We start from the raw sequence: 55,471 nt of genomic DNA, 5'->3' as shown, positions 1-55,471 counted from the left end.
CGGGCCGTGGTCGCGCAGCGCGCACAGGGTGGAGAACTGGACCGAGGTGAGCTGGCCGTCGCCGGAATTGGCCTGGAAGATGGCGAGATGCCGCTGATAGGCGCGGCGCAGGAGATAGCCGACCTGCTCGGTGATCTCGTAGGGCGCCGCGCCGTCCGGCACGTCCTCCTCCGCCTCTGCGTTCCGTGAATCCATGCCTGCCCGATCTTTCCGTCTTGCCGCCGCCCGATGGTCCGGCGCCACTCATAGCGCAGGCCGGTCCGCGCTGTCGCGCGACATGGGACGAGCCACGTCCGACGAGCGGAGCGAAGGCGGCTTCGAGGCGACGGATGGCTCGGATTGGGAGGAAATGGCAGGTGGACATGGGCCTCCACCGAAGGGCCGACGGCATCCGCCGACCCCCCGAATTGTAGCGTATGCGCTACGGTAAGAGCGAAGTGGCAAAACTGTCAATTGCCCAGTTTTCTTTGCAATGCAGCATTTTTCGGCGGTCTAGACGCTAAACTTTATGCAGCCTGCCTCTAATTTACGCTTGCTTTTATAGTGTAGGCGCTTGATTGTCTGGGTAAGGGTCTCGGCGTCTCTGCGCGCCGGACGTAGAAGAAGGTGCCATTCCATGTCAGTTTCGCGCATCGCCATCGTTGGAGCAGGTCTGGGCGGCGCCGCCGCCGGAGCCCTTCTCCAGCGCGCGGGCTTTACCGTCGACATCTTCGAGCAGGCGCCGGCCTTCTCCCGCATCGGTGCGGGAATCCACATGGGCCCGAACATCCTCAAGATCTTCCGGCGCCTCGGCATCGAGGACGCTCTGCTGGCGATGAGTTCGCATCCCGACTTCTGGATGAGCCGCGACGGCGCGAGCGGCGACTACCTGGCGCGCATCCCGCTCGGCGACTTCGCCGTGAAGGAGTACGGCGCCGCCTACGTCACCGTGCACCGCGGCGACCTCCACGCCCTCCAGATCGCCGCGCTCCAGCCGGGCACCCTGCATTTCGACAAATGCCTGACCGGCATCGAGGACGACGGGTCCGGCGTCGACCTGCGCTTCGCCGACGGAACCCATGCGCGCGCCGATATCGTAATCGGCGCCGACGGCATCAATTCCCGCATCCGCGAGGCGCTCCTCGGCGAGGAGAAGCCGAACTACAGCGGCTGGGTCGGCCATCGCGCCCTGATCGACGCCGAGAAGCTGGCACGCACCGGGTTCGAGTTCGAGCCGTGCGTGAAGTGGTGGAGCGCCGATCGCCACCTGATGGCCTACCATACGACCGGCGAGCGGAACGAATACTACTACGTCACCGGCGTGCCCCACCCGGCCTGGGACTTCGACGGGTCCTCCGTCCCCTCCAGCGCCGACGAGATGCGCGAGGCGTTCGATGGCTACCACCCGATCGTGCAGGCGCTGGTCGACTGCACCGTCGAGGTGTCCAAGTGGCCGCTGCTCAACCGCAGCCCGCTGCCGCTGTGGAGCCGCGGCCGCATGGTGCTGCTGGGCGACGCCTGCCATCCGATGAAGCCGCATATGGCGCAGGGCGCGGGCATGGCCATCGAGGACGCGGCGATGCTGACGCGCTGCCTCCAGGAGACCGGCCTCGGCGACACCGAGACCGCCTTCCGCCTCTACGAGGTCAACCGGCGCGCGCGCGCCTCGCGCGTCCAGGCGGTGTCCAACGCCAACACCTGGCTGCGCACGCAGGAGGATCCGGCCTGGGTGTTCGGCTACGACATCTTCGAGGTCCCGCTGCGGGACGAGGTGGCGGCATGAGCCCGGCTCCGGTCTCCGGCGGCAACGTCCAGGCCAACCGCATCCGGCAGCATTACGTGCGCCACCGCGGTCCCGGTGCGCCCCTGGTCCTCGTGCCGGGCATCACCAGCCCCGCGGTGACCTGGACCTTCGTCGCAGAGCGTCTCGCGCAGGTCTTCGACGTCTTCGTGCTCGACGTGCGCGGCCGCGGCCTCTCCTCCACCGGGCCCGACCTCGACTACGGTCTCGACGCGATGGCCGACGATCTGACCGGCTTCGTCGCCGCGAAGGGCCTCTCGGGCGTCACCGTGCTCGGCCATTCCATGGGCGCGCGGATCGCGGTGCGCGCGGCGACGCGCGACGCGTCGGGCCTCGGGCGCCTCGTGCTGGTCGATCCGCCGGTCTCCGGGCCGGGGCGGCGCGCCTACCCGTCCAAGCTTCCCTGGTATGTCGATTCGATCCGTCAGGCGGAAGCCGGCATGGACGCCGAGGCCATGCGCGCCTTCTGCCCGACCTGGACGCCCGAGCAGCTCGCGCTGCGCGCCGAATGGCTGCACACCTGCTACGAGCCGGCCATCGTCACCGCCTTCGAGGGCTTCCACACCGACGACATCCACGCCGACCTGCCCGCGCTCGCGCTTCCGACCGGGCTGATGGTGGCGGGACGCGGCGGCGTGATCGAGCCGGCCGACGAGGCGGAGATCCTCTCCCTCAATCCCGCGATCCGCATCGCCCATGTTCCCGCAGCCGGGCACATGATCCCCTGGGACGACTTCGACGGCTTCTTCGAGGCTCTCGACACGATCCTGGGCACCTCCTTCGCAAAGGCCGCAGCATGACCGCCAGGACCTATCGCATCGGTCAGATCGTGCCGAGTTCCAACATCACGATGGAGACCGAGATCCCGGCGATGCTGGCGGCGCGCCAGCTGATCCGGCCCGAGCGCTTCACGTTCCATTCCGCGCGCATGCGCATGAAGCACGTGACCAAGGACGAGCTGGCCGCGATGGACGCCCAGTCCGACCGCTGCGCGCTGGAGCTTTCCGACGCCCGCGTCGACGTCCTCGGCTACGCCTGCCTCGTCGCCATCATGTCGATGGGCCACGGCTACCATCGCGAGAGCCAGAAGCGCCTGGCGGCGGTGACCGCCGAGAACGGCGCCCCCGCCCCGGTGGTCACCAGCGCCGGCGCGCTGGTGGAGGCGCTCGGCATCATGAAGGCCAAGCGCATCGCCGTGGTGGCTCCCTACATGAAGCCGCTCACGCGGATGGTGATCGACTACATGGAGGCCGAGGGCGTCGAGGTCGTCTCGCACGCGGCGCTGGAGATCTCCGACAACCTGAAGGTCGCCGCGCACGATCCGGCGAACCTGCCGGGCATCGTCGCGGGGCTCGACACGACGGGCGTCGACGCGATCGTGCTGTCGGCCTGCGTGCAGATGCCCTCGCTCGCCAGCGTGTCCAAGGTCGAGGCGCTCACCGGCAAGCCGGTGGTGACCGCCGCGATCGCCACCACCTACCAGATGCTGAAGGCGCTGGAGCTCGAACCCGTGGTTCCGGGCGCCGGTGCGCTCCTCTCCGGCGCGTACTGAGGAGGGCGAGGCCATGGAGCAGAGCGCCAGCGACAACTACCGGGGCGTCTGGGGCAATCGCATCGGCTTCGGCGCCAGCCCCGCCCTTCTCGTGATCGACTTCATGAAAGCCTACACGACGCCCGGCGCCCCGCTCTTCGCCCCCGGCGTGGTGGCGGCCGTCGCCCGCACGCCGGCCCTCCTCGCGGCCGCCCGCACGGCGGGCGTGCCGGTGATCCACACCAACATCCTGTACCACGCGCCGGGCTGCGCCGACGGCGGCGTCTGGGTGCGCAAGGCGCCGGTGATGCGGGACATGGTGGCCGGCAATCCGCTCGCCGAGTTCTGCGAGGGCGTCGGGCCGCTGGACGGGGAGCCGGTGGTGACCAAGCAGTATGCCAGCGCCTTCTTCGCCACGAGCCTGGCGCCGATGCTGCACGCCCAGGGCGTCGACACGGTGATCCTGGCCGGTTGCTCCACCTCCGGCTGCATCCGGGCCAGCGCGGTGGACGCGGTGCAGCACGGGTTCCGCACGATCGTGGTGCGCGACTGCGTGGGCGACCGGCACGAGGGCCCGCACGAGGCCAACCTGTTCGACATCGATTCCAAGTACGGAGACGTGGTCTCGCTGGACGAGGCCGTCTCCCACCTGACGCGCGCTCCCGCCTGAGGGAGCGTCGCCCCCACCCGCCCGCCGCGGCCGCCGGCGCCCCACGCATCCAAGGAGACCGAGAATGGATCAATCCAGCTTCACCGAGATCTGCCTTCACCAGCTCAAGATGTCGGGCGTGCACGAGGGCGAGAAGCTCGTCGTGCTGACGCAAGGGTCGGACCGGCTCGACTATGCCGACGCCTTCATGGCCGCTGGCCAGCGCCTGGGCGCGCGGATGTACCACATGCGCCTGCCGGCCCCGCTGCCGACCGGCGGCTGGAACGTCGGCGTCACCGGGCTCGCCGCCCTGCCCGACGCCGTGAAGGCGCTGAAGAACTGCGACATGCTGATCGACTGCGTGTTCCTCCTGTTCTCGCCCGAGCAGTTCGCGATCCAGGCGGCGGGCACCCGCATCCTGACGGCGGTGGAGCCGCCCGAACTCCTCGCCCGCATGCTGCCGAGCGCGGAGCTGCGCGAAAAGGTCCAGATCGGCGCCGACTACCTCGCCCGGGCCAAGGTGATGCGCATCACCTCGCCGCACGGCACGGACGTGACCTACAAGCTCAACACCTATCCCACGGTCGCCGAATACGCCTGCACGGACGAGCCGGGCCGCTGGGACCACTGGCCGTCCGGCTTCGTGTTCACCGGCGGCGACGACGATGGCGTCGACGGACAGATCGTGGTGGCGCCGGGCGACATCCTCCTGCCGCACAACATGTACGTGCGCGATCCGATCACCTACACGATCGAGAAGGGCTGGGTGGTGGACATCCGCGGCGGTCTCGACGCCGAACTGGTGAAGTCCTACATGGCCGGCTTCCGCGATCCGCGCGGCATGGGCATGAGCCATATCGGCTGGGGCATGAACCCCAACGCCAAGTGGCACGGCATGATCCCCGGCGAGTTTCCCGGCGGCATGGGCATGGAGCCGCGCTCCTTCTACGGCAACGTCATGTTCTCGACCGGGCCCAACAACGAGCTCGGCGGGCCCAACGACACCGCCTGCCATCTCGACATCCCGATGCGCGGCTGCTCCCTCTTCCTGGACGACGAAGCCATCGTCGTCGACGGCGATCTCGTCGTGAAGGAGATGCGGTTCGGCGACCGCTGAGGGCCGGCGTCCCGGCGCCGGGACCCGCGCTCCCCCGACATAATCCGACCGGCCGGCGCCCCGTGCGCCGGCCGGAAGGGCCGGGCCTTGCCCGAACGCAGCGAACATCACGGATCGCCGCCGCGGCGGTGCCGTGACCCCATCCATCGGCACCGAAAGGGTCAGGTCGTGACAGCAGCCATATCGGTAGAGCAGGGCATACAGGCGGCGGGGGTCGGACGATTCCAGCACCGCCTCTTCGTGATCTTCGGGCTGGTCTGGGCCGCCGACGCCATGCAGGTGCTGGCGATCGGCTTCACCGCACCCTCGATCGCCAAGAGTTTCGGCATCACCGTGCCGCAGGCGCTCCAGACCGGAACGCTGTTCTTCGTCGGCATGCTGATCGGCGCCTTCGCGTTCGGCCGGCTGGCCGACCGGATCGGCCGGCGCCCGGTTCTGGTGATCGCCATCATCATCGACGCCATCTTCGGCATCGCCTCCGCCTTCGCGCCCGACCTGACCTGGCTCCTGGCGCTGCGCTTTCTCACCGGCATCGGCGTCGGCGGCACGCTTCCGGTGGACTACACGATGATGGCCGAGTTCCTGCCGGCGAACCGTCGCGGCCGGTGGCTGGTGCTCCTGGAATCCTTCTGGGCCATCGGCACGATCCTGCTCGCCGTGATCGCGCTCTACGCCGGCACGCAGGGCGGCGAGGCCTGGCGCACGATCTTCTTCTGCACCGGCCTGCCGGCGATCATCGGCCTGGTGCTGCGCTTCTACGTTCCCGAGTCGCCCCTCTACCTCAACAAGACCGGACGTTCGGACGAGGCGCGCAAGGTTCTTCAGCGCATGGCCAAGGCCAACGGCTCGACCGAGGTGATCGGCGAGCTCCGGCCCGAGGCGATGGAGCGCAAGTCCATCTTCGCGCTGTTCTCGCCCCTCCTGCGCCGCCGCTCCGTCTTCCTCCTGGCGACGTGGGTCCTGGTCTCGATCTGCTACTACGGGATCTTCGTCTACCTGCCCGTGCGCCTGTCGGGCGAAGGCTTCGGCTTCATGCGCGGCCAGATGTTCCTGGTTCTCATCGCGCTGGTCCAGCTTCCGGGCTTCGCCCTGGCCGCCTACGGCGTCGAGAAGTGGGGCCGCAAGCCGACGCTGATGGCCTTCCTGTTCCTCAGCGCGATCGGCTGCCTGCTCTACAGCCTCGGACAGACGAACCTGATCGTGATCGGGTCGACGCTGCTGATGAGCTTCTCGCTCCTCGGCACCTGGGGAGCGCTCTACGCCTTCACGCCCGAGATCTACCCGACCGGCCTGCGCGCGAGCGGCATGGGCCTGGCGGGCGCGATGGCCCGGGTCGGCGGCCTCCTCGCCCCCTCGATCATCGCCCCCTTGATGGCCGCGAGCTTCACCTCGGCCCTGGCGACGATCTCCGGCCTCCTGGTGCTCGCCGCCCTCAGCGTCTGGCTGATCGACGTCGAATCGCGCAACCTCGTGCTCGAATAGGCGAGCGCGCACCGATCCGGCCGGCTCCCCGCCGGCCGGATCGCGATACCAGGGCCCCCCACCGGGGTCCGGTGCCGACAGGGCCGACCGGCCGCGGCACCTTCGGGCGCCCCCGCCCGGCGCATCGCGGCCCCGGGGAGCCGCCGCGACCTCGAGGATCCGCGGGCTCCGCGACACGCCTCTTCGCCGCCGCACCCGGCCGATGCTTTTGCAGCGCAGCAAAGCTCCGCGCTTCTCCGCCCCTTTACATCGTTGACAGAATATCGACGCTCGCATAGCCTCCGATGAAACGTTTTATTGTTTCACGGACCCGGTTTTGCGCCGGGCCGTCGGGCGGGAGGGTGCGCATGTCTCGGCAGCAGACGCCGTCCATCCGCATGGTGGCCGAGCGGGCCGGCGTGTCGATCGCCACCGTGTCCAACGTCATCAACGGCAAGGCGAGCGTCTCGCCCGACTTCGCGCTTCGCGTCCGCGCCGCGATCCAGGAACTGGGCTACGTCACCGACATCGCAGCCTCGCGCCTGCGCTCGGGCAAGGCGGCGCTGGCGGCCGTGGTGGTGCCGGACCTCACCAACCCGATGTTCGCGGCCTTCGTCTCGACGCTGGAGCACGAGGCCCGCGTGGGCGGGTTCGACCTCGTGGTGGTGTCCGCCCGCAACGACCCGGACGAGGAGGCCGACCGCCTCGCCAGCATCCGGGCCTGGCGGCCCGCGGGCCTCATCGTGATCCCCTGCGACGGGGCGCTGGCGACGCGCCTTCCCGCCGGGCTCGCCATCCCCGCCGTGGTGGCCGACCGCATTCCCGACCACGGCGGCTTCGACCTCGTGGCCGTCGACAACGGGCCGGCGTCGGGCGCCGTGGCGCGCCACCTCTTGGAGGCCGGGATGGCGAGCTGCCTCGTGGTCGGCACCAGCCTTTCGATCAGCAACGTGCGCGAGCGCTGGGACGGGTTCGCCGCCGCGGCCGGCGCGATCGACGCCGAGATGCTGGACGTCGGCTTCGAGCGCAGGGCGGCCGAGAACCGCCTGCGCGCCCGGCTGGAGCGGGGGCGGCCGGACGCTTTGTTCGCGCTGGACCACATGACCGCGCTTCTGGCCTACGAGCTCGTCGCGCGGATGGGACTGTCGATCCCCGCCGACCTCGCCTTCGCCTCGTTCGACGAGATGGAGTGGATGCGGCTCGTGTCGCCCGGCATCACCGCCGTGCGCCAGCCGGTGGAGGACATGGCCGTGGCCGCCTGGGCGCTGCTTCGCGGCCGCATGGAGGGTCGGGAGGCCCCCGAGGAAACAAGGCGCCTCGAATGCGCCGTCTCGATCCGCGGCTCCACGCTGCGGGTCCCGCACCGGAGAACCGTCCGGGCGGGCTAGGCATGACAAGGGAGGATGAAACGATGCTGATGTCGCGTCGCCGCGCTCTCGCGGCCATGGGAGGTGCGCTGGCCCTCTCGCTCGCCGGCCCGGCCGCCCTGGCGCAGAGCGCCGAGCCGCAGGCCGGAATCGTCGTGAAGATCGGGGGCATTCCCTGGTTCAACGCGATGGAGGAGGGAATCAAGAAGGGCGCCGAGGAATACAAGGTCAACGCCTGGATGGTCGGCCCGACCCAGGCCGACGCGGCCCAGCAGGTCCGCGCCATCGAGGACCTGATCGCCCGCAAGGTCGACGTGATCGGCATCGTGCCCAACGATTCCGCCGCGCTGGAGCCGGTTCTCGGGCGCGCCCGCGCCGCCGGCATCAAGGTGCTGGCGCACGAGGGGCCCGACCAGCGGGAGAAGGACTGGGACTTCGAGCTGACCACGACCGAGGCCTACGGTCAGGCCCATATGGACCTGCTCGCCAAGGAGATGGGCGAGGAGGGCAAGTACATCGTCTATGTCGGCTCGCTCACCGTGCCGCTGCACAACGCCTGGGCCGACGCCGCCATCGCCTACCAGAAGGAGAAGTATCCCAAGATGCAGATGGTGGGCGACCGCTTCGGCGTCGCCGAGAGCCTCGACGAGAGCCTCAAGACCACCCAGGACCAGCTCCGCGCCAACCCCGACCTCAAGGGCATCCTGACCTTCGGCAGCCAGGGCCCGATCGGCGCCGCCCGCGTGCTGGACGATCGGGGCAAGGCCAAGAGCGTCGCGCTGGTCGGCGGCTTCTCGCCCGGCCAGGGCGCCAGGTACGTCAAGTCGGGCGTGATCCGGGGCGGCTACATCTGGAACCCGCTGACGGCGGGCGAGGTCTTCGCCCAGCTCTCCTCCATGCTCGCAGCCGGCCAGGAGCCGACCGACAACATGGAGCTCGTCGGCGTCGGCCCGGTGCGCGTCTACCCCGACAAGCGGCTGATCCAGGCGCAGAAGCTGGAATCGCTCGACCGGGACAACATCGATCGCCTCGTCGATCTCGGTCTCTGACGACGGCGCGCCGGCGGCCGCGACCGGCCGCCGGCATTCTGATCCGGGCGACGGGAGGCGGCCGATGACGATGGAAGTTCCCTTTCTCAGGCTCGTCGGCCTGTCCAAGCATTTCGGCGGGGTGCGGGCGCTGGAGGGCATCGACTGGGACGTGCGCGCCGGCGAGGTCCATTGCCTCGTGGGCGAGAACGGCTGCGGCAAGTCCACGCTGATCAAGACCGTGGCCGGCGTCCACCCGCCGACCGAGGGCACGATCGAGATCGGCGGCGAGAGCGTCGTGCCGCTCTCGCCGGCCCGTGCCAAGGCGCTCGGCATCCAGGTCATCTTCCAGGACCTGTCGCTGTTTCCCAACCTGTCGGTGGCCGAGAACATCGCGGTGGAGTGCCATCTCGAGAGCGCGCTGAAGCCGGTGCGCCGCGCGCGCATGCGCCGCATCGCGCAGGACGTCCTGAGGCGCCTCGACTTCGATCTCGACCCGTCCGCGCTCGTGTCCGACCTGCCGGTCGCCGAGCGGCAGATCGTGGCGATCGCACGCGGGCTGGCGGCCGAGGCGCGCCTGATCTTCATGGACGAGCCGACCGCCTCGCTGACGCGCGCCGAGGTGAACCGCCTGCTGGCCATCGTGGCGCGGCTCAAGGCCGACGGCATCGCCGTGGTCTTCGTCTCGCACCGGCTGGAGGAGGTGGTGGAGATCGCCGAGCGCGTCACGGTCCTGCGCGACGGGCGCAAGGTCGGCACCTGGCCGGTCGGCGAGGTCGACCAGCGCCGCATCGCCCATCTGATGACCGGCCTCGACATCGACCACGGCGTCGCGGCGCGCGACATGGGCGCGGCCGAGCCGCTCCTGGTGGTGGACCGCCTGTCGCGGCGCGGCGAGTTCGCCGACGTGAGCTTCACCCTGCGCCGGGGCGAGGTGCTCGGCCTCGTCGGCCTGCTCGGCGCCGGGCGCACCGAGCTCGCCCTGACGCTGTTCGGCATGAACCGGGCGGAAGGCGGCACGATCCGGCTCGCTGGCGAGCCCCTGGTCCTGCGCTCCAACCGCGACGCGATGCACGCCGGCATCGCCTATGTCTCGGAGGACCGCCTGTCGCTCGGCGTGATCCTGCCCCAGTCGATCGAGGACAATATCGGCCTCGCGGTGATGAAGGGCCTGGCGGGCCGTTCCGGCTTCATCGCGCGCCGCCGCCGCAGCGAGCTCGCGCGCGACTGGGTGCGCCGCCTCGCCATCAAGGTGCCGGGCATCGACCGGGCGGTGCAGACCCTGTCGGGCGGCAACCAGCAGCGCGTGGTGCTGGCGAAGTGGCTGGCGACGCGCCCGAGCGTCCTGATCCTCGATTCGCCGACCGTGGGCGTCGACATCAAGAACAAGCAAGGGATCTACGAGATCGTCGCCGAGCTGGCGCGCGAGGGCGTCGGGGTCATCGTCATTTCCGACGAGGTCGGCGAGGCCTTCGCCACGTGCGACCGCGTCCTGCACATGCGGGCCGGGCGGATCGTGGGCGAGTGCGTTCCCGGCCGCATCACCGAACGCGAACTGGAGGAACGCATCTATGCCTGACGCCGCGCAAGCATCCTCGCCCTCCGCCGCCGCCGCGCTGGCCCGTCTCCGGCGCCGCCCCGAAGCCTGGCTCTTCGGCGTGATCGTGCTCGCGGTCGCGGTCTTCGGCGCGGCCGCGCCGGGCTTCCTGACCCTGCCCAACGCGATCGACCTCCTGGAGACCTATTCGGTGCAGGCCATCATGGCGATGGGCCTGTTCGTGGTGCTGGTGTCCGGCGGCATCGACATCTCCTTCGCCGCCACGGCCTCCGTCTCGCAGTATGTGGCCGCGCTCCTGGCGGCGCGGCTCGGCCTGCCCGCCCCGCTCGTCGTGGCGCTGGGCCTCTCGGTCGGCACGGCGCTCGGCTGCCTCAACGCCGCGCTGATCCATTTCGTGCGCATTCCCTCCATCATCGCGACCATCGCCATGATGAGCGTCACCTTCTCGCTCCTGATGTACTTCTCGGGCGGGCGCTCGATCTACGACCTGCCGGACTGGTGGACGACGCGCGTCACCTTCTACGAGACCGAGACGGCGAGCGGCGACCTCGTGCGCGTCACCCTGCCGATCGTCGCGATGATCGCCGTCAGCCTGGGCACCTGGGCGCTGATGACGCGCAGCTCGGTCGGCCGCCAGCTCTATGCGATGGGCGGCAACGCGGAAGCCGCGCGGCGCATCGGCATGCGGATCGGCCGGCTCCAGTTCGTGGCCTACGGCTTCCTCGGGCTGCTGGCCGCCTTGGCGGGCCTCCTCCAGGCGCACCGGGTCGGCGAGAGCGTGCCGAACGCCATGGTCAACACCGAGCTCGCCGTCCTGTCGGCAGCGGTGCTGGGCGGCGCCAGCCTGACGGGCGGCATCGGCACGGTGCCGGGCGTGCTGCTCGGCATCGTGCTCCTGGCCATCCTCCAGAACGGCCTCAACCTCCTGGGCGTCTCCTCCTACTTCTTCCAGATCGTGATCGGCCTCACCATCCTGGCCTCCACCTCGCTCACCGTCCTGTCGTCGCGGCGCGGCCGGCGCCATCGAACCCTCGGCGAGGCCGCCCATGCCTGAGAACCGCACCTCCCACCCGCTGGCCGACGACGGCCCGCTGGCGGACATGATGGCCCGGCTGCGGGCCGCGATCCCCCATGCCCATCTCGGCCTGACCGGGCTCCTGGTCGCCCTGGTCGTCCTGTTCTCCCTGGCGGTTCCCGGCTTCGCCAGCGTCGGCACGCTGCGCTCCTTCATGTTCCAGCTCCCGCTCCTCGGGCTCCTGTCGCTGGCCATGGTCGTGCCGCTCGTCACCGGCGGGCTGAACCTCGCCATCATCGCCACCACCAACCAGTGCGCGCTGCTGATGGTGTTCGTGATGCAGACCGCGATCCCGGCGCAGGCGGGCACCGGGGCGGTCCTCGCCGGCGTCGCGCTGGCGCTCGCGGCGGGGCTGCTGCTGTGCCTGGCGATCGGGCTCCTGACCGGCGCCCTGGTCGCCTACACGGGCGTCCACCCGATCCTGGTGACGCTCGGCACCAAGTCGCTGATCGACGGCGTCAGCATCTACCTGACGCGCGGCATGGCCCTCTCGGGCGTGCCCGACCTCGTGTCGCGGATCGGCAATTCCAGCGTGCTCGGCATCCCCCTCGTGTTCCTCGTGATGGTGGCGGTCGCGATCCTGGTCGGCCTCGTCCTCAAGCGCACGGCCTTCGGCATCGCCTGCCACATGATCGGCTCCAACCTCGAGGCCGCGCGCTACTCGGCGATCGACACGAAGCGCGTCCTGGTCGGCGTCTACACCCTGTCCAGCCTCGTGTGCTTCATGGCCGCGCTGGTGATGCTGGTGATCTTCAATTCCGCCAGCGCCGACTACGCGCAGTCCTATCTCCTGGTCACCATCCTCGCCGCGGTGCTGGGCGGCGTCGATCCCTTCGGCGGCTTCGGCACGGTGGGCGGGCTGATGGTGGCGCTGGCCATCCTCCAGGTGATCTCGTCGGGCTTCAACCAGTTCGGCCTGTCGAACTACCTGACGCTCGCGATCTGGGGCGGCACCCTGATCGCGGTGGTGACGGCGCAGTCGATCCGCCCCCACCTGGCGCTGTTCGTCTCGATCCTGCGGCGCCGCGACGGGGGCGCGGCGTGAGCACGGTCGCCGTCTTCGACGTCGGCAAGACCAACGTCAAGCTCTTCGCCGCCACGGCGCAGGGCGCGATCCTCGAGGAACTGTCCGCGCCCAACCGGGTCGTGGACGGGCCGCCCTACCGCCACCACGACCTCGCCGCCCTGGAGGACTGGCTGCTCGCGGGCCTCGCCGAGCTGGGGCGGCGCCACGCGATCGAGGCGGTGGTCGCCTGCTCGCACGGATCGGGCGGGGTGCTGGTCGAGGCGGACGGCGCCGCCCTGCCGATGATCGACTACGAACAGGACCCGCCGTCCGGTCTTGCCGGCGACTACGCCGCGATGGCCGGCCCGTTCCGCGAGCGTGGCAGCGCGGTGATGCTCGGCTCCGCCCACCTGGCGCGGCAGATGCTCTGGCTGGAACGCGGCTGGCCCGAGGTGTTCGCGCGGGCCAAAGCCTTCCTGGCGCTGCCGCAGTACTGGGCCTTCCGCCTGAGCGGCGTCCTGGCGAGCGAGGTCACGAGCCTTGCCGCGCAGTCGCACCTCTGGTCGGGCGCCGACGCCCGCCCCGCCCGGCTCGTCGCCGAGCGCGGATGGGGCCGGCTCCTGCCGCCTCTGCGTCCCGCCTTCGAGACCCTCGGGCCGCTGCGGCCGGCGATCGCCCGGCGCTGCGGCCTGCGCCCGGACACGCGCGTCGTGTGCGGCATCCACGACTCCTCGGCCAACTTCTACCGCTACCAGGCGGCCGGGCTCCAGGACCTCACCGTGGTCTCGACGGGCACCTGGATCGTCGCCCTGACCGACCACGCGGGCGTCGATCTCGACCGGGAGACGCCCGGCCTCTCCTGCAACGCCGACGTCCGCGGCCGCCCGGTCCCCGGCATGCTGACGATGGGCGGGCGCGAATTCGCCTCGGTGGTCGGCGAGCACGCCGGGCCTGCGACGCGCGACGCCCTGCGGCGCATCGTCGGCAGCGGCACCATGGCCCTGCCCTCGTTCGGCGCGGACGACGGGCTGTTTCCCGGCACCGCGCGGCGCGGCCACGTTCGGGGCCCTCTGGCCGGCGATCCCTCGGTCCGCTTCACGCTCGGCCTCCTCTACGCCGCGATGCTCGCCAACCGCTGCCTGCGCGCCCTTCCGCCGTCCCGCACCGTGGTGCTCGACGGCGGACTGGTGCGCGATCCCCTGTTCGGCGCGATCCTGGCCGCGCTCAACCCCACAGCGCGCGTGCTCGTCAACCGCGACGCTCACGGCACGGCGACGGGGGCGGCCCTCATCGCCGGGCACGAAGCGCGACGGGGCCCCGCGCCGCTCGCGGTGGAAGCGCCGGACGTGTCGGGCCTGCCCGATCTTCCCTCCTACTGGTCGCGCTGGTGCGACCTCTCCCATCCCTGGAGCCATGCCTCATGACAGCCCACAACGACGACGCCCTTCGCCGGGACATGGTCGCCACCTGCCGCCGCATGAACGAGAGCGGCATCAACCAGGGGACCGCCGGCAACCTGTCGGTGCGCAACGCGGCCGGCTTCCTGGTCACCCCGACCTCGCTGCCCTACGAGCTGATGGAGCCGGGCGACCTCGTGCAGATGTTCTTCGACGGCAGCTACGAGGGCGCCCGCCGCCCCTCCTCGGAATGGCGGTTCCACCGCGACATCCTGGCCGCCCGGCCGGACGTCGACTGCGTGCTCCACTGCCATTCCGTCTACGCCACGACGCTGGCCGTGCATCACCACGAGATCCCGAGCTTCCACTACATGACGGCGATCGCCGGCGGCACCACCATCCGCTGCTCGCGCTATGCGACCTTCGGCACCCAGGCGCTGTCGGACGCCGCGCTGGAGGCGCTGGAGGACCGCATGGCCTGCCTCCTCGGCCAGCACGGCCAGATCGCCCTCGGCAAGACGCCTGCCGCGGCACTGGCGCTGGCGATCGAGGTCGAGACGCTGTCGCGCCTCTACGTCCAGGCCCGGGTCCTCGGCGAACCGCCGGTGCTGCCGGACGAGGAGATGGCGCGCGTGATGCAGCAGATGCGGAACATGAGCTACGGCCACGCGCCCGACCTCGACGGCGTCAACGACACGCCGAACGCCAAGCCGGGCGCGGACGAGGCGAGGCCCCGCGCCGACGCGTGAGGCCCGGCGCCGCCGGGAGGTCTCGGCCTTCCGGCGGCGTCAGTCGGCGCGGGACACGGCGGTCCGCCCCGACTTCGCGTCCTGCCGCTCCACCACCGCCGAGCGGATGCCGGACCGCGTGGCCAGCCGCGCCACGCGATCCTGGATCGCGCGGGGCGCGACGCGCACGAGCTGCAGCACGAGATCGACCTCGCCGTCCGGGCCGATCGTCTCGATCACGCGCTTGATCTGGCCGCCGCGCACCCGCAGGAGGTTCTTCACGTCGGCCGTCGACACGGCGCCGGGCTCGGCGCGGACGCGCACCACGAGGGCCTGGAGCCGCGTTCGGTAGATCTCCTCGAGCGGCTTGATGCCGGCCAGGATCACCAGGATGATCGCGGTCGCCGTCGCGGCCGCGAAATACAGTCCCCCGCCCGCGGCAAGGCCGAGCGCCGCGACCGCCCAGATGCTGGCGGCCGTGGTCAGCCCGCGCACCGCGTTGCCCTTGAGGAGGATCGCGCCCGCGCCGAGGAACCCGACGCCCGAGACGACCTGCGCGGCGATACGCGAGGGATCGAGCACCACGTGCTCCATCCGCGTCGCGTTCTGGAAGCCGTAGGCCGACACGATGGCGAACAGGCAGGCGCCGACGCAGACCAGCATGTGCGTGCGGATGCCCGCGTTCCAGAGCAACCGCTCGCGCTCCAGGCCGATCAGGCTGCCGAGCGCCGCCGCCGTCAGGAGCCGAAGCAGGACGTCGCCGTTCGAGATCATGGGCGGCCGTGGAGCGATGGGGCGCGCGGGGCGACGCCGGAGCGGCGTCCGGGCAAGGCGCGCTCCCGCCCGGTCAGGGAAACAGCCAATGGTCCTCCCATTCCCCGCGCGGCACGGGCTTGCGCGACACGATCTGGTACTCGACCGTCTCGACATGTAGCCGGTCGGGCGTGACCGAGCAGCGGAAGCGCAGCTTGAACCAGTTTCCACGGTCGCGGAACGCGGCACCGGCGGCGCGCACGGTGCGCCCGGCGACCTTGCCGCGCGAGAAGGCGTCCATGACGATCCGGTCGACGCGGCGGTACCGCGTCTCCTTGGAGATGCGGTCCTCCAGCTTCAGGAAGCAGACCTGGATCATCCGGTCGGTGGGCGTCAACTGCTTCATTTCCGCGATCTCGCGCGCCGACAGGGCGTGCGCCGGGGCGGCGATGGACAGGAGGAGGCTTGCGAGAAGGACGGTCGCCGGACGAAGGGTCCGGTTCCGCGGGGTCGGGCGACGGGTCATCGGACATCGATAAGCCTGCCGAACCATCTCTGGCAATCCCAACCGTCGTTCCGGGGGCCCTGTCTCATGCCCCGATCCGGGGCGCGATCGGCCGCCAGGAGGTGCGCGGAACGAGATCCGGCAGGGACGCCGTCCAGACGTGGCCCTGGAACGGCTGGTCCGACGCGCGGGCGATGTCCCGCCCCTGGAGGGCGCAAAGGAGAAGCGTGCCCACCGCGCCGTGCGAGACCACGGCCAGATCGCCGTCCCCGTGCTCCGCCGCGATCGCGCGCACGGCCCGGAGGATGCGGGCCTGGGCGTCGAGCGCCCGCTCCCATCCGCGGACGCTGGCGGCGGGTTGGGCGAAGAAGGCGTCCGCCATCGCCTCGAACTCCGCCGGCGCGAGGTAGCCCGTGGCGCTGCGGTCGTTCTCGCCGAGGTCGCGCGCGACGCGGCCCCCGAGACCGCGCGCACCCGCCAGGATTCCCGCCGCCTCGATCGCCTTGGTCTCGGTGCTCGCCCAGACGGCCCCGATCCGGGCGCAGCCGGGCGCATGCGCGAAGGCGCGCATCCGCTCGACACCGGGCGCGCTGAGGTGCCAGCGCTCCACCGGGATCTGCGGGTCCACCACCACCTCGGGATGGCTGACGAAGAGAAGCGAGGCCATCGCGCGATTTCGGCGGGGCGCGCCCGACCCGTCAAGTCGCCTCCGCCCCCGCGATCCGCAGAAGATCCGCCCTGGTGCCGGGCGAGCCGGCGAACACGGCCCCGCCGTCCATCAGGGCGCTCCAGCCCGACGGATCGACGATCCATCCGCCGGCCTCCTCCACCAGCACGAAGCCGGCGTAGCAATCCCAGGCGTTCATGTGCGGCTCCCAGTAGGCCGCCAGCCGGCCCGCCGCCACATAGGCCAGCATCAGGGCGCCCGAGCCGTTGCGGATGAACATGCCGCCCTCGTCCAGGAGCCGCTCGATCGCGCCGGAGACGACGCGGCTGGGAACGCGATGATTGGCGCCGAGGCCGAGGACGCCGGTCTGCAGCGTCGCCGTCTCGGCCACCCGGATCGGCCGCCCGTTCAGCGTCGCGCCCCCGCCGCGCCGGGCGGAATAGAGCTCGTCCGTGGTGGGCGCGTAGATCACGCCGGCCACGATCGTCTCGCCCCGCATCACAGCGATGGAGACGCACCAGGCGGGGATGCCGAACACGAAGGGGCTGGTCCCGTCGATCGGATCCATCACCCACCGGAAGCCCGACGTTCCGTCCTGGAGGCCGTATTCCTCGCCCAGGAGCCCGTCCTCGGGGAAACGCGCCGCGATCCGCTTCCGCAGCAGCGTCTCCACCTCCTTGTCGGCCACGGACACGACGTCCTGCCCGCTCGTCTTCCGGTCGACGGTCAGCCGGCTGCGGTCTCGGAAGTAGCCGAGCGCGACGCGCCCGCCTTCCCTGGCGATGGTCTCGGCCAGCGCCTGGCGCTCGGCGACGGCTTCGTCTTCATGCTGCAACGTGTCGGACATGGTCTCTCTCAGGCGGGGATCAGGGCAACGCCGCGCTCGTGCAGGCCGATGCCGATGGCGCTGGCGACGGGGCGGACGTTCTCGATGGCGGTGTCGACCACGAACAGGCGGCCGAGCGCCGTCTCGACCTCGTATTCGATGTGGTCGCCGAGATAGGCGGCGCTGGCCACGCGTCCGTCCAGGCGGTCGGGCGCCGGGTCGCCGAGGGTGATCGCGTTCGGGCGGATCGCGAGCTGGGCGGCGCCCTCGCGCGCGGCGCCCGCTCGGATCGGGTGGCGCAGCCCGCCCAGCCGCGCCTCCAGCCCGCCGTCCTGCGCGCGCGCCACGTCGCAGGGCACGACGTTGGCCTCGCCGATGAAGTCGGCGATGAAGGACGAGGCGGGCGCTTCGTAGAGCTCGCGCGGGGTGCCGGCCTGCGCGATCTCGCCGCTGCGCATGACCACGATCCGGTCGGACACGGCCAGCGCCTCCTCCTGGTCGTGGGTCACGTAGACGGCGGTGAAGCCGAGGCGCTGCTGCAGCTCGCGGATCTCGGTGCGCACATGGCGGCGCAACCGGGCGTCGAGGTTGGACAGCGGCTCGTCGAGAAGCAGGACCTGCGGCTCCAGCACCAGCGCGCGCGCCACGGCGACGCGTTGCTGCTGGCCGCCCGACAGTTCGCTCGGCAGGCGCTCGGCGAAGCCCTCCAGGCCGACGAGGGCGAGGCCCTCCCTGGCGCGATCGAGCGCCTGGCGCCGGGAGCTGCCGCCCGAGCGCAGACCGTAGGCCACGTTCTCGCCGACGCTCATGTGCGGGAAGAGCGCGTAGGACTGGAACACCATCGAGACGTCACGCTCGTTGGCCGGCAGGTTGGTGACGTCCCGGCCGCCGATCAGGATGCGCCCGGCGCTCGGCTGCTCGAGGCCCGCCAGCATGCGCAAGGTCGTGGTCTTGCCGCAGCCGGAGGGGCCGAGCAGCGTCACCAGCGTGCCCGGCTCGATGTCGAAGCTCAGCGAGCGGATGGCGACGACGGACCCGAACCGCTTCTCGACGGCGTCGAAGCGGACGGACCCTTTGAGCGCGTCGGGGCTGGTCATGCGGGCGTCTCCCGGGAAAGCGTGGCGGCTGCGGCGGGCGCGGCGGCGGCCGGCGCGGCGTTGCGGGTCTCCCGGCGCAGGGTCCGTTGCCCGACCAGGAGCTGGAAGATCGCGATCACGCAGACCATGACCACGATCAGCATGGTGGAATAGGCGATGGCCACGCCGTATTCGCCGTTCTCGGTCAGGCCGACGATGTAGGAGGTCGCCATATTGTACTGGGCGCTGACCAGGAAGATCACGGCGCTGATCGAGGTGATCGAGCGCACGAAGGAATAGACCAGCGCCGCCACGATCGCCGGCTTCAGCAGCGGCAGCACCACGCGTCGGAGCGTCGTGAAGGAGTTGGCGCCCAGCGTCAGCGAGGCCTCGTCGAGGCTCCGGTCGAGCTGGCTCATGGCCGCGATGCCGCCGCGCACGCCGACCGGCATGTTGCGGAACACGAAGCAGACCACGAGGATCAGCGCCGTCCCGGTCATCTCGATCGGCGGCAGGTTGAAGGCGAGCACGTAGGAGACGCCGATCACCGTGCCGGGGATGGCGAAGGACAGCATCAGCACGAATTCCAGCATCTCGCGCCCGGCGAAGCGCTGGCGCACCAGGAGGTAGGCCGACAGGAGGCCGACCAGGGCCGTGAGGGGCGCGGCGAGGAGGGCGATCTCCATCGTGGTCCAGAACGAGTCCCACGCGACGCCCGTCCAGCGCAGGCCCGCATCGCCCGCCGATACCGAGAAGGCCTTGGCGTAGTGCTCCAGCGTCACCGTGTTGTCGAGGCCGAGCGTGCGCACGAAGCTGCCGGCGACGATCATCGCGTAGACGACCAGCGTGAAGGCCACCCAGATCGAGACCACGCCCACCACCGCGGCGCGCAGCTTCGGGTCGAGCGCCGCATGGCGGCCCGCGTCGCCCTTGCCGGTGACGGTCGTGTAGCTGCGCCCGCGCAGCCACACGCGCTGCAGGAAGAAGGCCGACAGGGTGAAGGCGAGGAGGACGAGGGCAAGCACCGCGGCGCGGGCGGGATCGTTCTGCGCCCCCACCACCGCGAAGAAGATCTCGGTGGACAGGACCCCGTGGCTGCCGCCCAGCACCAGCGGGTTGCCGAAATCGGCCATGCTCTCGATGAAGCCGACCAGGAAGGCGTTGGCGAGACCGGGGCGCATCAGGGGAAAGGTCACGGTCCAGAAGGTGCGCCAGCGGTTGGCGCGCATCGTCTGCGCCGCCTCCTCCATCGCCGGGCTGATGCCCTCCATCACGCCGATCAGCACCATGAAGGCGATCGGGGTGAAGCTCAGCATCTGGGCGATCCAGATGCCGGGCAGGCCGTAGAGCCAGCGCCCGCCGTCGAGACCCGTGAGCGCCAGGATCCCTTGCGTGACGACGCCCGAGCGCCCGAACAGGAGGATCAGCGCGAGGCCGATCACGAAGGGTGGGGTGATGATCGGCAGGATGGTCAGAAGACGCAGCAGCCGCTTGAAGGGAAAGGCGGTGCGGGTGGCGACCAGCGCGAAGGCGAGGCCGAGGATCGTGGTGCCGAGACCGGTGCAGATCGCCAGCGTCGCGGTGCGCCAGGCCAGCCCGCAATGCCCCCCGCCGGCGAGGCAGGCGAGCGACCAGATCGAGGGATCCTGGATGTTGGCGAGGAAGCTCGTCGCGTCGAACGAGCCGTCGAAGGCCTGGAACGCACCGGCGAAGAGGCTGGCCAGAGGGTAGAGGACGAAGGCTGCGACCAGCGCCACGACGAGCGCGATGGCCGACAGCACGAAGGCGTCGCCGCGCAGCCGCCCGCGCTCCGCCAGTCCGAACGAGAGGAACAGGAGGAACGCCAGCGCCAGCGCCAAGGCGCCGACGCCGAAGGGCGGCTGGCCGTCGTCCAAAGGACCGAACAGCGTTTCCCAGCCGCTCCAGTTCCAGCCGCCGTAGCCGATCGCCAGGCCCTCGGCGATCAGGAACGCCAGCCCGATGCCGCCGATGGCCGCCAGCCGCCGCCCGCGCCGCTCGCCCGGCGGCGTGAAGCGCAAGGCGGCCGCCGCGGCCACGGCCGCGCCGAGCGGCACCAGCCAGAGGGCGGAGCGCAGGCCGATCTGCAGGAGGCCGGGCGCCGCGTCGGGCGAGAGCGGCCAGGCCCGCACCCAGCCGAGGCCCCAGACGCCGCCCTCCAGCCCGTACCAGGGCAGGAGCGCGAAGGCGACGACGGCGAGAGCCAAGGCGCCGTCGAGCCAGCGAACGCGCGAATCCATCGGCGGGTCCTTCCAAGCGTTGGGATCGGCGGGCAACCGGACGATGCCCGCCGGGGCCGGATCAGTTGGCGGCGGCGCCGATCTCGCGGTCCCAGCGCTCCAGAAGCGCCTTGCGGGTCTCGGCATTGCCGAACTTGGCGAAGTCGTAGTCGATCAGCTTGATGTCGCCGAGCTTGGGCGCCTCGGGCGGCACGTCGGCGTCCTTGTTGGAGGGCAACTGGAAGGAATCGGCCTCCACGGCCTTGGACTGCACCTCGGCGGTCAGCGCCCAGTCGTAGAAGATCTTGGCGTTCTCGAGATTGCGGGCGCCCTTGACGATCGACATGGAGCCGACCTCGAAGCCGGTTCCCTCGCAGGGGGCCACCGTCGCGACAGGGAAGCCCTGCACGGTCATCGCCACCGCGTCGTGCATGAACACGATGCCGATGCCGGTTTCGCCGCGCGCCGCCGCCTTCACCGGCGCGGAGCCGGACTTGGTGTACTGGGTGACGTTGGCGTTCAGCGACTTGAGGTAGTCGAAGGCCTCGTCCTCGCCCATGAGCTGCACCAGCGTGGCGAGTGCGGTGTAGGCGGTGCCCGAGGAGTTGGGATTGGCGATCTGGATCTCGCCCTTGTACTTGGCGTCCGTGAGATCCTTCCAGCAGGCGGGCGCCGCGAGCCCCTTCTTCTCCATGATCTGGGTGTTGTAGCCCCAGCCGAGCGCGCCGGAATAGACGCCCACCGTGCGGTAGCCGGACACTTCCGCCTGCTTCTGGGCCCAGGGCTGGAGCTGGTCCAGCATGGGCGACTTGTATTCCAGCGTCAGCTTGTCCTCGGCCGCCTGGAGATGCGGATCGCCCGTGCCGGCCCACCAGATGTCGGTCTTGGGATTGCGGGCCTCGGCGCGCAGCCGCGCATAGGCCTCGCCCGAGCTCATGCGCACCATGTTGACGTCGATGTCGTGGTCCCGCTCGAACAGGCGCTCCATCAGTTCGCACCACTTCACGTCGGCGGCGCAGACGAGGTTCAGCTTGCCGGCGGCCCGGGCGGGCAGTGCCGCGACCAGGGCGCCGAACAGAACGGTGGTGACAAGAAGTTTGGTGCGCATGGTCGAGCCTCCCAGCATCGTTGTTGTTTTGCACTCGTGTGCAAGCTCAACCTCCGGTACGCAATTGTCAACTCTCCCGCACAGTGTCATTTTGCACCCGGCAACCGATGCACGCCCATGCAAGGACGATCGTGACCCTCACCAGAACGACGCGCGGCCCGACGGCGGGGCCTGCCTTCGCCAGCGCGCAGGAGGTGGCGCGGCTGGCGGGGGTCTCGCGGTCCGCCGTGTCGCGGGCCTTCACGCCGGGCGCCAGCATCTCGCCGGACACGCGGGCCAAGGTCGAGGCGGCCGCGGCCGAGCTCGGCTACCACGTGAACCACCTGGCGCGCGGGCTCATGCGCCAGCGCACCGGGATCGTCTGCCTGATCGTGGCCGACATCCACACGCCCTACCTGTCGCGGCTCCTGGACTGCCTGTCGCGGTCGCTGCAGGAGGCGGGCAAGGTGGTCATGGTGCTGAACGCGGGACGCGCGTCCGGCAACGTGGAAGGGGCGCTGCGCCAGACGCTCAACTACCGCGCCGACGCGACCGTGGTCCTGTCGGGCACCCCCTATCGCTCGATCGCCCAGAGCTGCCTCGACAGCGGCCAACGCCTGGTGCTGCTCAACCGCGACGACCACCTGCCGGGCACCGCCAACCTCTCGGTCGACCACGCCCGCGCCGCCCGGACGGCCGCGACCCTCCTGCTGCGCGCCGGCTATCGACGCCTCGCCCTCGTATCGTCGGCCGCGGGAACGCCGAGCCTGACGGCGCGCCGGGACAGCTTCCTCGCCGCCGCCGGGCAGGCGGGCGCGCGGGTCGTGGTCTGGGAGGGCGGCGCCACGGCCTACGAGAGCGGTCTCGAAGGCGGAACGGCGCTTCTGGCCTCGGACGATCCGCCCGACGCCGTCTTCGCCGTGACCGACCTCTTGGCCTGCGGCGTCCTGGACGCCGCGCGCCACCGCTTCCGCCGGCGGGTGCCGGCGGAGATCGGGGTGATCGGGTTCGACGATATCGAACAGGCCGGATGGGCGTCCTACGACCTGACGACCTTCGCGCAGCCGGTGCGCGACATCGCCGACTGGACGGTTCGGCTCGTCGCGGACGGCGAGGTCGAGGAACCGGGAACCCGGGTCTTCGAGGCGCCGCTCGTGTGGCGGTCCTCGGTCGCGAGAGGCGCCTGAGCGGGAAGCCGGTCCGCGATCAGCCGGCGCGGCGACGGCCGAGGCGCGGCGCCTCGTCCGGCGCTTCTTCCAGCCGCCCCGCCCGGCACCTCCGCACGGCCGCGAGATCGGCGGCGAGGACCTCGTGGCAGCGGTCGCCGAACCATTCCAACGAGCCCTCGGCCCCTGCGGGGAGCGCGCGCAGCAGGCGATCGTAGTCGAGCACGCCCTCGAACAGCGGCACCATGCCCTCGCGCCGTCCGGCGGCGGCATAGACGTTGGCGGGCCGGAACACAGCAAGGTCCCGGCGGGCGCGCACGTTCTTGAGGTGATGGTAGTCGATGCGCCCGGCCAGCCGCCGGCGCGCCAGGAGCGGATCGTCGCCGCCCTCCCAGACGTGCAGCAGGTCGAAGTTGACGCGAAGCGCGGGCTCGGGCGCCTCGTCCAGCAGCCGGACCAGAGAGGCGGTGGTGTCGGCGAGCGTGCCGGGATGGGTTTCGACCAGCAGCCGCAAGCCGCGATCGCCGAGCCGCGCGGCCGCCTCGCGCAGGCGCCCCGTCAGGAAGGCGCGCTCCCGCTCGCCCGTGTCGGCGCTCCCCTTGCGTCCGGCGAAGGTGCGAATGCGGGGCGCTCCCCAGGCCCGCGCCATCTCGCCCATCTCCTCGACGCGGCGCGCGAACGCCTCGGCGTCCGCGTCGAGCGGCAGGTAGTCGCTGATCATCGGCACGGCGAGCCCCTGCGCGGCGAGCCACGCGCGATGCTCGCCCGGCCCCTGGTTGCGCGCATGGACGCCCCAGAGCTCGATGCCGTCGAAGCCGGCGCGGCGCGCGAAATCGGCGATGTCGCGGATCGACAGGAGATGATGGCGGAAGGTGATGGTGCAGAGCGACAGCCTCATGCCGGGACCCGCGCCTCCCCCATGCGAAGGTCGGCGGGCCCGATCCGCTCCGCCCGCCATGCGGTGTAGGCCTCCATCAGCCGGCGCTTGATCGCGCGCTCGGCCGCGTCGAGCCCGTCCAGCCGGTCGACCAGCGCGGGCACGAGCGTGCGATCGCCGGACCGCGCCACCTTGAGAACCTGGTAGTGCAGAGCGGTGAGCCCGTTCACCAGCGCCTCGATCCGGTCGCAGATCGCGTCGAACTCCGCATGCGGCCACTTGAGAGCCCGCCAGAAGAAGGCGAAGCCGTGCTCGTAGGCCCATTTGCGGATGGTGATCACCGGCAGCTCGCGCAGCGCGTCGCCGAGCCCGGACAGGTGAAGGCCGTCGCGCCCCTCGGCATGCGCGCCGACGATCGCGCGCACGGCGTCGATCAGAGGGTTGCTGTCCGGCAGGAGGGTGGCGGCGAAGAAGGCGTCGAGATCGGCGTCCGCCGGCGGATGGGCGAGCGCCGTGTCGAACCGGTAGCCGCCCGCGACGCTCGGCTGCCGGATGGCGTTCAGGAGCTTGTCGCGCTCGATCCGTCCCTCCCAGCGGAAGTCGGGGTCGCGCACCTGCCACCAGGACGGGTCCTCGGTGAGCTCCAGCATCAGGTAGTGCGGAAACGGGTTCTGGTTGAACTTGTTCTCACGCTCGGGCAGGTGGAACATGTCCAGCATCACCATGACGCGCTCCCCGTCGCGCCGGCCCTGCAGGAGCGAGATCAGCGTCCCGATGTTCTCGTCCTTGGAGCGGGACGGGTCGTACCAGGCCACCAGCGGCACGCCGTAGAGCCGCTGGAACCAGTGGCGGAACGTCTCGTGGTCCATGGCGTCGGAATGGTAGGCGAGCCGCATCTCGTCGGTGATGGCGAACTCGGCGTCCCAGATCAGGGCATAGAACGGCCGGTGGTCGATGCCGCGCGCCTTGAGCCCGTCGCAGACGCAGCTCACGAAGCAATGGATCTTGAGGTCGTAGGGCATCTCCCCGTGCACCCCCTCGCCCTCCGCCACGGCCGCAGGGGGCGGCGCCTGCGGACCGGCCTCGGAAGGCACCAGCAGCGCGGCGAGGTCGGCGACCGTCGACACGTCCTGGCGCGCGATCGCCTCCTCGCCGACCTGCAGCTCGAGACGCAGCTCCAGGGCGAGGATGAGCTGGAGGAGCTGGACGGAGTCGAGATAGAGATCCTCGTTCAGCCGCGCGTCCGGCCCGAAACGGTCGAGATGGGGGTGGTTCATCTCCTCGCGCAGGATCGTGCCGATCGCCGCGACGACGCTCTCGCGGCTCATGCGGACATCCTCTCGAAACGGCCCTCGCGATAGGCCTGCGCCACCGCGCGCCGCGAAATCTTGCCGTTGGCCTGGCGGGGCAGAGCGTCGACCTGGACGGCGTCGCCGGGCACCTGGTAGCCGGCGAGCCAGCGCCGCGCCCAGTCCTGCAGGTCCCGTGGGGCGACCGCCTCCCCGGCGGTGAATAGGAGTGCGACGCGCTCGCCCGAGAACGCGTCGGGCCGGGCGAAGGCCACCGCGTCGGTGATGCCCGGCATCGCCATCATCACGTCCTCCACCTCGCCCGGATAGACGTTCAGGCCCGAGACGTTGATCGTGTCGTCGATGCGCGACACGAAGACCAGCATTCCATCCTCGCGCAGCCAGCCGAGATCGGCGGTGCGCACCGCGCCCTCCGCGCCCGCCACGACGATCTCGGCCGGCTCGCCCGCCGAGGTCCCCGCGCTCACCGCGTGATGGGGCAGCGGGCGGCCGATATGGGCCGCCTCGCGCAGGTCGGGGTTGATCGCGATGCAGCCGGCCTCGGAGCAGCCGTACTGCTGGAAGAGATGCGTGACCCGGTCGCGGATCGCCGCGAACCAGGGCGCCGGCAGGATCGTGCCGGAGGTCATCGCGGCGTGGATGCGCTCGCCCGGCGGCAGCAGCCGGCACACGGTGTGGAGAAGGGCGGGCGAGGTGTAGAGGACCGGCCGCTCGATCCCGCGCAGCCGCCGGATCAGGTGGCGCGGGTTGGTGGTGTCGAGGATCACCGGCACCCGCCCGCGCCGCAGGCCCACGAGCACGCCGCAGATCAGCCCGTAGGAATGGGTGACGGGGCAGGCCACCACCGGCGTCATCCCGTCCGCCTCGGGGAACGCCGCGACATAGGCCTCGATCTCCCGGTCGATCGAGCGCCAGCTCCGGGCGATGCATTTCGGCTCGCCCGTGGTGCCGGAGCTCATCTGCAGGAGCGCCGGTTCCTCCATCGGTGCGGGCGGGGCGTCCGGCAGGGGGAGCGGCTCGAAGCCGTCCAGAAACAGGCGGGCGCATCCGGCCCGTTCGGCCAGTCGCCGGGCTCCCTCGTCCGGCAGGCCGGGATGGACGGGCAGGAGCGTGACGCCGTGACGCCGCGCGGCCAGCACGAAGGCCAGGACCGTCTCAGCGTCGCGGCTGCGCACGGCGACGCGTCCGCCTCGGGCCGCGTCCGGCGCGAGGGCCTGTGCGGCCTGCGCCACGACCTCCTCCATCCGGCTTTGCGGGATCGATCGCTCGTCGATCTCGATCATCGGGATGTCTCCTCTCGTGTCAGGATGGATCGGAAGGGATTGGGCACGTGGTGGAAGCACGGCTCTTCGGCCGGTGCGCCGAGCTTGCGGCGCAGGAGCGACTCGACCCGCAGCGCGGCCTCGCCGACCCGCAGCCGGGCGAGCCGCGCCTCCAGCCCGTGCTCGGCGGCGTGCCGCGCGAGACGGCGGCCGAGCGCCGGCCAGAAGGCCGCCTCGTCCAGCCCGTGCCGCTGCGCGAGGGCGTGGGTCAGCTCGGCGAGGTTGAAGACGAAGAGGCTGTCGGTCACGAGCTCGGCAAGGACCGGGGCGGACCGCATCGCGTGGAAGCGGTCGTCCGGCGGTCCGGCATGCGCGGGATCGATCCGGCCGAGATCGGGCGCGCGCTCGGGCGCCGCGAGGAAGCCCGGCGCGTATTCGGCGCTTTCGTGGAAGTCGCGCAGGATCAGCCGCTCGGGCCAGCCGTCGCGATGGACCAGGATCGCGTTCTGCCCGTGCGCCTCGAGCGCGATGCCGTGCGCCACCAGGAGATGCCAGACCGGCAGCGCCACGACCTCGCAGAGACGCGCGAGCCAGCGATCGGCGCCGCCGTGGCGCCGGATCCAGGGTTCGGCGAGGAGCGCTCCGTCCGCCTCCTCCGCCCACAGGGCGTTGAGGGGCACGGCCGCCTCCCCCGGCTCGAGCCGCACGCCGCCGCGCCAGATCGCCGCGAGCTGGCCGGCCAGCGGCCCCGCGCGCCCGGCCAGCACCGCCGCGTCCTCGGGCAGGAGATCGAGGCGGTAGGGCCCCGCGAACAGGGGATCGCCGGCCACTGTCTCGCCGAGCCAGCGCGACAGGGCGGGCGCGGTCAGGACGAACCGGGGATCCAGCGTGCGCAGCGAGGAGGTCGAGACGACGCTCAGCGCCAGCTTGACGCTGCGGCCCGCCGGATCGTCGGCATCGTGGAGCGTGCGCAGGGACTGGCTGGCGCGGTAGCGCCGGCCGGCCGGCCCGAGGTCCACCGCCCAGCCCCGCGCGAGCCGATCCACGAGGGCCCCGCCCCGCAGGTGGCGCAACTGCCAGGGGTGGACGGGCACGAGGGCGTGGCTCGCGAGGCTCGCCCCCGTGCCGGCGAGGCGGCGGGCGATCCGATCGAGGTCGTCGCCCAGGAGCGAGCGCCAGAATTCCCGCTCCTGCGTCGGCAGCACCGCCTCCACGTCGGCGCGCCGCACCGCCAGCCAGTCCAGGCGGAACGGCTCGCCGCATTCGGGCCCGTATCGCCGGTGGTCGTCGATCGTGAAACCGGTGCGCGCCTTGAAGCAGGGGTGGTAGGCGTGCCCTTCGCCGATCGCGCCGTCGAGGCGCGCGAAGGGCAGCGCGCGCCGGTCCGGCGGCGGGAGCGAGCGGCGGTTCCAGTCGCAGAGCTCGATCGTCTGGGCCAGTTCCGCCTCCAGTCGGCGCAGCGCGTCCGGGGTGCCGGGCAGGAGGCGCGCCAGCGCCGCGAAACCGGCGGGGCGCCAGCCGCCCCGGCCGTCCCCGATCTCGATCGACCCGTCGCGAAGGCGCGGGCGGCCGAAGGGTCCGATCCCGCCCTGCGCCCGGCACGGCGCCCCCCCGAGGTGCCAGGCGATCGTGCCCGCCGCCGCATCCGCCGCCACGCGATCGGCGAGGCCCTCGAACAGCGCCGCCTCCGCCAGTTGGCGGGCGACGCGGTCCTCCACCCCTCCGGCGCCTCCGGGCTCAGGACGCGAGAGCATCGCGGGCCGGCGCCCGGAGGCGCGCGATCGGGTTCGGATAGTCCATGTAGATGCCGGCGTCCCCGGCGCTCGCCAGCTCGTCGCGCCCGAGAAGGCGCACGCGCAGGTTGGCCTTGGTGCAGAGCGTCGGTTCCTCCAGGATCGCCCGCGCGAAGGCGCGCCCGCGCGGCCCCGCGCCCGCCGCGATCCGCTCGAGGCGTGCGGCCAGACCGTCGAGCATCTCGTGCTCCCCCGCCAGCCCGTCATGGGCGAGACGCGACACCACGGAGAAGATCTGGTTGACCACGAGATAGTAGCCGAGGCGACGGCGCACCTCGCGGTCGTCGAAGAAGAGGCCCGGGATGCGGGCGGTCTCCGGGGCCAGCGCCAGGAGCGTCTCGCGGGCCGATTCCGCGAGATAGAAGCCCTGGTTGTCGCGATAGAAGCCGCGCGTCGGCCAGCCGGCGGAGACGTCCACGAGGGCGTTCTGCTGATGCGCCTCCAGCGCGATCCCGTGCCGGTCGAACATCGCCGCCACGGGCTCCAGCATGCAGTCGAGATAGCGACCGAACCATCGGCGCGCCACCGCGGCCGCCGGCTCGCCGTCGGCGGCGCCGAGGCGCCGGATCAGACCCTCCAGGCGCGACCGGCGGCCAGGCGGCGGCTCGGCCGCGAGCGCCGCCACCGTGGCGACGCCCCGTTCCGCGCCGCCGCGGAACGGGTTCTCGCGCAGCACGGTCTCGAAGCCGCCCTCCTCGCGGTCGGGCCAGGCGAAGGCGAGGCAGGCGGGATCGGCCAGGATGCGGAAGCCGGGAAAGGCCGCGGCGAAGTCCAGCCGGTTCGCCAGGCGGGCCATGGCGACCCCCGCTTCCAGTTCCGCCGTGCGGTTCACGCGCAGCGAGTTGGTGAGCGTGACGGGTAGCGAGAACTTGGCCATCCACGCGGCGTTCGGCGCGTAGACCGTGCGCAGCGAGGAGGTCGCGGCGAAGCGACGGCCTTGCGGGCCGAGGAGGCGGAGCGCCCCCGAGGCGAGCGCCGCCTCCACGTGCGGCTCGAGGAGGAGCGCCTCGGCCTGGAGCGGATGCAGGGGAAGCAGGACCTCGTCCGCCCGCAGGCCGATCCCGGCCGCGCTCGTCCCCAGGAGGTCGAGCGCGATCCGCGAGGCCGGCAGCGGGGCGGCGGACGCCTGGCGCACGCGCGACGCGGCACCGGCGAAGGCCACGAGCTGGAAGGTGCCGCCCTCCTCCGCCCCGTAGCGGCGTGCCTGCCAGCCGGTCATGCCGTGGCGGCTCTTGGGCGTGGGATGCAGCCAGTGGCCGAACACCAGGGAGCGTTCGGCCGCGATGAAGCTCGCGTCCGCCGCCTCGGCATGATCGGCGCGATCGGCGAGCGCGAGCTGGCGCGCGGTCTCGCGGTAGCTGTCGAGAATGCGCCCGAGAAGCGCGAGCTCGCGCTCGCGCGCGCTCGCAGTGCCCGGTCCCGGACCCTCGGCGCGCTCGAAGGCCTCGCCGAGAAGAAGCTGGACCGCCGCCAGGGGTGCGGCGATCCGCCAGCGCGGCTCGTGGAGGTTCCGCAGCCAGACGCGGCCGAACCGGTGCGCGCCACAGAGCGAGGCCGACGCGAGCTCGGCGCGCACCCGCACGCGCTGCCGGTGCAGCGCCCATTCGAGGCAAGCGGCGGGCGGGCCGTCGGCCTGCGCATGCCGCACGGCGATGCCGGGATCGATCTCGCGCAGGTAGACGTTGGCGAAGCTTCGGAAGGCGGCCGCCTCGGCGGCGGCCTGGACGTCATGGGACATGAATGCTGCATCCTTGCGGCCGGGGCGGCCGCGCTTCGGCGAGAGATGTCGCCGAAGGCGGGAGGGGCGGTGGGACGACCGCGCCGCTCAGAAGTCGATCGAGGCGGACACCATGACGGTTCGCGGCGCGCCGGCGGCCAGGAAACCGCGCGCCGACGAGGCCCAGTAGCGCTCGTTGAAGACGTTCTCGACGGCCAGGCGCATCTCGACCGGCTTCTCGTAAGGCCCGACGAAGGCGTAGCGCGCGCCGAGGTCCACCCGTGTCCAGTCGTCCACGCGCTGCGTGTTCGCCTGGTCGTAGCGCGTCGAGCCGGTATGCAGGACCCGGCCCGTGAAGGTCAGTCCGGGCGTCAGCCACGCCACGTCGTATTCGCCGTAGAGGTTGAAGGCGACCTTGGGAACGCCGGGCACGGCGTTGCCGTCGAAGCGCCCACCCGTCGTGCTGTCGAGACGCGCGTCGATCAGCGTGACGCCGCCCAGGAGCCGCAGCGCGTCGGTGACCTGACCGAACACGGTGAATTCGACGCCGCGATTGGTCTGGAGCCCGTCCACGTCGAAGACGCGCGTCGCCGGATCGGTGAAGCCGCTCGGCTGCTCGATCTGGAACAAGGAGGTGGTGAAGCCGAAGGCGCCGGCGTCGTACTTGAAGCCGACCTCCTTCTGCTCGCTGACGAAGGGCGCGAAGACCTCGTTGGCGTTGAGCGCGGTGGAGGGCGCGATCGGGCCCTCGGTCAGCGCCTCGATGTAGTTGCCGTAGACCGAGAAGTGGTCGGTGAGACGCACCACGGCGGCCACCGCCGGCGTGATCTCGCTGTCCTCGTAGAAGTAGTTGATCTCGCCGACCGGCGCGCTGGCATTGCCCGGCCGGGTGTTGAAGCCGCGCGAGCGGATCTCCTGGTAGCGGCCGCCGAGCGTGAACTGGAAGCGGTCCTGCGCGAAGGACAGGGTGTCGGACAGCGCGAGGCTGTTGGCCAGGATGTCGGCGAAGGGGATCAGGTCGCTGGAGCGCGGCAGGCGCGACAGGTCGGGCGGCGTGCCGTCGAACGCCACCGGATCGTAGATGTTGGTGGTGTAGCTCGGGAAGCCGAGGGTACGCGGGTTGAACTCGCCGCGGTTGTTGGCGTTGCGCGCGCTGGAGGCCGAGACGTTCACCTCGTGGCCGACGAAGCCCGTGTCGAACCGGGTGCGCAGCCCGACCTCGCCGGAGCGGCCCTCGATCTCCTGCGGGTTGAAGCCGAAGTCGACCTGCGCGTCGCCGAGCTGCGCGTTGCCGATGCGCGAGTCGCCGATCGTGTAGGAGCCGGTCAGGAAGTCCTCGCGGTAGCGGCTGACGCCGCCGGCGGCATAGATCGTGGTGTCGTCGAGGAGGTCGAACTCGACCCGCCCCGCGGCCATGTCGTAGCGTGAATCGATGAACTCGAAGTCGTTCGCGGTGTTGGTGCGCCCGTTCGGGGCGTCGGGAATGGGAACGCCCGGAGCCACGGCGTTGAACAGGGACACCGGCGCCTGGATCTTCTGGTCCTGGTGGTTCAGGTCGATCGAGGCGCGCAGCCGCTCGCCGCGGTAGTCGGCGCCCAGGGCGCCCACGACCACCTCGTTCTCGTTGCGGTCGAGCGGCGTGTCGCCCTGGCGATAGGAGCCGTTGACGCGGATGCCCCATTCGCCGGTCGGCCCGTATCGGCGGCCGATGTCGAAATGCGGCCAGAGCTGCGAATCGCCGAGGAAGGTGGTGGTGAGGCGCGTCAGCGGCTCGTCGGCGGCGCGCTTGGGCACGAGGTTGATCGTGCCGCCGACACGGCCGACGCCGCCGCTCAGAAGCGCCGTCGGTCCCTTGAGGACCTCGACGCGCTCGATGCCCTCCACGAAGTGGCGACGCGGGTTGGCGAGATAGAAGAGCCCGTCATAGGCGGTGTCGAGGTTCACCACCGAGAAGCCGCGGATGAAGAACGAGTCCCGCTCGGAGAAGGCGGGCGCGTCGTTGCGGACCGAGGGATCGTTGAGCACCACGTCGCCCACCGAGCGCGCCTGCTGGTCGCGGATCAGCTTCTCGGTGAAGCTCGTGACGTTGAAGGGCGTTTCCAGCACGGAGCGGTTGCCAAGGCTTCCGACGCGCGCGCCGGTCGCCACCTGCCCACCGGCATAGGGTGCGGGCGGCTGGCCGACGGTTCCGGTCGCGGGCGCCTCCCCGCCGCCGCTCTCGACGACCACCGTGCCCAGCTGCACCGCCCGGGCATTGGCCGGCGCGTTCGTTTCGTCGGCCTCCTGGGCGCGTGCGGGAGCGCAAAGAAGCGCCACCAGCGACACGCCAGCCAATACCGCGCCGCCCAAGCAACCCGAAGTAGAAACCGTAACACGCAACGACATCTTCAAACCCCCGCAGCAACTCCTGCCGTTGGCGTCGATGGTGCAGCGTACTGGTCGAATCAAATAACATGTTTGTGAGATTTTAAGTAGAAAATTTCTAATTTCTGATTTATAACGACTCCAACATTCCGCACAACTTCATGTATTGATCCGATATATTCGGCCGTTTCGCGGCAATGCGACAGGCGCCGAATGGGGCAGCCCGCGCGTTTTCGGCGCAGCAAAAACTGGACAGAAACAATCAGATATCGGATAGGCCGAGGCATCCGAGCCACAAGCGACCCGCCATCCGGAGCCGAGCCATGCCCCCCTTCCGCCGAAGCGCCCGCCGGGGCGGCACCCGCATGGCCGCCCTCGCGGTCGCCGTCGCGGCGCTCTCGGTCCTGCCGGTGCGTGCCGAACCCCTCGTGGTCTCGCATGCCCAGGGCGAGACCGCGCTGGAGGGCGTTCCCGCGACCGTCGTGGTGACGGACTGGGCCGCCTTCGACAATCTCGACGCGCTGGGCGTGCCGGTCGCGGGCGTGCCTGCCTCGGCGACCCCGCCCTACCTTGCCGACCGGATCGGCGCCGAGGTGCCGCGCGTCGGCTCGCTCCAGGAGCCCGACATCGAGGCCATCGCCGCCGCCGCGCCCGACCTCGTGGTGGTGGCGAACCGCTCGCGCGCGAGCTACCCGATCCTCAGCGCCCTGGCGCCCACGATCGACGCGACGTTGGACAACGCCGACATCGTCGGCGGGGTGAAGGCGAGCCTTGCCCGCTACGGCGCGATCTTCGGGCGCGAGACGCGTGCCGCCGAACTCTCGGCCGCGCTGGATGCCAAGGTGGCCGAGGCGCGCGGGGCCGCCGGCGGGCGCGGCACCGGCCTCGTGGTGGTCGCCAACGGCGGCCGGCTCGGGGTCTACGGTCCCGGCTCGCGCGTCGCCTGGATCCACGACGCGCTCGGCGTTCCCTCCCCGATCGGCGCGGTGGACGACCGCAACCACGGCGGCGACGCGATCTCCTTCGAGTATCTGCTGCAGGTCGATCCCGACTGGCTGTTCGTGGTGGACCGGGACGCGGGCATCGGCAACGAGGGCGCGGCGCGCGCCACGCTCGACAACGAGTTGATCCGGACCACGACCTTCTGGCGACGCAACCAGATCGTCTATCTCGATCCGGCCGCCGCCTACATCACCATGCACGGCTACTCCGGCCTGATGCGCCTCCTCGACCAGGTCGTCGCCGGCTATCGCGGCGGCACCTGAGGCGCGGCGCTTCGGATCCCGAGCCGCATGGTCCCGCTTCTGTCCGCGGTCCTCGCCACCGCGCTGCTCGCGGTCGCCAGCCTCTTCGTGGGCGTCGGCGACGTCTCGCCCGCCGCGCTCATCAGTGCGGCGCCCGAGGACCGGGCGGCGCTGCTCCTGGCGGCCAGCCGCGTGCCCCGCACGCTGGCGATCCTCCTGGCCGGCTCCTCGCTGGCGATCGGCGGGCTGGTGATGCAGATGATCGTGCGCAACCGCTTCGCCGAACCCTCCACCACCGGCACCACGGAGGCCGCGACGCTCGGCCTGCTGCTGGCGACGCTCCTCGCGCCGGGCTGGCCGCCGATCGCCAAGATGGCGGTGTCGGCCCTGTTCGCGCTCGGCGGCACCGCGCTGTTCCTGCGAATCCTGCGCTTCGTGCCCCTGCGCGACGCGATGCTCGTGCCGCTGGTGGGCCTGATGTTCGGCGGCGTGATCGGGGCGCTGGCGACCTTCCTCGCCCTCCGTTTCCAGCTCCTGCCCTCGCTGCTCGCCTGGACCACCGGCGACTTCTCGGCCGTGCTGCGCGGGCGCTACGAGCTTCTCTGGCTCGGCCTCGGCGCGACGCTTCTCGCCTACTGGGCGGCGGACCGCCTCACGCTGGCGGGGATGGGCCGCGACGTCGCCGTCGGCCTCGGTCTGAACCACGAGGCGGCGACCGCCCTCGGCCTCGTGCTGGTCTCGGTGATCGCCGCCGTATCGCTCGCCTCGGTGGGAGCGATCCCGTTCCTTGGCCTGGTGGTGCCGAACCTCGTCAGCCTGGCGGTCGGCGACAACATGCGCGCCACCGTTCCCTGGGTGGCGATCGGCGGGGCGGCGCTGGTGCTCGCCTGCGACATCCTCGGCCGCCTCCTGCGATACCCCTACGAGATCCCGATCGGCGTCGTGATGGGTGTCCTCGGCAGCGCGCTGTTCCTGGCCCTCCTCCTGCGGACGCGCCGGCATGGGGCCTGACGCGCAGGGCCTGGCGCGGGGCGCGCGGCCGTCCCTCCCCGGCCGCCCGGCGCTGGTGCTGGCGGGGCTCGCCGCGCTCGCCCTCCTGGCCGTGCTCGCCTTCCTGACCGTCGGCGCGCGCGGCTCCTGGAGCTTCGTGCTCGCCTTTCGCGGACGGCGGCTGCTGGCGCTGCTCCTGGTGGCCTACTGCGTCGCGGTGTCCACCGTCCTGTTCCAGACCCTCACCCGCAACCGCATCCTGACGCCCTCGATCATGGGTTTCGACGCGCTCTACGTCCTGATGCAGACCACCGTCGCCGTGGTGCTGGGCGTCTCGACCCTGACACTGGCCGACCCCCGGCTGCGCTTCCTTGGCGAGGCCACGCTGATGGCCGGCTTCTCGGCGCTCCTGTTCCGCTGGCTGTTCCTGGGCGAGGAGCGCAGCCTGCATCGCCTGGTGCTGGCCGGCATCGTGTTCGGCATCCTGTTCCGGTCGCTCTCCGCCTTCCTGCAGCGCCTGCTCGACCCCAACAGCTTCCAGATCCTCCAGGATTCCCTGTTCGCCAGCTTCGGCACGGCCGATACGCTGCTTCTGGGCGTGTCGGCCGCGCTGGTGGCGGCGGTGACGGTCGGGCTCTGGCGCCTCGGCCCGGCGTTCGACGTCCTGGCGCTCGGGCGCGACCATGCGATCAACCTCGGCCTCGACCATGCGCGCACCGTGCTCCTGATCTGGCTGGCGGTGTCGGTCCTGGTCGCCGTGTCCACCGCGCTGGTCGGGCCCGTCGCCTTCTTCGGCCTCCTGGTCGCGAGCCTCGCCCATGCGCTGGTCGGACGCAGCCGCCATCGAGAGATCCTGCCCGCCGCCTGCCTCGTCGCGGTGGTCGTGCTGGTCGGCGGGCAGACGGTGCTGGAGCGCGTCTTCGCCTTCGACACCGCCCTGTCGGTGATCGTGGACTTCCTGGGGGGCCTCGTGTTCCTCGCCCTCGTGCTGCGCGGAGCCGCCCGTTGATCGAGATCGAGAGTGCCCGCAAGGCCTTCGGCGACACGCCCGTGGTGGATGACGTGACGCTGCGCATCCCGGCGCGCGGCGTTACCTCGATCATCGGCCCGAACGGGGCGGGCAAGTCGACCCTCCTGTCGCTGGTGGCGCGGCTGGCGGGGCTCGACGGCGGCCGGATCCGCGTGGACGGGCTCGACGTGTCGACGACGCCGGGGCCGGTGCTGGCGCGCCGGCTCGCGGTGCTGCGCCAGGACAACCACATGACGGCGCGCCTCACGGTGCGCGACCTCGTGGCGTTCGGCCGCTATCCCCATTCGCGCGGCCGCCCCGCGCCGGGCGACGCGGAGCATGTGGCGCGCGCGCTCGCCTATCTCGACCTCGGGGACCTCGCGGACCGCTTCCTGGACGAACTGTCGGGCGGGCAGCGCCAGCGCGCCTTCGTCGCCATGGTGCTTTGCCAGGACACGGACTACCTGCTCCTGGACGAGCCGCTCAACAATCTCGACATGCCGCACGCGGCGTCCATGATGCGCATCCTGCGCCGCGCGGCGGACGAGCTCGGCCGCACCGTGGTGGTGGTGCTCCACGACATCAACTTCGCCGCCTGGCATTCGGACCATATCGTGGCCATGCGCGCCGGTCGGGTGTGCCGGCAGGGCACGCCGGAGGAGATCGTCCAGGCGCCGGTGCTGGAGGCGATCTACGGCGTGCCCTTCGCCGTGCGGCGCATCGACGGCCGGCCGACCTGCCTGTTCTGGCGCTAGGGCGGAGCCCCGCCGGGCGGCGCCGGGGCCCTGAACCGGGTCGATGCGGGATCGGCGGTCAGGCGCCGAATCGCGGTTCGGGAAGCCCCCGGACGCCGAGGTCGCGGATCGCGAACAGGCTGCCGCGCTGGACGCCGTCGCCCGGAAACCGCGGCAGCGGCGGCTTCGCCATCGAGGTGACGAAGAGGGTGTCGAGGTCGGGCCCGCCGAACATCACGCTCGTCACCTTCTTCACCGGCATGTCGATCACCCGGTCCACCGCCCCGTCCGGCGTGTAGCGCACGATCTTGCCGGCATAGACCAGGGCGTTCCAGAGGCACCCCTCGGCGTCCACCGTGGAGCCGTCGGCGGCACCGCCCTCCGACGTGTCCACCCTGGCGAAGGTCCGCCGGTTGGAGACGGCGCCGGTCTCGAGGTCGAAGTCGTAGGCCCAGATCTCGCCGGTCCAGGTGTCGGCGAAGTAGAAGGTGCGGTCGTCCGGCGAGAAGCAGGGACCGTTGGAGCAGATGATGCCGGTGTCCACCTCGTGGACGCTGAAGTCCGGGTCGAGGCGGTACAGCGCGCCGGAGGGGCCCTCCTCCATCGTGTCCATGGAGCCGGCGAAGAAGCGCCCGCGCCGATCGACCTTGCCGTCGTTGATGCGGTTGGCCGGCCGGTCGGGTTCGGGATCGTGGATCGGCTCGCAGTCGCCGGTCCGGAAATCGAGCGCGTAAAACCCCTGCTGGAGCGAGACGATCGCCCCCGCGCCGTCCTTGCGCAGGGCCATCGAGCCGATCTTGCCCGGCACGTCCCAGGCGCGCAGCTCGCCCCCGTCGGCCGTGGCGCGGAAGACGCGGCCGTCGAAGCTGTCGATGAAGTAGAGGCGCTCCTGCTCCGCATCCCAGAGCGGGCCTTCGCCGAGCGTCGTCTTGACGTCGAGGAGAACATCGATGCGCATGGGACACTCCCGTCCGTTGATGGGCCTCAGAAGCCGACCTGATCGCCGCCCTTGAGATGGAGGAGGGCGCGCGCCTCGGCGGGCGTCGCGACGGCGAGGCCCAGGCCCTCGATGATCTGGCGCGCCATGCGCACCTGCTCGGCGCTCGAGGTCGCGAGCCGCCCCTTGCCCGCCCAGAGCGAATCCTCCAGCCCGACACGCACGTTGCCGCCCATGGAGACCGCCTGCGCGGCGATGCGCAGCTGGCTGGACCCGGCGCCCAGGACCGACCAGCGGAAGTCGGTGCCGAACAGCCGGTCGGCCGTTCGCTTCATGTGGATCACGTCTTCCGGATGGGTGCCGATGCCGCCCAAAAGCCCGAACACGGACTGGACGAAGAAGGGCGCCTTGACGAGGCCGCGATCTGCGAAATGGGCGAGGTTGTAGAGATGGGCGATGTCGTAGCACTCGAACTCGAAGCGCGTGCCGTTGCCGTAGCAGGTCTCGAGAATGTACTCGATGTCCTGGAAGGAGTTGCGGAACACGAGGTCGCGCGTGGCCTCGAGGTGCGGCTTCTCCCAGTCGAACCGGAAGGTCTCGTACTTGGGCGCCAGGTGGTAGAGCCCGAAGTTGATCGAGCCCATGTTGAGCGAGGCGACCTCCGGCCGGAAGGTCGCCGCCGGAGCCACGCGCTCCTCGACCTTCATGTAGGGACTGCCGCCGGTGGTGATGTTGATCGCCGCGTCGGTGCCCTGCTTCACGCGCGGCAGGAAGCGGGCGAAGGCTTCCGGCGTCTGGTCGGGCCTGCCGTTCTCGGGGTTGCGCGCGTGGAGATGCAGGATGGCGGCGCCCGCCTCCGCCGCGCCGATCGCGTCGGCGGCGATCTCGTCCGGCGTGATCGGCAGGTGGGGCGACATGGTGGGCGTGTGGATCGCGCCGGTCACCGCGCAGGTGATGATGACCTTGCCGGCGGAAGCGGGGGCGGGAGCGGAGGGCTTGGACATGGGGTCTTCCTCGGGGGTCGAAGGGTCAGCGGCCGAGATCGCGGTCGGCCGCGCGCTTGTGGGCGCGCAGCGCCATCAGGCGGCGGTCGCGCCAGGTCTGGCGGTCGGACAGCGCGTCGGCCCGGGTCGCGGCGCGCCGTTCGGCCTCGATGCCCCCGGCGGTCGCACGGGCCCAGTCGGGCTGGCTGCGCATGGTTCGGCCGAGGCCCTCGTACATCGGCCCGTAGCGCGCCACGTAGTCGGCGATGCCGCCCGGCGCGTTGAGGTCGATCGTCTCGAACGGGCCGATGAAGCTCCAGCGCAGCGCCAGGCCGTCGGCCATGCCCCGGTCCACGTCCGCGGCGCTGGCGTAGCCGCCCTCCACCAGGCGGAAGGCCTCGTCGAGCAGCGCGCCCTGCAGTCGGTTCATGATGAAGCCGTCGATCTCGCGCTCCATCACCAGGGGAACCTGGCCGACGGCGCGCAGGAACTTGGCGCCGCGCCGCATCACCCCGGGGTCGGTCCAGGGCGCCGGCACGAGTTCCACCGCCGGCACCAGGTAGGGCGGGTTGATCGGATGGGCGACCACGCAGCGCGCCCGTCCGGGCAGGCCCTGCGAGATGGCCGAGGGCAGGAGCGCGGACGAGGAGGAGGCGAGCACCGTCTCCCCGTCCGACAGGCGGTCGAGCAGCGCGAAGGTCTCGCGCTTCCCCTCGATCCTCTCGGGCCCGCATTCCTGCACCCAGAAGGCACCCGGGAGCGCGTCGGCGAGCACGTCCACCGGCTCGACGGCCGCCAGCACCTCCTCGACCGTGCGCCCGGACAGGAGGTCGTTGCGCTCCAGATCCTCGGCGACGGTGCGCATGAACGCCACCGCCCCCGGCGCCGCGGCGGCGTCCGGGTCCCAGAGGCGCACGCGGCATCCGGCCCGCGCGAAGGTGATGGCCCAGGCGCGCCCGATCAGGCCGGCGCCGACGATCGCGACGATCCGCATCTAGAGGGTCTCCACGTTGCCGTCGACGTTGAAGGACAGGGCCGACAGGTTGCGGGCGGCGTCGGACAGGAGGAAGGCGACCGAGGCTGCGACGTCCTGCGCCGTCACCATGCGCCGCAGCGAGGTCGTGGCGAGGTATCGCGCCTCCATGTCCTCGTAGGAGACGCCGGTCTGCGCGGCCCGGTCCCGGATCACGCCCTCCATGCGCGGGCCCGCGACGATGCCGGGCAGGATGGCGTTGACGCGGATGTTGTGGGGGCCGAGCTCCTTGGCGAGGGACTGGGTGAAGCCGATCACCCCCCATTTGGCGGCGGCGTAGGGCGTGCGGAACGCGTAGCCGTGGCGTCCGGCCGAGGAGGACATGTTGACCATGGAGCCGCCGCCGGCCGCCTTGAGCTGCGGCACGGCGAGACGGGCGCAGAGGAACTGGCCGGTGAGGCCGATGTCGAGGCAGCGCCGCCAGTCGGCGACGGCGATGTCCTCGACCCCGCCCGTGGGGCCGGCGATCCCGGCATTGTTGACCAGCGCGTCGAGCCCGCCGAGCCCGCCGAGCGCGACCTCGAAGAAGCGGCCCACGTCCCCCTCGTCCGACACGTCGGCGCGCGCCACCACCGTGCCGGGCAGCTCGCTCGCGACGCGCGCCAGCGCCTCCTCCGAGACGTCGCACACGGCGAGGCGGCACCCTTGGTCGTGCAGCAGGCGCGCCGTGGCGAGACCGATGCCGCCGGCCCCCGCCGTGATCACGACCCGCTGGCCCGCAAGGCCGCTCATGATGTTGCTGGCCACGGGCTCAGCTCCTTTTCTCTCGAAGCGCGATCACGGCGGCGAGCACGACGCAGCCGAACAGGATGGCGCGGAAGGCGTAGGGAAGCGTGGTGCCGGCGAGCAGCGTCTGGAGCGCGGTCAGGAGCAGCGCCCCGCCGACCATGCCGAGGAAGTGCCCGCGCCCGCCGGTGATCAGCGCCCCGCCGATCACCACCACGGCGATGGACGGCAGAAGATAGTCGTCGCCCATGCCGAGGCTCGCCTGGCCGGAGAAGCCGGTGAGCAGGACGCCCACCAGCGCCGCGCAGAGCGCCGACAGGACGTAGACGCCGACGATCACCCGTCCCGTGCGAACGCCCGACAGCCGCGCCGCCTCCAGGCTGTTGCCGACCGCGTAGACGCGTCGCCCGAAGGCCGTGCGCGACAGGAGGAGCGTGCCGGCGAGGAGAAACAGGGCGAGGAGCACGAGCACGGGCGTGGCGGGGCCGAGCCGCCCGGTCATCAGCCAGCGCAGCCAGGGCGAGGCGAAGCCCGAGGGCGTGCCGCCGGAATAGAGCAGCGCCGCACCCTGCAGGATGCCGTTCATCGCCAGCGTCACCACGATGGGCGACAGGCCGAGCGCGACGACGCCGAGCCCGTTGAACAGGCCGATCAGCGCCGCCATCGCGATCACCGCGGGCACGGCATAGAGAAGCGCCGCGTCCGAGCCCTCGACGATCCCGGCGAGGACGATGCCGGACAGGCCGATCGTCCAGGGCACCGACAGGTCGAGCCCGCCGGTCAGGATCACCGCCCCTTGTCCGAGCGCCAGCACCACCAGGAAGGTGGACAGCACGAGAAACGAGTTCCAGAAGCCCCAGTTCGCCAGCGTGTTGCCGAGCACGGCCTGCGTGGCGAGGAGGACCAGCGCGAGGCAGAGCCAGGCGGGCAGCGCATGGCGCAGCGTGCCGGCGTGGCGGCGCAGGAGGCCGGGCTCGGGGATCCGGTCGGCCGCCGGCCGCCCGCCCGGCCGGGTCGCGACGAAGGCGAGCCTGCGATCCTCGGCGGGGCGCTGCGAGACGTGGGTGCCGGCGCGGCGGGCGCGAACGATGCCGCGCAGGCGGGCGATCTGCTCGAACAGGACCGAGTCGCGCGACAGCGAGCCGACCAGCACGGCCGCGAGCAGCACGCCGCCCTCGGCGATGGTGGCGAAATAGGCCGACACGTTGAGCGCCAGAAGGATGTTGACCACGATCATCAGCACGAAGGCGCCGAAGATCGTGCCCACCAGCCCGCCCCGGCCCCCGCCGAGCCGCGTGCCGCCGATCACCACCGCGGCGAAGATCGACAGGAGCAGCGAGTTGCCGACGAGCGGATCGCCCGAGCCGGTCTGCGCGCTGACGAAGACGCCCGAAAGGCCGTAGAAGCCGCCCGCCAGGACATAGGCCCCGAAGCGCACCAGCGCGACGCGCACGCCGGTGGCCGCCGCCGCCTGCGGATCGCTGCCCACGGCATAGAGCGCGACGCCGAAGCGCGTCCGGCGCAGCCACAGCCAGAACAGCGCCGCGAGGCCGAGGAGCACCAGGGACGCGGGCACGAACTGCGCGATCGCGTCGCCCATGTAGAGCGCGCCGAGCGAGGGCGAGACGAAGCCGCCCGGCTGGTCGAGCACGAGCAGCGTCAGCCCCTGCACGATGAACATGGTGGACAGGGTGACCACGATCGGCTGCAGCCGGAGCACGGCGACGAAGACCCCGTTGACGGCGCCGACCGCCATGCCGATCCCGATGCCGGCCAGGGTCCAGACGAGGACCGAGGCCTCCATGTCGGCCGGATCCATCGTGGCCGCGAGCACGGCGTTGACCAGCGAGATCACGGCGCCGGCCGACAGGTCGAAGCCGCCCGAGAGCACCACCAGCGTCTGGCCCATGGCGGCGAGCGCCAGCGGCGTGCCGCCGCTCGCCTGGAACGACACGTCGAAATAGGTCATCGGCCCGGGGCTGATCGCGTCCACCAGCGCGAACAGGGCGGCGAACACCAGGAGCGCGACCATCGGCGCGCGGTTGCGCGCGAACCAGCGCCCGAGGCCGGGCGCGAGGGGCCGGCCGTCGGTCGGGGCGGCCACGCGGCTCATGCCGCCACCCCGGCGGCGGGCGCGCCCAGCGCGGCGCCCATGACCGCCCGCTCGTCGATCGCGTCCCCGTCGAGCCGCGCGGCGACACAACCCTCGTAGAGCACCAGCACCCGGTCGCTGAGATGGACGATCTCGGGGATCTCGGTGGAATGGAAGAGAACCGCGCCGCCCGCGTCGGCGAAGGCGCGCATCAGCTCGTAGAGCTGGTGCTTGGTGCCGACGTCGATGCCGCGCGTGGGGTCGAACAGGAGGAGGATGCGGCTCTCGGCCACCAGCCACTTGGCGAGCGCGATCTTCTGCTGGTTGCCGCCCGAGAAGGCGCCGGCCTCGGTGAAGGCGGCGACCGGCGAGACGTCCACCGCGCTGAACGCGGCCTCGGTCGCGGCGCGCTCGGCCGGCCCGTCGATCAGCCCGCCGCGCCGGAACCGGCCGATCACCGGGAGGCTGGCATTGGCCGTGCCGTCGAGCCGCAGGAAGAGGCCTTCGGTCTTGCGGTCCTCCGGCAGGAAGCCGATGCGCAGCGAGGGATGGAGCGCGTCGGCCGGCGCGGAGAGGTGCACCGGCCACCCGTCCACCCGGATCTGCCCCGCCGTGACGGGCACCGCGCCGAAGCAGGCGCCGAACAGGTCGAGCTGGCCCATGCCCTGGAGCGCGGCGACGCCGAGAATCTCGCCCGGCCGGAGCTGGAGATCGACGTCGCGCAGCTTGGGCCCGGCGCTCAAGGATCGCGTCTCCAGGACCGGAGCCGGCATCTCGGCCTCAGCCCTCGCCAGGCGCGCGGGAAAGGTCTGGTCGAGCGAACGGCCGATGATGAGCTCCACCACCCGCTCGTCCGGGAAGTCGCCGACCGCGCCGCTGGCGATGTGCCGGCCGTTGCGCAGGATCGTCATGGACCGGCAGAAGGCCCGCACCTCCGGCATGCGATGCGAGATGAAGAGGACGGTGACGCCGTCCGCCGTGGCGTCGGCGATGATGCGGCCGAGCCAATCGACGTCGCCGCCCGCCAGCGCCGAGGTCGGCTCGTCCAGAAGCAGGATGCGCGGCTCGCGGTAGAGCGCGCGCGCGATCTCGATCTTCTGGCGCATGGCGAGATCGAGCCGCCCCGCCTCCGCGTGGAGGTCGACGCGCATCCCGAGGCGCGCGAAATGAGCCTCCACCCGATCGGCCACCGCCGCGCGGCGCAGGGTGCCGAGCCAACCGGTGGGCGCGCTCGGCAGCAGCATGTTGTCGAGCACGGACAGGTCGCGCACCAGGGTGAGCTCCTGGAAGGCGGTGCGGATGCCGGCCCGGTGCGCGTCGCGCGGGCTCGCAAGGCGCGTCGGCTCCCCGCCGATGCGGATCCGCCCGGCGTCCGGCTCGATCAGGCCCGACAGGAGCTTCATCGTGGTGGACTTGCCCGCCCCGTTCTCGCCGATCAGGGCATGCGCCGCCCCGCCCGCGACCGCGAAGCTGACGTCGACGACGGCCTTGGTGGCGCCGAACGCCTTGGACACGGCCTCGAAGGCGATGGCTTGCGGCGGGGACGATCGGATCATGGCACTCTCGTCGCGGGGTGACACGGGAAAGGGGCGGCGCGGGGCGCACCCCCGCGGTCTCGCGGCAGACGGCGCGCGCGGGGCGGCACGCCGCGGCGCGCCGTTCCTCCTCAGTTCTCGGGCTGGCCCACCAGGGCGGCGTTCAGGGCGACCTCCGGGGTCTGCGCGGAGAAGATCGAGGCGAACCAGCCGGGATTGGCGACGATCGACGGCTTGAACACGTTGCAGCCGTTGCGCATCTCCTCCCAGGTGCCGGTGTCGCAGAGCTTCACGGTCTCGTTGGTGACGATGGGCAGCGGCAGGGTCGTGTGCTGCGGCACGTCCTTGCGTCCGTCCAGCATCTCCACCGCGAGCTTCAGCGCGTAGGCGCCCGAATAGGGCGGCGAGGCATAGGAGATGCGCGGCGCGCCCATCGGAGCATAGGTTCCGTCCGCGCCCTCCACCTCGGTGCCGGCGGGCAGCATCTGCACGCGCCCGCCGTTGGAGCCTTCGCCCGCGCACGGCTTGAGCCGGTCGGCCGGGCGCCCCGCCTCGATCTGCATCGAATTGGCGGTGTAGCAGCCGACCTGCATCCAGAGGCCGTCGATCCCGTCCCAGTCGCGGGTGGCGAGGAGCTTGGACAGCTCCGTGCGCGCCACGGCCTGGCTCCAGAGGCCGACCGCCTCGCCGACGACGCGGATGTCCGGATGCCGGGCGAACACGTCCTTGGCGGCGGCCGTTCGCGCGGTGTCGACCGAGGTGCCGGGCACGCCCGTGACCATCACGACGTCGCCCTTGCCGCCGAGCTTGTCGACCAGCCATTCGGCGGTGCGACGCCCGGCCTCGGCCTGGTCGATCGTCACGTTGTAGGCGCAGGGCTCGGTGATCTCGGCGTCGTAGGCGACGATCTTCACGCCCTTGGCGCAGGCGTTCTTGACTACCTGGTTCAGCGCCGTGGGCGAGATCGGATAGACCACGATCGCCTCGGCGCCCGCCTGGACCATGGCGTTGATCTGCTGGATCTGGCGCTGGGCGTTGGGGCCCGCCACCTGGACCTCGAGGTCCACCTTGTCCTTGAAGGACGCGGAAGCCGCCATGGCCTTGACCATGTTGGAGGCCTCCGCCTGCCAGTCGTTGCCGATGTAGCTCATCGACAGATAGACCTTGTGCCTGTCCAGCGCGACGGCCGGCAGCGCCATCAGGGCCGAAAGGCCGAGCGTCGCCACCAACGCCCCGAAGCGGGTCGCAAACGTCATGATCACCTCCCCATGCAAGGCCGCCGCTGTCTTTGCGCAGCATCGTCGGCGTGCTTTTTGATTTTAGATCAAAAATCAGAGAATGCTTCAAGACGCCTCGCGAAAGTTCTATGGTCGAGCCGCAATGTGCGGCGCGTCGGGGGAATGGAATGTCGGCAATTCGGGGAAGCGTCTCGCCGCTTCGCAGGGAGACCTTGCAGGACGGCGTGTTCCGCCGTCTGTGCGGCCTGATCCTGGAGGGCGGCATCGCGCCGGGACAGTCGATCACCGTCGCCAGCCTCGCCGAGGCGTTCGAGGTCAGCCCGATGCCGGTGCGCGAGGCGCTGACGCGACTGTCGGCGATCGGCGCGCTGACCGTGGTGTCGGGCCGCACGATCGGCATCCCGAAGCTGACGCGTGCGCGGCTGGATGATCTGACGCGGGTCCGCCTCGAGGTCGAGAGCACCGCCGTCCGCTGGGCGGGCGAGCGGGAGGACCCGCGGTTCCTGCGGGATCTCGGCCCCATCCTCGAGCGCCTGCGCGAGGCGGAGCGGACCGCCGACGCCAAGCTCTACGTAGGGGCCAACCACGACCTCCATTTCCGCATCTACCAGGAAGCCGGGTCGCCGGTGATCGCCGGCATGATCGAGGTGCTCTGGCTCCAGATCAGCCCCTATTTCCACCTGCTGCGGGAATCGGGGAACTTCCACATCTCGAACCGCTGCCACGAGGAGCTGTTCGACGCCCTGCGCGGGGGCGACGCGGCGCGCGCCGTCGAGGCGTTGCGCGCCGACATCGAGGGCGCCTACCGCGTGCTTCGCGAGCTGATCTGATCTCGGGTCCCCGGGCGGTCTCGCGCCGTGGGATCGCGCAAGGACCCGGCGGCGGCGATCTCAGGCCGGCGCCGCCGGCGCGTGCAGCACGAGGCTCCAGAGCAGCAGCGGCGGCAGGGGCGACCAGAGGCCGGTGCGCAGCCCGGCCGCGCGCAGGGTCGCGGCGGTCCAGGTGTTGCAGCCGGCGAGGAGATTGAACCGCTCCCGAGCCTCGTAGAAGCGGTCGAAAGAGCCGTAGCCCATGCCCGGCAGCACCTGCGGCGCGCCGTCCGGCCCCGGCTCGAAGCTCGCGGCGATCGCGTCCAGGAGGGCGGCGAAGGCGGCGTCGCCGAGCTCCACCCGGACGATGCCCGGCGCCCCGTCCTCCACCGCGCCGCCGAGCGCGACGTGGAGCACCGATCGGTCCAGCGTGGCCGAGCGCCACACCGCCTCGAACGTCAGCCGGTCCCAGGTGGGCGTCTGCGTGTAGAAGGTCCGCCCGCCCCAGCCGATCGCGATCGTCGCCAGCGCGGGATGCTCGAGGTCGAGACCGTCGCCGGCGAGGAAGCCGAAGCGGGCGAGCACCTCGGGCGCCGCCGGCAGGAGGATGTCGGTGTGGATGGGATTGGCGGCGAGATGGACGACGTGGCGTCCGGCCGCCCCGCCCGCCGGCGGGAAGGACGCGGTGGGCGGCCGAGGCACCACGAGCCCGAGCACCGACAGGCCCGCGAGGACGCAGACGATCGCCGCGAGCCCCGCCGCCAGCCGCGCGAGCCAGGCCAAGGGTGCCGGTGTCCTACTGCTCGCCGAGCTTCATGGAGGGATCGTAGTCCACCCCCTCCACCACCTTGGTGACGGGCTGCGCGCATTTCATCACGCCCTCCGCCGCGTCGAAGGCATAGGCCGGGCTGCCGGCGAGTTCCCAGCCGCGGGACAGCGCGAGCGACACCCGGTGGCAGAACGCGGCGTCGTCGGGGCCGGTGAGGAGGCGGTAGAGCTTGGTCATGTCAGTCCTTTCGTGATCGGATCAGGGCGTCGCGCGCCAGGAGCGCCTCCGCCTGGACGAGATGCAGCCGCTCCACCATACGCGTGCCGAGGCGGATCACCCCGCGCTCCGCCTGCGCCGGATCGGCGAAGGCCGCGACGATCGCGCGCGCCTCCGCGATCTCGGCCGCCGACGGCCCGAAGGCCGCCTCGGCGGGGGCGATCTGCGACGGGTGGATCAGCGTCTTGCCGGAAAAGCCGAAGCGTCGCCCCTGGGCGCATTCGGCGGCGAACCCGTCCGCGTCGGCGAGGTCGTTGAAGACACCGTCCAGCACGGGCACGCCGTGCGCGCGGCCCGCCACCAGCACCGGGCCGATCCAGGGCATCAGCTCCGGTCGGCCGGGCGAGAGGCGCAAGTCGGCGGCGAGCGCCAGGTCGTTCGGGCCGATCACCAGGGCGCCGAGCGGGCGCCCCAGCGGCGCGGCGGCGATCGCGGCGGCCCGCAGAACGCCGGCCGGCGTCTCCACCATGGCCCAGAGCGCCAGGCGCGCCGGAGCATCGCAATGCCCGAGCGCCGTATCCGCCTCCTGGAGCGCGTCGGGGCCCTCCACCTTGGGCAGGAGGATCGCGTCGGCCCGCACTGCGCAGGCCATCAGGAGGTCCTCCGTGCCGCCGGACTGCGCGAGCGGGTTGATCCGCACCACGCGCGAAGGGTCGCCGGACCGGCGTTCGGGCAGCGCGACGAGATGGGCGCGCAGCCGCTCGCGCGCGGCGTCCTTCTCGCCGGCCGCCGCCGAATCCTCGAGGTCGAAGATCAGAGCGTCGGGCCGCAGCACCGACGACTTCTCCAGCGCGCGGGCGTTGGCGGCCGGCACGAACAGGGCGGAGCGCAGGGGCGGCGGGGCGGCGGTCATGCCCTTCCCTGCCCGATCGGGCGGGCGCGTTCAAGCGCGCTCAACGAGGCTTTTGCGCGCGAGACGAAGGGTGTATCGAGGCGCCGAAGGCCATCGGACAAGGAGAGGACGGTTTCCCATGCAGAAGTTCGACCACCTGACGGGCGTCGCCGCGCCGCTGCCGATCCTCAACGTCGACACCGACATGATCATTCCGAAGGACTACCTGAAGACGATCAAGCGGACCGGGCTCGGCGTCGGCCTCTTCGCCAACCTGCGCTACCGGGAGGACGGCTCGGACAACGAGGCGTTCGTGCTCAACAAGCCGGCCTACCGCCAGGCCGAGATCCTGGTGGCGGGCGACAATTTCGGCTGCGGATCGAGCCGCGAGCATGCCCCTTGGGCGCTTCTCGACTTCGGCATCCGCTGCGTGATCTCGACCTCGTTCGCCGACATCTTCTACAACAACTGCTTCAAGAACGGCATCCTGCCGATCCGCGTGAGCCAGGACCAGCTCGACGCCCTGATGGGCGACGCCGGCAAGGGCGCCAACGCGCGCCTGACGGTGGACCTCGCGGCGCAGGAGATCCGCCGCCCGGACGGCGAAGCCATCCGCTTCGAGATCGACCCGTTCCGCAAGCACTGCCTCCTGAACGGGCTCGACGACATCGGCCTGACGCTGGAGCAGGAGGGTGGCATCGCCGCCTTCGAGGACCGGCTCGCCGCCGAGCGCCCCTGGGCCTGAGGCCGCGCCGGCCGATCGACCCGAACGCCACATCGAAAGGACCCGCCATGACCACCCACAAGCTCCTGCTCCTGCCCGGCGACGGCATCGGACCGGAGGCCATGGCCGAGGTCGGCAAGATCGTGGCCGTGCTCGACCGGGCCGGCGGCGACCGGTTCGAGACCGAGGAGGCGCTGGTGGGCGGCGCGGCGATCGACGCGCACGGCGTGCCGATCACGGACGCCGACATGGGCCGCGCGCTCGCCGCCGACGCCGTGCTGTTCGGCGCGGTGGGCGGGCCGAAATGGGACCCCGTCCCCTACGAGATCCGCCCCGAGGCGGGCCTCCTGCGCCTGCGCAAGGACATGGCGCTGTTCGCCAACTTCCGCCCCGCGATCTGCTACCCGGCGCTCGCGGAGGCGTCGTCGCTGAAGCGCGAGCTCGTGGACGGGCTCGACATCCTGATCCTGCGCGAGCTGACCGGCGGCGTATATTTCGGGAGCCCCAAGGAGATCGTCGATCTCGGGGAGGGCCAGAAGCGCGGCGTCGACACGCAGGTCTACGAGACCTATGAGATCGAGCGCATCGCGCGCGCCGCCTTCGAAGCCGCGCGCACGCGCCACGGCAAGGTCACCTCCATGGAGAAGCGCAACGTCATGAAGACGGGCGTCCTGTGGAACGAGGTGGTGAGCCGCATCGGCCGCGACGAATACCCGGACGTCCGCCTCGAGCACATGCTGGCCGACGCCGGCGGCATGCAGCTCGTGCGCGCGCCCAAGCAGTTCGACGTGATCGTCACCGACAACCTCTTCGGCGACATGCTGTCCGACATCGCGGCCATGCTCACCGGCTCGCTCGGCATGCTGCCCTCGGCCTCGCTCGGAAGCCCGGACCCCGCCACGGGGCGGCGCCGCGCGCTCTACGAGCCGGTGCACGGCTCGGCGCCCGACATCGCGGGCCAGGGCCTCGCCAACCCCATCGCGATGGTCGCCTCGTTCGCCATGATGCTGCGCTATTCCTTCGCGCTGACGCGCGAGGCCGACGCGCTGGAGGCGGCGATCGCGGCGGTCCTGGAATCGGGCACGCGCACGGGCGACATCATGGCGCCCGGCTGCCGCAAGGTCGGCACCGCCGAGATGGGCGACGCGCTGGCCGCCGAGTTCGAGCGCCGGCTCGCCGCCTGAGCCACGACGCCCGTCGAGGCGGCAGCGCAACGAGAAGGGCCCCGGCATCGCTGCCGGGGCCCTTTTTCCTGTCGCGGTTTCGGCGGTTCAGTCCGCCAGGTCGACGCCCCGCTTCTCGCGCACGAAGAGGAGGCCGATGACCACCGTCAGGAGCGCGAAGAACACCGGGTACCAGAGACCGGCGAAGATATCGCCCGTCGAGGCGACGATCGCGAAGGCGGTGGCCGGCAGAAGGCCGCCGAACCAGCCGTTGCCGATGTGATAGGGCAAGGACATGGCCGTGTAGCGGATGCGCGTCGGGAAGAACTCCACCAGGGCCGCCGCGATCGGGCCGTAGACGATGGTCACGTAGATCACCATCACCGTGAGGATCGCGATGATCTTCAGCGCCTGGACGTTGCCGAGCGCGGAGAAGAACCCGTCGATCCTGACCTTGGCCGGATCGTCGGCGGCGGGATAACCGGCCGCGACCATGGCGGGGCCCAGCGCGTCGGTGAAGGCCTTGGCGTCGGTGAAGGCGATCGGCGCGCCGCCGTTGACGACGAGCTGCGCCGGCGTGCCGGCCGGCGCGTCGACCTGCGTGTAGCGGAAGGCCTGCTGTGACATGGTGCGGCGCATGACGTCGCACGGCGTGGTGAAGGTGCGGATGCCGACCGGGTCGAACAGCGAGCCGCAGGTGGCGGGGTCGGCCACGACCTCGGCGCGAACGTTCTCGATGGCGCTGGAGTAGGTCGGGTTGGCGGCCTGCGTCAGCGCGTTGAACAGCGGGAAGTAGGTGGCCGCCGCCAGCAGGCAGCCGGCCAGGATCACCGGCTTGCGCCCGATCCGGTCCGACAGCGAGCCGAACACCAGGAAGAACGGCGTCGCGATGATCAGCGCCCAGGCGATCAGGACGTTGGCGGTCAGAAGGTCGATCTTGAGCACCGTCTGCAGGAAGAACAGCGCGTAGAACTGGCCCGTGTACCAGACCACCGCCTGGCCGATCACCAAGCCGAACAGCGCGATCAGAACGATCTTGCCGTTGCGCCAGTTGCCGAAGGCTTCCCGCAGCGGCGCCTTGGACTGGGTGCCCTCCTCCTTCATCTTCTGGAAGATCGGCGACTCGTGCATCTGAAGGCGGATGTAGACGGAGATCAGAAGCAGGACGATCGACAGAAGGAAGGGAATGCGCCAGCCGCCTTCGAGCCCGAAGAACAGGGGCTGCGAGGTCTGGAACGCCTCCTCGCCCATGTTGATGCGCAGCGTCACGATCACCGCGAGCGACAGGAGGAGGCCCATCGTCGCCGTGGTCTGGATCCAGGCGGTGTAGAAGCCGCGCCGGTTGCGCGGCGAATGCTCGGCGACGTAGACCACCGCGCCGCCGTACTCGCCGCCGAGCGCCAGGCCTTGGGCCATGCGCAGCGCGACGAGGATGATGGGCGCCGCGACGCCGATCTGGTCGTAGCCCGGCAGGAGGCCGACCGCGAAGGTCGACAGGCCCATGATCAGGATCGTCAGGAGGAAGGTGTACTTGCGACCCACGAGGTCGCCCAGACGCCCGAACACCAGTGCGCCGAAGGGGCGCACCAGGAAGCCGGCGGCGAAGGTGAGGAGCGCGAAGATCGCCTGCGTCGCGGGCGGGAACTGCGAGAAGAACTGCCGGCCGATGATCGCCGCCAGCGTTCCGTAGAGATAGAAGTCGTACCACTCGAACACGGTGCCGAGCGACGAGGCGATGATCACCTTCCGCTCGCGTTTCGTCATGGGTTTGCGTTCGGACGCCGGATCGGCGCTCGTTGGATAACTCGTCACGCAGTTGCCCTCCCAGGCCGCGTTGGTGCGGCGGCGCCTCCCGAGCGCCATAAGGAAAAGTTACCGAATTCTGACGGAAAGGGAAGTTGCAATCGCGCTTCCGCCACAATCACAGGAAGTTCATCGCGGGAACCCTCCCTCTCGTGCCGCATTGTCCTGCCAGCTCAACAGGTCGGGAGTCCGCCATGATCCGCAGCATTATCAAGGCCCTGGTGGTGGGCTGGATCACCAAGAAGATCGCGGAGCGCTCCGTCCGCGGCAGCGCCCAGCCGCGTCCCGCCGGCGGCGCCTACCCCGACCGTCGCGCCTGAGACGATCTCGCCCATCCGCCGTTCGAGTGGCCGGTGCCCAACCGGGGCGCCGGCCGCTTGCGTTCGAGACGCCCGGCCACCGCCGCGCGCGGCGCGAACTTCCCAATTGACTTCGCCTCGGCGACGGCGCATGAGCGGCCCCATGTGCACGCTCACCTCCACCAAAACCACGATCATTATCTGACCCCTCGTCCCGCTTGCCCCCGGGACGGGGCGACAAGAGCGTGACTTCAGGTTCTCGGGGCGAAGGACTGGCGGGTTTCAAGATGGGCTACAAGGTGGCTGTGGTCGGCGCGACGGGCAATGTCGGCCGCGAGATGCTCAATATCCTGGACGAGCGCGGCTTTCCGGCCGACGAGGTGGTGGCGCTGGCCTCGCGCCGCAGCCAGGGCACCGAGGTGTCGTTCGGCGACCGGACCCTCAAGGTCAAGGCGCTGGAGAGCTACGACTGGGCGGGCACCGACATCTGCCTGATGTCGGCCGGCGGCTCGGTGGCCAAGGAATGGGCGCCCCGCATCGGCCAGGCCGGCTGCGTCGTGATCGACAATTCCTCGGCCTTCCGCTACGACGCCGACGTTCCGCTGATCGTGCCCGAGGTCAACGCCGACGCGGTCGCGGGCTTCGCCAAGCGCAACATCATCGCCAATCCGAACTGCTCCACGGCCCAGCTCGTGGTGGCCCTCAAGCCGCTGCACGACAAGGCCACCATCCGCCGCGTCGTGGTCTCGACCTACCAGTCGGTGTCGGGCGCGGGCAAGGACGGCATGGACGAGCTGTTCGAGCAGAGCCGCGCCGTGTTCGTGGCCGATCCGGTCACGGCCAAGAAGTTCACCAAGCGCATCGCCTTCAACGTCATCCCCCATATCGACGTCTTCATGGAGGACGGCTCCACCAAGGAAGAGTGGAAGGTGATGGCCGAGACCAAGAAGATGCTCGACCCGAAGATCAAGGTGACCTGCACCGCGGTGCGCGTGCCCGTCTTCATCGGGCATTCCGAATCGGTCAACATCGAATTCGCCGACCCGATCACCGCCGACGAGGCGCGCGACATCCTGCGCGAGGCGCCCGGCTGCCTGGTGATCGACAAGCACGAGGACGGCGGCTACGTCACGCCGATCGACACGGCCGGCGAGGACGCGACCTATATCAGCCGCATCCGCGAGGACCAGACGCTGGAGAACGGGCTCAACATGTGGGTGGTCGCCGACAACCTGCGCAAGGGCGCCGCGCTGAACGCGATCCAGATCGCCGAGCTCCTGGTCAACCGCAAGCTGATCGGCCAGCGCCAGGCCGCCTGACGCCTCGACCTCCTCACGACGACGAAGGGCCGGCCTCCCGAAACGGGGGCCGGCCCTTCGTCGTGCGGGGCCTGCCCGGCAGCGCGGCGGATTTTTTTGTTGCACGGGCGTGGAATCGTCCGGTCAGCCCCAATCCAGCCCCGACTGTTCTCTAGCCCCTTCCTCACGACCATCGAGGGCATCCCGCCGCACGAGGAGCCCCGAACCATCGGAAGGCTGGATCTCGTCATGAAGAAGCTCGTTCTCGTCGCCGTCGCGTCGGCCGGCCTGCTGGCCGGCTGCACCACCGACCCCTACACGGGAGAGCAGAAGCTCTCCAACACCGCCGGCGGGCTCGGCATCGGCGCGGGCGCCGGTGCGCTCGGCGGCTATCTCGTGGGCCGCGCCACGGGCAGCGATCCCGGCCGCGCCGCGCTGATCGGCGCGGGCATCGGCGCCATCGGCGGCGGCGGCATCGGCGCCTACATGGACCGCCAGGAGGCGGACCTGCGCGCCCAGCTCCAGGGCACGGGCGTCTCCGTCACCCGCCAGGGCGACCGGATCATCCTCAACATGCCCTCCAACATCACCTTCGACACCAACCAGGACCAGGTTCGCTCCGAGTTCTACCCGACGCTCCAGTCCGTCGCCATCGTGCTCAACAAGTACGACCAGTCGATCGTCGACGTCGCCGGCAACACCGACAACGTGGGCGGCGAGGGCTACAACTTCGCCCTGTCGCAGCGCCGCGCCCAGTCGGTCTCGCAGTTCCTGTCGAGCCAGGGCGTCAACCCGCGCCGCCTCAACACGCAGGGCTACGGCATGAGCCGGCCGATCGCCTCCAACGCGACCGAGGCCGGCCGCGCCCAGAACCGGCGTGTCGAGATCTCCATCTCACCGCTGCAGGCGGGCTGACCGGACGGCACGAGGCAGGGGATCGAGGCGGGGCAGCCGCCCCGATCCCGCTCGGAAAGGCGTTTGCGAACCGTCTGTCCCTCGTGACATGGAAAAGGGGGCCGCGAGCCCCCTTTTTCCATGTCACGAGGGATGGGAGGCCGGGGGGATCATTCCCCCGGCAGGGGTGTGGGGGACGGCGCCCCCTGCAGGGACGCGCCGCGCCCGTCCATCCGCCAGCTCAGGGCCGCGACGGCGAGCGCGCAGAGCGCCAGGGCCGCGGAGGCGAGCGGCAGCGCGTCGTAGCCGAGCCCGGCCGAGATCATCATGGCGCCGACCCAGGCGCCGAAGGCGTTGCCGAGGTTGAAGGCGCTCTGGTTGATCGTGGAGGCGAGGTTGCGCGCCCCTTGCGAGGTCGCCACGATCCGCATCTGGATGGGCGAGGTCAGGCCGAACACGACCATGCCCCACAGCAGCATCAGCACCACCATGGGCACCGGGCTCGCGGCGAAGACGTGGATGCCCGTGAGGATCGCGGCCATGGCGGCGAAGAGGCCCATGATGGAGGGCATCAGCTTCCAGTCGGCCAGACGCGCCCCGGCGAGGTTGCCGATCGTCATGCCCGTTCCCAGGACGAAGAGCAGGTAGGGAACGCCCGTCTCGGGAAGACCCGTCACGTTGATCAAGAGCGGGGCGATGTAGGTGTAGAGGGCGAACAGCGCCGAGGAGGCGAGCACGCTGAGCAGCATGGCGAGGAGCACTGGCGGGCGGACCAGCGCCCGCATCTCCTCGGCGAAGCGCACGCCCGGCCGGGGCCGGCTGACGGGCACGAACAGCGCGATCATCAAGGCGGTGAGGCCGGCGAGCACCGTGACCACGAGAAAGGCGGACCGCCAGCCGAAGGACTGGCCGATCACGGTGCCGAGCGGCACGCCGAAGACGTTGGCGAGCGTCATGCCCACGAACAGCATGGCGATGGCCTGCGCCTCGCGGCCGGGCCGGGCGATCTCGGCGGCGAGCACCGCCCCGATGCCGAAGAAGGCGCCGTGGGCGAGCGCGGTGAAGAGGCGCGCGGCCATCAGGAGGCCGTAGGTCGGCGCCAGGGCGCAGGCGAGATTGCCGGCGAAGAAGACCAGCGCCAGCAGGAACAGCGTGCGCCGCCGCTCCCAGCGCGAGGTGACGACGGCCAGGAGCGGCGCGCCGAACACCACGCCGAGCGCATAGCCGGTGACCAGCAGCCCGGCCTGCGGGATGGTCACGCCGAGATCGGCCGCCATGGTGGGCAGGAGGCCCATGATGCCGAACTCGCCGGCCCCGATCACGAAGGAGCCGAGCGACAGGGAGGCGAGGGCGAGGCCGACGCGGGGCGAGGCGCCGTCCGGCAGGTCGACCGGGCGGGCGGCGGGAGCGGATGGAAGGGTCATGGGACGGTCACTCGATCGGATCGTGCGGAGGCTGCGCACGAAACGCGCGCCCGCGCCACCGCGTCCGGCGCATGTCTGGCATGCGCCGGACGCGGGTCGTCCGCGGCGGCGACGCCGATGACAGGAAAGATATGTTTACAGAAAAAGAACGGTGCCCCTCCCGGCGACGACAGGGTAGACCAATATACGTGACTGCGTTATTCGTCCGCAAAACTTCGAGAGGATCGAAATGGACAGCAGTAAGGACGTGTCGCGCCGACATCTGACCGCACAGATCGTCAAGGCCTATGTTAGCAAGAACCATGTGACGCGGGACGACCTG

51 protein-coding genes (2 of these 51 only partly in view) are annotated in these 55,471 nt (G+C 71.1%); 25 read left to right on the top strand and 26 right to left on the bottom strand.

Annotation, left to right across the window (positions count from 1 at the left end):
• Positions 1–195 carry the 5' portion of a MarR family winged helix-turn-helix transcriptional regulator gene (locus D3218_RS17320; RefSeq protein ID WP_119541328.1) on the bottom strand. Its footprint begins 285 nt before the window's first position, so only the first 195 of its 480 coding nucleotides appear in the window; it begins with the start codon at positions 193–195; the stop codon falls past the left edge of the window.
• A 421-nt stretch (positions 196–616) separates the two neighbouring features.
• Here D3218_RS17320 and D3218_RS17315 point away from each other — a divergent pair, with 421 nt between their 5' ends.
• From D3218_RS17315 to D3218_RS17255, 13 genes are all read left to right on the top strand, one after another.
• A complete protein-coding gene (locus tag D3218_RS17315) occupies positions 617–1,762 on the top strand; it encodes an FAD-dependent monooxygenase (protein ID WP_119541327.1) in 1,146 nt (381 codons plus the stop codon).
• Positions 1,759–2,580 (top strand): alpha/beta fold hydrolase, encoded by an 822-nt coding sequence (locus tag D3218_RS17310; protein WP_119541326.1) that lies wholly within the window; start codon positions 1,759–1,761, stop codon positions 2,578–2,580. Before D3218_RS17315 ends, D3218_RS17310 begins: the two co-directional genes overlap by 4 nt.
• On the top strand, positions 2,577–3,332 hold the full coding sequence (locus D3218_RS17305) for a maleate cis-trans isomerase family protein (RefSeq protein WP_280959980.1): 756 nt from the start codon (positions 2,577–2,579) through the stop codon (positions 3,330–3,332). Before D3218_RS17310 ends, D3218_RS17305 begins: the two co-directional genes overlap by 4 nt.
• Before the next feature lie 13 nt (positions 3,333–3,345).
• On the top strand, positions 3,346–3,981 hold the full coding sequence (locus tag D3218_RS17300; RefSeq protein WP_119541325.1) for an N-carbamoylsarcosine amidohydrolase: 636 nt from the start codon (positions 3,346–3,348) through the stop codon (positions 3,979–3,981).
• A gap of 64 nt (positions 3,982–4,045) precedes the next feature.
• Entirely contained in the window at positions 4,046–5,077 is a 1,032-nt protein-coding gene (locus D3218_RS17295; protein ID WP_119541324.1) for a 2,5-dihydroxypyridine 5,6-dioxygenase NicX family protein, read from the top strand.
• Between the two features lie 168 nt (positions 5,078–5,245).
• Complete coding sequence (locus tag D3218_RS17290) at positions 5,246–6,559, top strand: MFS transporter (RefSeq protein WP_119541323.1); 1,314 nt, start codon at positions 5,246–5,248, stop codon at positions 6,557–6,559.
• A gap of 347 nt (positions 6,560–6,906) precedes the next feature.
• Positions 6,907–7,926: a LacI family DNA-binding transcriptional regulator gene (locus D3218_RS17285; protein ID WP_119541322.1), complete on the top strand. Its 1,020-nt coding sequence runs from the start codon at positions 6,907–6,909 to the stop codon at positions 7,924–7,926.
• Between the two features lie 23 nt (positions 7,927–7,949).
• Positions 7,950–8,954 carry a substrate-binding domain-containing protein gene (locus D3218_RS17280; protein ID WP_119541321.1) on the top strand — a complete coding sequence of 335 codons (1,005 nt, stop codon included), beginning with the start codon at positions 7,950–7,952 and terminating at the stop codon, positions 8,952–8,954.
• A gap of 64 nt (positions 8,955–9,018) precedes the next feature.
• A complete protein-coding gene (locus tag D3218_RS17275; protein ID WP_119541320.1) occupies positions 9,019–10,512 on the top strand; it encodes a sugar ABC transporter ATP-binding protein in 1,494 nt (497 codons plus the stop codon).
• Positions 10,505–11,545: an ABC transporter permease gene (locus tag D3218_RS17270; RefSeq protein ID WP_119541319.1), complete on the top strand. Its 1,041-nt coding sequence runs from the start codon at positions 10,505–10,507 to the stop codon at positions 11,543–11,545. Before D3218_RS17275 ends, D3218_RS17270 begins: the two co-directional genes overlap by 8 nt.
• Positions 11,538–12,611, top strand: coding sequence for an ABC transporter permease (locus D3218_RS17265; protein ID WP_245415095.1), 1,074 nt, complete (start codon positions 11,538–11,540; stop codon positions 12,609–12,611). Before D3218_RS17270 ends, D3218_RS17265 begins: the two co-directional genes overlap by 8 nt.
• The gene (locus D3218_RS17260; protein ID WP_119541318.1) at positions 12,608–13,996 is read left to right on the top strand and encodes an FGGY-family carbohydrate kinase; all 1,389 of its coding nucleotides are present in this window, start codon (positions 12,608–12,610) and stop codon (positions 13,994–13,996) included. The genes D3218_RS17265 and D3218_RS17260 overlap by 4 nt, the downstream gene beginning before the upstream one ends.
• Positions 13,993–14,718, top strand: coding sequence for a class II aldolase/adducin family protein (locus D3218_RS17255; protein WP_119541317.1), 726 nt, complete (start codon positions 13,993–13,995; stop codon positions 14,716–14,718). Before D3218_RS17260 ends, D3218_RS17255 begins: the two co-directional genes overlap by 4 nt.
• Positions 14,719–14,757: 39 nt before the next feature.
• On the opposite strand, the gene D3218_RS17250 is transcribed toward D3218_RS17255, so the two are convergent.
• The 7 genes from D3218_RS17250 to D3218_RS17220 form a co-directional block, all read right to left on the bottom strand.
• Entirely contained in the window at positions 14,758–15,471 is a 714-nt protein-coding gene (locus D3218_RS17250; RefSeq protein WP_119541316.1) for an MgtC/SapB family protein, read from the bottom strand.
• Between the two features lie 73 nt (positions 15,472–15,544).
• Entirely contained in the window at positions 15,545–15,976 is a 432-nt protein-coding gene (locus D3218_RS17245) for a DUF930 domain-containing protein (RefSeq protein ID WP_168990582.1), read from the bottom strand.
• A 64-nt stretch (positions 15,977–16,040) separates the two neighbouring features.
• The gene (locus D3218_RS17240; RefSeq protein WP_119541314.1) at positions 16,041–16,622 is read right to left on the bottom strand and encodes a histidine phosphatase family protein; all 582 of its coding nucleotides are present in this window, start codon (positions 16,620–16,622) and stop codon (positions 16,041–16,043) included.
• Between the two features lie 31 nt (positions 16,623–16,653).
• Positions 16,654–17,469 (bottom strand): inositol monophosphatase family protein, encoded by an 816-nt coding sequence (locus tag D3218_RS17235; RefSeq protein ID WP_119541313.1) that lies wholly within the window; start codon positions 17,467–17,469, stop codon positions 16,654–16,656.
• An 8-nt stretch (positions 17,470–17,477) separates the two neighbouring features.
• A complete protein-coding gene (locus tag D3218_RS17230; protein WP_119541312.1) occupies positions 17,478–18,545 on the bottom strand; it encodes an ABC transporter ATP-binding protein in 1,068 nt (355 codons plus the stop codon).
• A complete protein-coding gene (locus D3218_RS17225; RefSeq protein ID WP_119541311.1) occupies positions 18,542–20,782 on the bottom strand; it encodes an ABC transporter permease in 2,241 nt (746 codons plus the stop codon). Before D3218_RS17225 ends, D3218_RS17230 begins: the two co-directional genes overlap by 4 nt.
• 61 nt (positions 20,783–20,843) lie before the next feature.
• Positions 20,844–21,869, bottom strand: coding sequence for an ABC transporter substrate-binding protein (locus D3218_RS17220; protein ID WP_119541347.1), 1,026 nt, complete (start codon positions 21,867–21,869; stop codon positions 20,844–20,846).
• Positions 21,870–22,000: 131 nt separating this feature from the next.
• Here D3218_RS17220 and D3218_RS17215 point away from each other — a divergent pair, with 131 nt between their 5' ends.
• Positions 22,001–23,035, top strand: coding sequence for a LacI family DNA-binding transcriptional regulator (locus D3218_RS17215; RefSeq protein ID WP_245415094.1), 1,035 nt, complete (start codon positions 22,001–22,003; stop codon positions 23,033–23,035).
• A gap of 19 nt (positions 23,036–23,054) precedes the next feature.
• Here the strand turns inward: D3218_RS17215 and D3218_RS17210 are convergent, their stop codons facing one another.
• The 6 genes from D3218_RS17210 to D3218_RS17190 form a co-directional block, all read right to left on the bottom strand.
• The gene (locus tag D3218_RS17210) at positions 23,055–23,912 is read right to left on the bottom strand and encodes a sugar phosphate isomerase/epimerase family protein (RefSeq protein WP_119541309.1); all 858 of its coding nucleotides are present in this window, start codon (positions 23,910–23,912) and stop codon (positions 23,055–23,057) included.
• The gene (locus D3218_RS17205) at positions 23,909–25,219 is read right to left on the bottom strand and encodes a DUF6005 family protein (protein ID WP_119541308.1); all 1,311 of its coding nucleotides are present in this window, start codon (positions 25,217–25,219) and stop codon (positions 23,909–23,911) included. The genes D3218_RS17210 and D3218_RS17205 overlap by 4 nt, the downstream gene beginning before the upstream one ends.
• Positions 25,216–26,484 (bottom strand): AMP-binding protein, encoded by a 1,269-nt coding sequence (locus D3218_RS20165; RefSeq protein WP_168990581.1) that lies wholly within the window; start codon positions 26,482–26,484, stop codon positions 25,216–25,218. The genes D3218_RS17205 and D3218_RS20165 overlap by 4 nt, the downstream gene beginning before the upstream one ends.
• A complete protein-coding gene (locus tag D3218_RS20160) occupies positions 26,481–28,181 on the bottom strand; it encodes an IucA/IucC family protein (protein WP_168990580.1) in 1,701 nt (566 codons plus the stop codon). Before D3218_RS20160 ends, D3218_RS20165 begins: the two co-directional genes overlap by 4 nt.
• Before the next feature lie 19 nt (positions 28,182–28,200).
• On the bottom strand, positions 28,201–29,994 hold the full coding sequence (locus tag D3218_RS17195) for an IucA/IucC family protein (RefSeq protein WP_119541307.1): 1,794 nt from the start codon (positions 29,992–29,994) through the stop codon (positions 28,201–28,203).
• Positions 29,995–30,081: 87 nt separating this feature from the next.
• Positions 30,082–32,358 carry a TonB-dependent receptor gene (locus tag D3218_RS17190; RefSeq protein ID WP_119541346.1) on the bottom strand — a complete coding sequence of 759 codons (2,277 nt, stop codon included), beginning with the start codon at positions 32,356–32,358 and terminating at the stop codon, positions 30,082–30,084.
• A 302-nt stretch (positions 32,359–32,660) separates the two neighbouring features.
• Between D3218_RS17190 and D3218_RS17185 the strand changes: the two genes are divergently transcribed.
• From D3218_RS17185 to D3218_RS17170, 4 genes are read left to right on the top strand one after another with little or no spacing between them, the layout of a single operon-like run.
• The gene (locus tag D3218_RS17185; RefSeq protein WP_168990579.1) at positions 32,661–33,602 is read left to right on the top strand and encodes a siderophore ABC transporter substrate-binding protein; all 942 of its coding nucleotides are present in this window, start codon (positions 32,661–32,663) and stop codon (positions 33,600–33,602) included.
• Between the two features lie 27 nt (positions 33,603–33,629).
• The gene (locus D3218_RS17180; protein WP_119541305.1) at positions 33,630–34,592 is read left to right on the top strand and encodes an ABC transporter permease; all 963 of its coding nucleotides are present in this window, start codon (positions 33,630–33,632) and stop codon (positions 34,590–34,592) included.
• Positions 34,582–35,580, top strand: a complete 999-nt coding sequence (locus tag D3218_RS17175; RefSeq protein ID WP_119541304.1) for an iron chelate uptake ABC transporter family permease subunit — start codon at positions 34,582–34,584, stop codon at positions 35,578–35,580. The genes D3218_RS17180 and D3218_RS17175 overlap by 11 nt, the downstream gene beginning before the upstream one ends.
• Positions 35,577–36,335, top strand: a complete 759-nt coding sequence (locus D3218_RS17170; protein WP_119541303.1) for an iron ABC transporter ATP-binding protein — start codon at positions 35,577–35,579, stop codon at positions 36,333–36,335. Before D3218_RS17175 ends, D3218_RS17170 begins: the two co-directional genes overlap by 4 nt.
• Positions 36,336–36,393: 58 nt before the next feature.
• On the opposite strand, the gene D3218_RS17165 is transcribed toward D3218_RS17170, so the two are convergent.
• The 7 genes from D3218_RS17165 to D3218_RS17135 all read right to left on the bottom strand — a co-directional run bounded on the left by D3218_RS17165 (position 36,394) and on the right by D3218_RS17135 (position 44,876).
• Complete coding sequence (locus D3218_RS17165) at positions 36,394–37,272, bottom strand: SMP-30/gluconolactonase/LRE family protein (protein WP_119541302.1); 879 nt, start codon at positions 37,270–37,272, stop codon at positions 36,394–36,396.
• A gap of 26 nt (positions 37,273–37,298) precedes the next feature.
• Positions 37,299–38,255: a 3,5-dioxohexanoate:acetyl-CoA acetone transferase gene (gene kce, locus D3218_RS17160; protein WP_119541301.1), complete on the bottom strand. Its 957-nt coding sequence runs from the start codon at positions 38,253–38,255 to the stop codon at positions 37,299–37,301.
• Between the two features lie 25 nt (positions 38,256–38,280).
• A complete protein-coding gene (locus D3218_RS17155; RefSeq protein ID WP_119541300.1) occupies positions 38,281–39,228 on the bottom strand; it encodes a 3-hydroxyacyl-CoA dehydrogenase in 948 nt (315 codons plus the stop codon).
• Positions 39,229–39,999 (bottom strand): SDR family oxidoreductase, encoded by a 771-nt coding sequence (locus D3218_RS17150; RefSeq protein WP_119541345.1) that lies wholly within the window; start codon positions 39,997–39,999, stop codon positions 39,229–39,231.
• A gap of 19 nt (positions 40,000–40,018) precedes the next feature.
• Positions 40,019–42,106: an ABC transporter permease gene (locus D3218_RS17145; RefSeq protein ID WP_119541299.1), complete on the bottom strand. Its 2,088-nt coding sequence runs from the start codon at positions 42,104–42,106 to the stop codon at positions 40,019–40,021.
• Entirely contained in the window at positions 42,103–43,641 is a 1,539-nt protein-coding gene (locus D3218_RS17140; RefSeq protein WP_119541298.1) for a sugar ABC transporter ATP-binding protein, read from the bottom strand. The genes D3218_RS17145 and D3218_RS17140 overlap by 4 nt, the downstream gene beginning before the upstream one ends.
• 110 nt (positions 43,642–43,751) lie before the next feature.
• Positions 43,752–44,876: a sugar ABC transporter substrate-binding protein gene (locus tag D3218_RS17135; protein ID WP_119541344.1), complete on the bottom strand. Its 1,125-nt coding sequence runs from the start codon at positions 44,874–44,876 to the stop codon at positions 43,752–43,754.
• 149 nt (positions 44,877–45,025) lie between these two features.
• Here D3218_RS17135 and D3218_RS17130 point away from each other — a divergent pair, with 149 nt between their 5' ends.
• Positions 45,026–45,688 carry a GntR family transcriptional regulator gene (locus tag D3218_RS17130; RefSeq protein ID WP_119541297.1) on the top strand — a complete coding sequence of 221 codons (663 nt, stop codon included), beginning with the start codon at positions 45,026–45,028 and terminating at the stop codon, positions 45,686–45,688.
• 60 nt (positions 45,689–45,748) lie between these two features.
• Here the strand turns inward: D3218_RS17130 and D3218_RS17125 are convergent, their stop codons facing one another.
• From D3218_RS17125 to D3218_RS17115, 3 genes are read right to left on the bottom strand one after another with little or no spacing between them, the layout of a single operon-like run.
• Positions 45,749–46,450 carry a TIGR02117 family protein gene (locus D3218_RS17125; protein WP_245415093.1) on the bottom strand — a complete coding sequence of 234 codons (702 nt, stop codon included), beginning with the start codon at positions 46,448–46,450 and terminating at the stop codon, positions 45,749–45,751.
• A gap of 13 nt (positions 46,451–46,463) precedes the next feature.
• A complete protein-coding gene (locus tag D3218_RS17120; RefSeq protein ID WP_119541296.1) occupies positions 46,464–46,673 on the bottom strand; it encodes a DUF1737 domain-containing protein in 210 nt (69 codons plus the stop codon).
• A gap of 1 nt (position 46,674) precedes the next feature.
• On the bottom strand, positions 46,675–47,565 hold the full coding sequence (locus D3218_RS17115) for an HpcH/HpaI aldolase/citrate lyase family protein (protein ID WP_119541295.1): 891 nt from the start codon (positions 47,563–47,565) through the stop codon (positions 46,675–46,677).
• 118 nt (positions 47,566–47,683) lie between these two features.
• On the opposite strand from D3218_RS17115, the gene leuD reads away from it, so the two are divergent.
• Positions 47,684–48,289 (top strand): 3-isopropylmalate dehydratase small subunit, encoded by a 606-nt coding sequence (gene leuD / locus D3218_RS17110; RefSeq protein WP_119541294.1) that lies wholly within the window; start codon positions 47,684–47,686, stop codon positions 48,287–48,289.
• A gap of 47 nt (positions 48,290–48,336) precedes the next feature.
• Entirely contained in the window at positions 48,337–49,452 is a 1,116-nt protein-coding gene (leuB, locus tag D3218_RS17105) for a 3-isopropylmalate dehydrogenase (RefSeq protein ID WP_119541293.1), read from the top strand.
• Between the two features lie 87 nt (positions 49,453–49,539).
• Here the strand turns inward: leuB and D3218_RS17100 are convergent, their stop codons facing one another.
• Complete coding sequence (locus tag D3218_RS17100; RefSeq protein ID WP_119541292.1) at positions 49,540–51,195, bottom strand: MFS transporter; 1,656 nt, start codon at positions 51,193–51,195, stop codon at positions 49,540–49,542.
• Between the two features lie 233 nt (positions 51,196–51,428).
• Between D3218_RS17100 and D3218_RS20270 the strand changes: the two genes are divergently transcribed.
• The 3 genes from D3218_RS20270 (at position 51,429) to D3218_RS17090 (ending at position 53,746) form a co-directional block, all read left to right on the top strand.
• Complete coding sequence (locus D3218_RS20270; protein WP_280959979.1) at positions 51,429–51,554, top strand: hypothetical protein; 126 nt, start codon at positions 51,429–51,431, stop codon at positions 51,552–51,554.
• 266 nt (positions 51,555–51,820) lie between these two features.
• Positions 51,821–52,852, top strand: coding sequence for an aspartate-semialdehyde dehydrogenase (locus D3218_RS17095; RefSeq protein WP_119541291.1), 1,032 nt, complete (start codon positions 51,821–51,823; stop codon positions 52,850–52,852).
• A gap of 228 nt (positions 52,853–53,080) precedes the next feature.
• Positions 53,081–53,746, top strand: coding sequence for a YiaD family glycine zipper/OmpA-like lipoprotein (locus D3218_RS17090; RefSeq protein ID WP_119541290.1), 666 nt, complete (start codon positions 53,081–53,083; stop codon positions 53,744–53,746).
• A 149-nt stretch (positions 53,747–53,895) separates the two neighbouring features.
• Here the strand turns inward: D3218_RS17090 and D3218_RS17085 are convergent, their stop codons facing one another.
• Positions 53,896–55,149: an MFS transporter gene (locus tag D3218_RS17085; RefSeq protein WP_119541289.1), complete on the bottom strand. Its 1,254-nt coding sequence runs from the start codon at positions 55,147–55,149 to the stop codon at positions 53,896–53,898.
• Between the two features lie 229 nt (positions 55,150–55,378).
• Between D3218_RS17085 and D3218_RS17080 the strand changes: the two genes are divergently transcribed.
• Positions 55,379–55,471: the 5' portion of a Ros/MucR family transcriptional regulator gene (locus D3218_RS17080; protein WP_119541288.1), read on the top strand. 432 nt of this gene lie beyond the right edge of the window; only the first 93 of its 525 coding nucleotides appear in the window; its start codon is at positions 55,379–55,381; its stop codon lies beyond the right edge, outside the window.

Origin of the sequence: Aureimonas flava (genome assembly GCF_003583935.1) — a bacterium.
Classification (GTDB): Bacteria; Pseudomonadota; Alphaproteobacteria; order Rhizobiales; family Rhizobiaceae; genus Aureimonas; species Aureimonas flava.
Note: the sequence above shows the minus strand (reverse complement) of the source record. Positions and strands in the feature narration are given on the sequence as shown.

What these genes read in the sequence shown, in the direction of transcription:
- D3218_RS17315 (WP_119541327.1), top strand. Translation starts at nt 617, where the DNA reads ATGTCAGTTTCGCGCATCGCCATCGTTGGAGCAGGTCTGGGCGGCGCC.
- D3218_RS17295 (WP_119541324.1), top strand. Translation starts at nt 4,046, where the DNA reads ATGGATCAATCCAGCTTCACCGAGATCTGCCTTCACCAGCTCAAGATG.
- D3218_RS17240 (WP_119541314.1), bottom strand. Translation starts at nt 16,622, where the DNA reads ATGGCCTCGCTTCTCTTCGTCAGCCATCCCGAGGTGGTGGTGGACCCG.
- D3218_RS17155 (WP_119541300.1), bottom strand. Translation starts at nt 39,228, where the DNA reads ATGCGGATCGTCGCGATCGTCGGCGCCGGCCTGATCGGGCGCGCCTGG.
- D3218_RS17250 (WP_119541316.1), bottom strand. Translation starts at nt 15,471, where the DNA reads ATGATCTCGAACGGCGACGTCCTGCTTCGGCTCCTGACGGCGGCGGCG.
- D3218_RS17255 (WP_119541317.1), top strand. Translation starts at nt 13,993, where the DNA reads ATGACAGCCCACAACGACGACGCCCTTCGCCGGGACATGGTCGCCACC.
- D3218_RS17280 (WP_119541321.1), top strand. Translation starts at nt 7,950, where the DNA reads ATGCTGATGTCGCGTCGCCGCGCTCTCGCGGCCATGGGAGGTGCGCTG.
- D3218_RS17150 (WP_119541345.1), bottom strand. Translation starts at nt 39,999, where the DNA reads ATGAGCGGCCTTGCGGGCCAGCGGGTCGTGATCACGGCGGGGGCCGGC.
- D3218_RS17100 (WP_119541292.1), bottom strand. Translation starts at nt 51,195, where the DNA reads ATGACGAAACGCGAGCGGAAGGTGATCATCGCCTCGTCGCTCGGCACC.
- D3218_RS17090 (WP_119541290.1), top strand. Translation starts at nt 53,081, where the DNA reads ATGAAGAAGCTCGTTCTCGTCGCCGTCGCGTCGGCCGGCCTGCTGGCC.
- D3218_RS17220 (WP_119541347.1), bottom strand. Translation starts at nt 21,869, where the DNA reads ATGCGCACCAAACTTCTTGTCACCACCGTTCTGTTCGGCGCCCTGGTC.
- D3218_RS17120 (WP_119541296.1), bottom strand. Translation starts at nt 46,673, where the DNA reads ATGACCAAGCTCTACCGCCTCCTCACCGGCCCCGACGACGCCGCGTTC.
- D3218_RS17085 (WP_119541289.1), bottom strand. Translation starts at nt 55,149, where the DNA reads ATGACCCTTCCATCCGCTCCCGCCGCCCGCCCGGTCGACCTGCCGGAC.
- D3218_RS17205 (WP_119541308.1), bottom strand. Translation starts at nt 25,219, where the DNA reads ATGAGCCGCGAGAGCGTCGTCGCGGCGATCGGCACGATCCTGCGCGAG.
- D3218_RS17235 (WP_119541313.1), bottom strand. Translation starts at nt 17,469, where the DNA reads ATGTCCGACACGTTGCAGCATGAAGACGAAGCCGTCGCCGAGCGCCAG.
- D3218_RS17115 (WP_119541295.1), bottom strand. Translation starts at nt 47,565, where the DNA reads ATGACCGCCGCCCCGCCGCCCCTGCGCTCCGCCCTGTTCGTGCCGGCC.
- D3218_RS17165 (WP_119541302.1), bottom strand. Translation starts at nt 37,272, where the DNA reads ATGCGCATCGATGTTCTCCTCGACGTCAAGACGACGCTCGGCGAAGGC.
- D3218_RS17190 (WP_119541346.1), bottom strand. Translation starts at nt 32,358, where the DNA reads ATGTCGTTGCGTGTTACGGTTTCTACTTCGGGTTGCTTGGGCGGCGCG.
- D3218_RS17265 (WP_245415095.1), top strand. Translation starts at nt 11,538, where the DNA reads ATGCCTGAGAACCGCACCTCCCACCCGCTGGCCGACGACGGCCCGCTG.
- leuB (WP_119541293.1), top strand. Translation starts at nt 48,337, where the DNA reads ATGACCACCCACAAGCTCCTGCTCCTGCCCGGCGACGGCATCGGACCG.
- D3218_RS17140 (WP_119541298.1), bottom strand. Translation starts at nt 43,641, where the DNA reads ATGATCCGATCGTCCCCGCCGCAAGCCATCGCCTTCGAGGCCGTGTCC.
- leuD (WP_119541294.1), top strand. Translation starts at nt 47,684, where the DNA reads ATGCAGAAGTTCGACCACCTGACGGGCGTCGCCGCGCCGCTGCCGATC.
- D3218_RS17130 (WP_119541297.1), top strand. Translation starts at nt 45,026, where the DNA reads ATGTCGGCAATTCGGGGAAGCGTCTCGCCGCTTCGCAGGGAGACCTTG.
- D3218_RS17300 (WP_119541325.1), top strand. Translation starts at nt 3,346, where the DNA reads ATGGAGCAGAGCGCCAGCGACAACTACCGGGGCGTCTGGGGCAATCGC.
- D3218_RS17180 (WP_119541305.1), top strand. Translation starts at nt 33,630, where the DNA reads ATGGTCCCGCTTCTGTCCGCGGTCCTCGCCACCGCGCTGCTCGCGGTC.
- D3218_RS17095 (WP_119541291.1), top strand. Translation starts at nt 51,821, where the DNA reads ATGGGCTACAAGGTGGCTGTGGTCGGCGCGACGGGCAATGTCGGCCGC.
- D3218_RS20165 (WP_168990581.1), bottom strand. Translation starts at nt 26,484, where the DNA reads ATGATCGAGATCGACGAGCGATCGATCCCGCAAAGCCGGATGGAGGAG.
- D3218_RS17275 (WP_119541320.1), top strand. Translation starts at nt 9,019, where the DNA reads ATGACGATGGAAGTTCCCTTTCTCAGGCTCGTCGGCCTGTCCAAGCAT.
- D3218_RS17195 (WP_119541307.1), bottom strand. Translation starts at nt 29,994, where the DNA reads ATGTCCCATGACGTCCAGGCCGCCGCCGAGGCGGCCGCCTTCCGAAGC.
- D3218_RS17175 (WP_119541304.1), top strand. Translation starts at nt 34,582, where the DNA reads ATGGGGCCTGACGCGCAGGGCCTGGCGCGGGGCGCGCGGCCGTCCCTC.
- D3218_RS17245 (WP_168990582.1), bottom strand. Translation starts at nt 15,976, where the DNA reads ATGACCCGTCGCCCGACCCCGCGGAACCGGACCCTTCGTCCGGCGACC.
- D3218_RS17185 (WP_168990579.1), top strand. Translation starts at nt 32,661, where the DNA reads ATGCCCCCCTTCCGCCGAAGCGCCCGCCGGGGCGGCACCCGCATGGCC.
- D3218_RS20270 (WP_280959979.1), top strand. Translation starts at nt 51,429, where the DNA reads ATGATCCGCAGCATTATCAAGGCCCTGGTGGTGGGCTGGATCACCAAG.
- kce (WP_119541301.1), bottom strand. Translation starts at nt 38,255, where the DNA reads ATGTCCAAGCCCTCCGCTCCCGCCCCCGCTTCCGCCGGCAAGGTCATC.
- D3218_RS17145 (WP_119541299.1), bottom strand. Translation starts at nt 42,106, where the DNA reads ATGAGCCGCGTGGCCGCCCCGACCGACGGCCGGCCCCTCGCGCCCGGC.
- D3218_RS17310 (WP_119541326.1), top strand. Translation starts at nt 1,759, where the DNA reads ATGAGCCCGGCTCCGGTCTCCGGCGGCAACGTCCAGGCCAACCGCATC.
- D3218_RS17305 (WP_280959980.1), top strand. Translation starts at nt 2,577, where the DNA reads ATGACCGCCAGGACCTATCGCATCGGTCAGATCGTGCCGAGTTCCAAC.
- D3218_RS17225 (WP_119541311.1), bottom strand. Translation starts at nt 20,782, where the DNA reads ATGGATTCGCGCGTTCGCTGGCTCGACGGCGCCTTGGCTCTCGCCGTC.
- D3218_RS17270 (WP_119541319.1), top strand. Translation starts at nt 10,505, where the DNA reads ATGCCTGACGCCGCGCAAGCATCCTCGCCCTCCGCCGCCGCCGCGCTG.
- D3218_RS17285 (WP_119541322.1), top strand. Translation starts at nt 6,907, where the DNA reads ATGTCTCGGCAGCAGACGCCGTCCATCCGCATGGTGGCCGAGCGGGCC.
- D3218_RS17230 (WP_119541312.1), bottom strand. Translation starts at nt 18,545, where the DNA reads ATGACCAGCCCCGACGCGCTCAAAGGGTCCGTCCGCTTCGACGCCGTC.
- D3218_RS17210 (WP_119541309.1), bottom strand. Translation starts at nt 23,912, where the DNA reads ATGAGGCTGTCGCTCTGCACCATCACCTTCCGCCATCATCTCCTGTCG.
- D3218_RS17135 (WP_119541344.1), bottom strand. Translation starts at nt 44,876, where the DNA reads ATGACGTTTGCGACCCGCTTCGGGGCGTTGGTGGCGACGCTCGGCCTT.